The 57,671-nt window shown below is 39.0% G+C and carries 48 protein-coding genes (1 of these 48 running past the window's edge); 34 read left to right on the top strand and 14 right to left on the bottom strand.

What is annotated here, in order from left to right; genetic code table 11:
- On the bottom strand, positions 1-5,949 hold a 5,949-nt coding region (locus GSF09_RS01405; RefSeq protein ID WP_201309310.1), incomplete at its 3' end, for an S-layer family protein.
- Between the two features lie 347 nt (positions 5,950-6,296).
- Between GSF09_RS01405 and GSF09_RS01410 the strand changes: the two genes are divergently transcribed.
- The 3 genes from GSF09_RS01410 to GSF09_RS01420 all read left to right on the top strand — a co-directional run bounded on the left by GSF09_RS01410 (position 6,297) and on the right by GSF09_RS01420 (position 7,883).
- Positions 6,297-6,623 (top strand): hypothetical protein, encoded by a 327-nt coding sequence (locus tag GSF09_RS01410; RefSeq protein ID WP_201309311.1) that lies wholly within the window; start codon positions 6,297-6,299, stop codon positions 6,621-6,623.
- 11 nt (positions 6,624-6,634) lie between these two features.
- The gene (locus GSF09_RS01415; protein WP_159799143.1) at positions 6,635-7,516 is read left to right on the top strand and encodes an SDR family oxidoreductase; all 882 of its coding nucleotides are present in this window, start codon (positions 6,635-6,637) and stop codon (positions 7,514-7,516) included.
- Positions 7,517-7,610: 94 nt separating this feature from the next.
- Positions 7,611-7,883: a hypothetical protein gene (locus tag GSF09_RS01420; protein WP_159799144.1), complete on the top strand. Its 273-nt coding sequence runs from the start codon at positions 7,611-7,613 to the stop codon at positions 7,881-7,883.
- A 47-nt stretch (positions 7,884-7,930) separates the two neighbouring features.
- On the opposite strand, the gene GSF09_RS01425 is transcribed toward GSF09_RS01420, so the two are convergent.
- The 4 genes from GSF09_RS01425 to GSF09_RS01440 form a co-directional block, all read right to left on the bottom strand.
- Complete coding sequence (locus tag GSF09_RS01425; protein WP_159799145.1) at positions 7,931-8,665, bottom strand: DUF72 domain-containing protein; 735 nt, start codon at positions 8,663-8,665, stop codon at positions 7,931-7,933.
- A gap of 25 nt (positions 8,666-8,690) precedes the next feature.
- Positions 8,691-9,149 carry a hypothetical protein gene (locus tag GSF09_RS01430; RefSeq protein WP_159799146.1) on the bottom strand — a complete coding sequence of 153 codons (459 nt, stop codon included), beginning with the start codon at positions 9,147-9,149 and terminating at the stop codon, positions 8,691-8,693.
- Positions 9,150-9,153: 4 nt separating this feature from the next.
- The gene (locus GSF09_RS01435) at positions 9,154-9,705 is read right to left on the bottom strand and encodes an HD domain-containing protein (RefSeq protein WP_159799147.1); all 552 of its coding nucleotides are present in this window, start codon (positions 9,703-9,705) and stop codon (positions 9,154-9,156) included.
- Between the two features lie 119 nt (positions 9,706-9,824).
- On the bottom strand, positions 9,825-10,982 hold the full coding sequence (locus tag GSF09_RS01440) for a zinc-dependent alcohol dehydrogenase (protein WP_159799148.1): 1,158 nt from the start codon (positions 10,980-10,982) through the stop codon (positions 9,825-9,827).
- Between the two features lie 215 nt (positions 10,983-11,197).
- Between GSF09_RS01440 and GSF09_RS01445 the strand changes: the two genes are divergently transcribed.
- From GSF09_RS01445 to GSF09_RS01510, 14 genes are all read left to right on the top strand, one after another.
- Positions 11,198-11,890 (top strand): SDR family oxidoreductase, encoded by a 693-nt coding sequence (locus GSF09_RS01445; RefSeq protein WP_159799149.1) that lies wholly within the window; start codon positions 11,198-11,200, stop codon positions 11,888-11,890.
- A 27-nt stretch (positions 11,891-11,917) separates the two neighbouring features.
- On the top strand, positions 11,918-13,033 hold the full coding sequence (locus GSF09_RS01450; protein ID WP_159799150.1) for an NAD(P)-dependent oxidoreductase: 1,116 nt from the start codon (positions 11,918-11,920) through the stop codon (positions 13,031-13,033).
- A gap of 13 nt (positions 13,034-13,046) precedes the next feature.
- Positions 13,047-15,071, top strand: coding sequence for a GDP-mannose 4,6-dehydratase (locus tag GSF09_RS01455; RefSeq protein ID WP_159799151.1), 2,025 nt, complete (start codon positions 13,047-13,049; stop codon positions 15,069-15,071).
- Complete coding sequence (locus GSF09_RS01460; protein ID WP_201309312.1) at positions 15,068-16,093, top strand: zinc-binding dehydrogenase; 1,026 nt, start codon at positions 15,068-15,070, stop codon at positions 16,091-16,093. Before GSF09_RS01455 ends, GSF09_RS01460 begins: the two co-directional genes overlap by 4 nt.
- The gene (locus GSF09_RS01465) at positions 16,090-17,115 is read left to right on the top strand and encodes a Gfo/Idh/MocA family protein (RefSeq protein WP_159799152.1); all 1,026 of its coding nucleotides are present in this window, start codon (positions 16,090-16,092) and stop codon (positions 17,113-17,115) included. The genes GSF09_RS01460 and GSF09_RS01465 overlap by 4 nt, the downstream gene beginning before the upstream one ends.
- The gene (locus tag GSF09_RS01470) at positions 17,099-18,214 is read left to right on the top strand and encodes a glycosyltransferase family 4 protein (protein WP_159799153.1); all 1,116 of its coding nucleotides are present in this window, start codon (positions 17,099-17,101) and stop codon (positions 18,212-18,214) included. The genes GSF09_RS01465 and GSF09_RS01470 overlap by 17 nt, the downstream gene beginning before the upstream one ends.
- Positions 18,211-19,338 (top strand): glycosyltransferase, encoded by a 1,128-nt coding sequence (locus tag GSF09_RS01475; protein WP_159799154.1) that lies wholly within the window; start codon positions 18,211-18,213, stop codon positions 19,336-19,338. The genes GSF09_RS01470 and GSF09_RS01475 overlap by 4 nt, the downstream gene beginning before the upstream one ends.
- Positions 19,339-19,340: 2 nt before the next feature.
- On the top strand, positions 19,341-20,444 hold the full coding sequence (locus GSF09_RS01480; protein ID WP_159799155.1) for a glycosyltransferase: 1,104 nt from the start codon (positions 19,341-19,343) through the stop codon (positions 20,442-20,444).
- A gap of 14 nt (positions 20,445-20,458) precedes the next feature.
- Positions 20,459-21,559 (top strand): glycosyltransferase, encoded by a 1,101-nt coding sequence (locus GSF09_RS01485; RefSeq protein WP_159799156.1) that lies wholly within the window; start codon positions 20,459-20,461, stop codon positions 21,557-21,559.
- Entirely contained in the window at positions 21,556-22,359 is an 804-nt protein-coding gene (locus GSF09_RS01490) for a TIGR04290 family methyltransferase (protein ID WP_159799157.1), read from the top strand. The genes GSF09_RS01485 and GSF09_RS01490 overlap by 4 nt, the downstream gene beginning before the upstream one ends.
- A gap of 204 nt (positions 22,360-22,563) precedes the next feature.
- The gene (locus tag GSF09_RS01495; protein WP_159799158.1) at positions 22,564-23,118 is read left to right on the top strand and encodes an AraC family transcriptional regulator; all 555 of its coding nucleotides are present in this window, start codon (positions 22,564-22,566) and stop codon (positions 23,116-23,118) included.
- Between the two features lie 102 nt (positions 23,119-23,220).
- Complete coding sequence (locus GSF09_RS01500; protein ID WP_159799159.1) at positions 23,221-23,454, top strand: hypothetical protein; 234 nt, start codon at positions 23,221-23,223, stop codon at positions 23,452-23,454.
- A gap of 21 nt (positions 23,455-23,475) precedes the next feature.
- Positions 23,476-24,459, top strand: coding sequence for a UDP-glucuronic acid decarboxylase family protein (locus GSF09_RS01505; protein ID WP_159799160.1), 984 nt, complete (start codon positions 23,476-23,478; stop codon positions 24,457-24,459).
- Between the two features lie 66 nt (positions 24,460-24,525).
- Positions 24,526-25,002: a CinA family protein gene (locus GSF09_RS01510; protein WP_159799161.1), complete on the top strand. Its 477-nt coding sequence runs from the start codon at positions 24,526-24,528 to the stop codon at positions 25,000-25,002.
- A gap of 30 nt (positions 25,003-25,032) precedes the next feature.
- Here GSF09_RS01510 and GSF09_RS01515 read toward each other — a convergent pair whose 3' ends face one another.
- Positions 25,033-25,314, bottom strand: coding sequence for a hypothetical protein (locus GSF09_RS01515; RefSeq protein WP_236564834.1), 282 nt, complete (start codon positions 25,312-25,314; stop codon positions 25,033-25,035).
- 100 nt (positions 25,315-25,414) lie between these two features.
- Positions 25,415-26,578, bottom strand: a complete 1,164-nt coding sequence (locus GSF09_RS01520; RefSeq protein ID WP_201309313.1) for a Gfo/Idh/MocA family protein — start codon at positions 26,576-26,578, stop codon at positions 25,415-25,417.
- Positions 26,579-26,781: 203 nt separating this feature from the next.
- Here GSF09_RS01520 and GSF09_RS01525 point away from each other — a divergent pair, with 203 nt between their 5' ends.
- From GSF09_RS01525 to GSF09_RS01540, 4 genes are all read left to right on the top strand, one after another.
- Complete coding sequence (locus tag GSF09_RS01525) at positions 26,782-27,258, top strand: DUF421 domain-containing protein (RefSeq protein ID WP_159799164.1); 477 nt, start codon at positions 26,782-26,784, stop codon at positions 27,256-27,258.
- 95 nt (positions 27,259-27,353) lie between these two features.
- Entirely contained in the window at positions 27,354-27,632 is a 279-nt protein-coding gene (locus GSF09_RS01530; RefSeq protein ID WP_159799165.1) for a hypothetical protein, read from the top strand.
- Between the two features lie 467 nt (positions 27,633-28,099).
- Complete coding sequence (locus GSF09_RS01535; RefSeq protein WP_159799166.1) at positions 28,100-28,492, top strand: response regulator; 393 nt, start codon at positions 28,100-28,102, stop codon at positions 28,490-28,492.
- Positions 28,489-28,932, top strand: a complete 444-nt coding sequence (locus tag GSF09_RS01540) for a hypothetical protein (protein ID WP_159799167.1) — start codon at positions 28,489-28,491, stop codon at positions 28,930-28,932. The genes GSF09_RS01535 and GSF09_RS01540 overlap by 4 nt, the downstream gene beginning before the upstream one ends.
- Before the next feature lie 23 nt (positions 28,933-28,955).
- Here the strand turns inward: GSF09_RS01540 and GSF09_RS01545 are convergent, their stop codons facing one another.
- The 4 genes from GSF09_RS01545 to GSF09_RS01560 all read right to left on the bottom strand — a co-directional run bounded on the left by GSF09_RS01545 (position 28,956) and on the right by GSF09_RS01560 (position 35,880).
- Positions 28,956-31,658, bottom strand: a complete 2,703-nt coding sequence (locus GSF09_RS01545; RefSeq protein ID WP_159799168.1) for a GAF domain-containing protein — start codon at positions 31,656-31,658, stop codon at positions 28,956-28,958.
- A 371-nt stretch (positions 31,659-32,029) separates the two neighbouring features.
- The gene (locus GSF09_RS01550; protein ID WP_159799169.1) at positions 32,030-34,228 is read right to left on the bottom strand and encodes a hypothetical protein; all 2,199 of its coding nucleotides are present in this window, start codon (positions 34,226-34,228) and stop codon (positions 32,030-32,032) included.
- Between the two features lie 11 nt (positions 34,229-34,239).
- Complete coding sequence (locus GSF09_RS01555) at positions 34,240-34,995, bottom strand: SDR family oxidoreductase (protein WP_159799170.1); 756 nt, start codon at positions 34,993-34,995, stop codon at positions 34,240-34,242.
- A 9-nt stretch (positions 34,996-35,004) separates the two neighbouring features.
- Positions 35,005-35,880: a manganese catalase family protein gene (locus GSF09_RS01560; RefSeq protein WP_159799171.1), complete on the bottom strand. Its 876-nt coding sequence runs from the start codon at positions 35,878-35,880 to the stop codon at positions 35,005-35,007.
- 197 nt (positions 35,881-36,077) lie between these two features.
- Here GSF09_RS01560 and GSF09_RS01565 point away from each other — a divergent pair, with 197 nt between their 5' ends.
- From GSF09_RS01565 to GSF09_RS01625, 13 genes are all read left to right on the top strand, one after another.
- Positions 36,078-36,278: a hypothetical protein gene (locus GSF09_RS01565; RefSeq protein WP_159799172.1), complete on the top strand. Its 201-nt coding sequence runs from the start codon at positions 36,078-36,080 to the stop codon at positions 36,276-36,278.
- 151 nt (positions 36,279-36,429) lie between these two features.
- Entirely contained in the window at positions 36,430-37,524 is a 1,095-nt protein-coding gene (locus GSF09_RS01570; RefSeq protein WP_159799173.1) for a hypothetical protein, read from the top strand.
- 26 nt (positions 37,525-37,550) lie between these two features.
- Positions 37,551-38,867 carry an OmpA family protein gene (locus tag GSF09_RS01575; RefSeq protein ID WP_159799174.1) on the top strand — a complete coding sequence of 439 codons (1,317 nt, stop codon included), beginning with the start codon at positions 37,551-37,553 and terminating at the stop codon, positions 38,865-38,867.
- A 13-nt stretch (positions 38,868-38,880) separates the two neighbouring features.
- Entirely contained in the window at positions 38,881-39,657 is a 777-nt protein-coding gene (locus GSF09_RS01580; protein ID WP_159799175.1) for a hypothetical protein, read from the top strand.
- Positions 39,658-39,668: 11 nt separating this feature from the next.
- Positions 39,669-40,601 carry a hypothetical protein gene (locus tag GSF09_RS01585; protein ID WP_159799176.1) on the top strand — a complete coding sequence of 311 codons (933 nt, stop codon included), beginning with the start codon at positions 39,669-39,671 and terminating at the stop codon, positions 40,599-40,601.
- Between the two features lie 132 nt (positions 40,602-40,733).
- A complete protein-coding gene (locus GSF09_RS01590) occupies positions 40,734-41,351 on the top strand; it encodes a response regulator transcription factor (protein ID WP_159799177.1) in 618 nt (205 codons plus the stop codon).
- Positions 41,352-41,363: 12 nt separating this feature from the next.
- Positions 41,364-43,259 carry an ATP-binding protein gene (locus GSF09_RS01595; RefSeq protein ID WP_159799178.1) on the top strand — a complete coding sequence of 632 codons (1,896 nt, stop codon included), beginning with the start codon at positions 41,364-41,366 and terminating at the stop codon, positions 43,257-43,259.
- 470 nt (positions 43,260-43,729) lie between these two features.
- Positions 43,730-44,173: a T9SS type A sorting domain-containing protein gene (locus GSF09_RS01600; protein ID WP_159799179.1), complete on the top strand. Its 444-nt coding sequence runs from the start codon at positions 43,730-43,732 to the stop codon at positions 44,171-44,173.
- Positions 44,174-44,177: 4 nt separating this feature from the next.
- Positions 44,178-51,551, top strand: coding sequence for an RHS repeat-associated core domain-containing protein (locus GSF09_RS01605; protein WP_159799180.1), 7,374 nt, complete (start codon positions 44,178-44,180; stop codon positions 51,549-51,551).
- A gap of 1 nt (position 51,552) precedes the next feature.
- Positions 51,553-52,176: a hypothetical protein gene (locus GSF09_RS01610; RefSeq protein ID WP_159799181.1), complete on the top strand. Its 624-nt coding sequence runs from the start codon at positions 51,553-51,555 to the stop codon at positions 52,174-52,176.
- 96 nt (positions 52,177-52,272) lie between these two features.
- The gene (locus GSF09_RS01615; RefSeq protein ID WP_159799182.1) at positions 52,273-52,935 is read left to right on the top strand and encodes a CPBP family intramembrane glutamic endopeptidase; all 663 of its coding nucleotides are present in this window, start codon (positions 52,273-52,275) and stop codon (positions 52,933-52,935) included.
- A 16-nt stretch (positions 52,936-52,951) separates the two neighbouring features.
- Positions 52,952-53,707 (top strand): DUF6597 domain-containing transcriptional factor, encoded by a 756-nt coding sequence (locus GSF09_RS01620; RefSeq protein ID WP_236564835.1) that lies wholly within the window; start codon positions 52,952-52,954, stop codon positions 53,705-53,707.
- Positions 53,708-53,725: 18 nt separating this feature from the next.
- Positions 53,726-54,148: a VOC family protein gene (locus GSF09_RS01625; RefSeq protein ID WP_159799183.1), complete on the top strand. Its 423-nt coding sequence runs from the start codon at positions 53,726-53,728 to the stop codon at positions 54,146-54,148.
- A gap of 30 nt (positions 54,149-54,178) precedes the next feature.
- Here the strand turns inward: GSF09_RS01625 and GSF09_RS01630 are convergent, their stop codons facing one another.
- The 3 genes in view from GSF09_RS01630 to GSF09_RS01640 are tightly spaced (at most 9 nt apart) and all read right to left on the bottom strand, a layout consistent with a single transcriptional unit that may run on beyond the window.
- Positions 54,179-55,804 carry an alpha-glucosidase gene (locus GSF09_RS01630; protein WP_159799184.1) on the bottom strand — a complete coding sequence of 542 codons (1,626 nt, stop codon included), beginning with the start codon at positions 55,802-55,804 and terminating at the stop codon, positions 54,179-54,181.
- Positions 55,804-57,519, bottom strand: coding sequence for a hypothetical protein (locus GSF09_RS01635; RefSeq protein ID WP_159799185.1), 1,716 nt, complete (start codon positions 57,517-57,519; stop codon positions 55,804-55,806). Before GSF09_RS01635 ends, GSF09_RS01630 begins: the two co-directional genes overlap by 1 nt.
- Before the next feature lie 9 nt (positions 57,520-57,528).
- A protein-coding gene (locus GSF09_RS01640; RefSeq protein ID WP_159799186.1) for an MFS transporter crosses the window boundary here: on the bottom strand, positions 57,529-57,671 show its final stretch. The gene runs 1,150 nt beyond the window's last position; the window shows 143 of its 1,293 coding nt (coding positions 1,151-1,293); the start codon falls outside the window, past its right edge; the stop codon is at positions 57,529-57,531.

Here is a 57,671-nt window from a genome sequence, read left to right on the forward strand (position 1 = left end):
TGAAACTGACACAGTAGCCGAACCGTTTGTACCGCCATTGCAGGAAACATTAGTTTGCGAACCAGCCGAAGCAGTTAAAGCGGCAGGCTCGGTAATAGTGAATGACTGCGTAGCTTCACAGCCGTTGGCGTCCGTTACCGTTACGGTATAAGTACCTGCTGAAAGGTTATTAAGGGTAGGGCCCTGTACTACAGGAGCTTCAAAAAGTTTGATGTTATCAAATCCTGCATAATCACTTGCACCATCCTGTGTAGCCTGTAGCCTTAACCTTACGTAGTCAGCCGAAGCGGGTACAGTTATGGTTACGGTTTCCCATGCTCCTGTATTTTTATCAAGAGCTACAGGATTTGTCCATGTGTTTCCGTTATCAAAAGCAACTATGTATTCCATTGAATCAGGGCTGTCAAAACCAATGGTATAATAATCAAATGATAAAGTTAATTCTCCTTTATCAGAAATATCAATAGGTTCAAATGTAATTGTATGGGCAAAATTACCGCCACCATTATCATTGTTAATATCCTGTATGCCAAAGAAGTGTGTTCCTTCAGATGCAGCATCTATATTGCTACTGAAAGCCTCTATAATATTCCATACATCGTCTGAACCTGAAACAACAGGGTCACCTTCTGTATTATAAACAGCAGGATTAATTAAATAATTCCAGCTTCCTGTAGTTTCAAAGCCTTGTGCTGCTACAGTTCCTCCACTATTGCCTGTTCCCCAGTCATAAGTATAGGGCTGTGTGCCACCTGCAACAGCAACAGTAGCCGAACCGTTTGTACTGCCATTGCAGGCAATATTGGTTTGAGAACCTGTTGTAGCGATAAGTGCTGTTGGCTGGGTTATAGTTACCGAGGCGGTACCTGTACAGCCGTTAGCATCAGTTACAGTTACATTGTAAGTACCTGCAGCTACATCTGCTATAGAAGCAGTGGTAGCATTATTGTCCCATTCATAGGTGTAAGGCGCTGTTCCTCCGGTTATATTTACAGTTGCAGCACCATTTGAACCACCATTACATGATACGTTTGCATCAACTACAGCAGAAGCTACAGGAGGTGTATTTATTGTTACTGCTACAGATGTCCTGTCACTTTCAACGCCTAACTGGGTTTGCGATACATAGTATGTTCCTGTTGCAAGGTTTGTATCTCCCGTAAGTGGAGAACCTCCGGTTGCTACATCATACCACTGAAGATTGTCGCCTGTAGCTTCAAGGTCAGCTACGGTAGCAGCTTCACAAAACTGTTGTGCAGAAGCCACCGGGGGTGCTACGGTAAATGCAATAAAGCCACCGTTCAATGTAAAGTTACCCGCTTGATATATACCTGTAAGTTCCAGCTCCAGTTCCGCCTGGCCTGCAACACCATCAGTATCTATAAATAAAGTTGTAGAATCTGTATTTTGCTGAATTTGTACTGAATTGGCAGCAACGGCAGTACCATCCCCTTCAGTTACAGTTCCTGTTGTAAAATCAACTATAAGGCTGCCCGAAAGTTCACCGTTAATTGAACCCGGTTCCAGGCCAATTACATTAATCCTGTCTCCGGCACCAAAGTTGTCTATAATGTCAACACCCTGGCTATTTGCATAGTAAGTAAGTGTTTCAGCACTGTTACTTAATACAATATTGTCATTGTTTTGCGCTGTAAAGTAATCGTTCCTGTTATCTGAAACCGTATTGCCGCTTATGTTAAACAGCGATCCGTTTACGGCTCCGATTTCGGCTATAGCCACATCAAAACCGCTTATTGTATTACCTGTTACACTGGCATTGCTGCTGTTATATACGGCTATTCCAGCGTTAGAGAAACCTCCGTCGTTAGAAATATAATCGTTATACCATGACTGGTATGGTGTCCTTGTTATGGTATTGTTACTTAAAACAAGGCCGCTTCCTGCCTCATAGGTTAATATAGCCGATGGGCCGTACATGCCAAGGTTAAGGTAACTTCCCGGTTCTCCCGGTTCCGGTATAACAACACCTATACCTAATATCTGGTTGTTGGTAATTATACCTGTTGTACCTCTTCTGTCGCCATTTGCACCACCAAGGGAAGTCCTGTCGGTAGAAGCTATCTGGATACCATTTCCTGTACTGTAAAGTGTTTGTCCGTAACCCTGAATAGTGTTATCATGAATATTTACATCAAGGGTTGGCCCCCAGGCCAGGATAGCTGTTTTCTGGAATTTCTCTATATAAGAATTTCTTACTTCAAGGGTGTGGTTTCCGGCACCAGCGGCACTTTCGGCAAATATAGCTTCATTATGGTTCATGCCTGAAGGCTGGTCAGCCGGAAGGTATCCTGCAGGTATTGTAGCTCCAAAATCTGTAGCCAGTTCGCGAACACCTGTAATATTTACATTTTCTACCAAAAGGTTAGTGTTAAGAGCACCTATACCCTGGAATGCATACGAATCCTTATTCGGAAATGTGGCATCAGGAAGGTAACCCTGGTCAAAACCGTCAACAGTAAGGTCTTTAATTGTTACTTGAGAGGCATCATCGGTTTTAACACCAATAATTGCAACTACATCCTGAGCTTTAAGTGTTTTCCACCCGCCGTTTACAACAAGATTGGCAGCTAACGGAGAACGTACAATAGTTTGGGAAGTGCCCACGCCCTGTATTGTTATACCTGTAGTAACAGTTACCTGCTCGATATAAGTACCTGCACCAAGCGTTACCATATCTCCTGTTACAGAAGCATTAACAGCCTGCTGTATGGTTGGGTATTGGGTTGATGTGCTGTTATGTACAAGGTTTATTATACCATAAGGCATGGTAAATACTACCTCATTACCATAAGCAGTACCTTCAGAGTTTACAGCGTATGCCCTTATATAATAAGTTTCGCCAGGTGTTAATGATGAAACCGTTTCGGAGAACATTCCTTCACCTGCACCCATTTGTACTTTTGTATCAGCAGTAGTTGGGTTAGCCGAAGTGCTGTAAACAATACCTTTTTCAGTAACTGCAGCATCTCCGTCGTCGGTTACATTACCACCGGCAGAAAAGCTGTTTACGGTATATACCGTTATGTCATCTGTGGTTACTGTAGCAATTGTTGCGCAACCTGTAGCCCCATTTACTGTTGCATTAACCGTACCTGTACATCCATTAAAGTCTGTTATAGTTACCGTATAATTGCCTGCTGCAAGGCCCGTTCTATCTTCGGTAGTAATGCCACCGCCCCAGTCATAAGTATAAGGCCCTGTGCCACCTGTTGGTGTAAGGTTTATTGTACCGTCATTACCTCCGCTACAGGATAAATCAGTAACAACAGTACTCCCTGATACTGATGCTGCAGGCTCTGTAATAGTAAATGACTGCGTAGCTTCACAGCCGTTGGCATCCGTTACCGTTACGGTGTAAGTACCTGCTGAAAGCCCGGTTGCTGTTGCAGCCGTACCACCCATAGGAGCCCATGAATAAGTGTAACCTACAGTTCCGCCTGATACTGACACGGTAGCCGAACCGTTTGCACCACCATTACAAGCAACATTGGTTTGAGATGATGCTGTTAGGCTTAATGCAGTTGGCTGTGTTACTGTAAAGTTTACAGATGCGGTGCAGCCATTATTATCAGTTACGGTACACGTCCATGTACCTGCTGTAAGCCCTGTTACAGATGTTGTTCCATCACCCGTTGGGTTGCCCGGTGTCCAGTTATAAGTATATCCTCCTGCACCGCCAGTAGCTACATTTACTGATACTGCTCCTGTTGCACCGCCATTACAGGCAATGTTAGTCTGCGAAGCAGGGGTAAGGCTTAATGCAGTTGGCTGTGTTACTGTAAAGTTTACAGATGCGGTGCATCCATTATTATCAGTTACAGTACATGTCCATGTACCTGCTGTAAGCCCTGTTACAGATGTTGTTCCATCACCCGTTGGGTTGCCTGGTGTCCAGTTATAAGTATATCCTCCTGCACCGCCAGTAGCTACATTTACTGATGCTGCTCCTGTAGAACCGCCGTTACATGCAATATTGGTTTGTGAAGCAGGGGTAAGGGTTAATGCTGATGCAGGTTGGGTAATAGTTGTATTTGCAGTAGCAGTACAACCGTTAACATCAGTAACCGTAACCTGATACGGCCCGGCTGTAAGTCCTGTTGCCGTTGCTGTGGTTTGTGCAGAACTATCATTCCATAAATAAGTATATGGCCCTGTACCATTTGTGGCCGTAACCGTTACAGAGCCTGTGGCTCCTCCGTTACACGCAATATTTGTTTGCGATGTAATTGAAGCATCTACACCTGAAACTGTTACGTTTATAGTGGTAGAAGCTGTGGCAAATCCGTCAGATACCTGTATTGTAAAGCTGTCACTGCCCGTATAGTTAGCATTTGGCGTATAGCTAAGGCCTGTAGGAGTAACCTGTCCGCCATTAGTGGCAGCAGTATAAGAAGCTGCAACGGTTCCGTTACTTGCAGGAGATGTTACACTCCATGTTAGCGTTTGCCCATTGTTAGTATCATTTACTTGTAATAAGTTATTTATAGATACCGCACCGCTATTTCTGCATGCCTGGAGCGCCTGAGGGCTGCCGCCTGTAAATGTTGGAGCACTGTTAGGGTTGGTAACAGTTACTGTAAATATTGTAGAGGTACTGTTACACGTGGCAGTTTGTACTCTTATTGCAGCTACATAAGTGTTGTTAGGTGCGGTTGCAGGTACTGTTATAACTATAGGGGAAGCCGGCAATGGCTGAGGTGTGGATATATTGGTAAAACCTGCGGCCAAAGCCGTAGCAGACCATGTTATGGTATAGGTTACAGGGCTATTGGTAGTTGCTGTGTAAGGTAAGTTTGCCGAAGTAGCACCCTGAGGCACTGTAGGGCTTGTACCTAATGTAATAGTAGGTAATGGATTTACAGTTATAGTGGCACTGCCATTCATTGTCTGCTGGCAACTTCCTCCGTTGCTGGCTACTATTGTATAGGTACCTGCTGCAGTACGGGTACCGAACGAAATGTTGTTTCCTGTACCGTTTACCGGAGATCCTGAAGGGTCTGAACCCAAATAAAGCTGGTAAGAAACACCCACATCAGAATCAGAAAGACCAATGAAAACGCCTGACCCCCCCTGGCAGAAAGAACCGCCACCGGTAACGTTATATACTGTTAAGGCACAAGGAGGGGCATCAGGAGTGATGTTTACGCCTGAATATTGATTGGCAGTTATATCAATAGGATCTTCACTTGTGGTCCAGTTAGCAGGGGTGTTGATTGCCGCTCTTACCACTGAAACGCTTCCTGATAACGTTCCTGTGTATTTGGCATTATCTTCTTCAGATGCTGGAAGAGGGAATAATGCCACCGCATTTACACCGTTTGTCAGGCTTGAGGGCATACCGGAAGTATCTCCACTATTTGTTGTACAAGGCCCACTAATATGAGTGCAGGTAGCGCAATTAAGCCAACCACCGGCATCATCACACCCGGCAGTATGTACATAATTATCATCTCCATACAACCCGGCAATAAAAGTTGGGTTTGCCGGTTCAGCACCGGATGATGATTGGTAGGCAAAGATATTATCTCCTCCGAGCAGGCTGAAACCACTACCTCCTGCAGACAAAACTGCTGTCCCTCCGGAAGTAGATCCTGGTCCAGAGACCAAGGCAGTGACAGTAAAGAAATCGCCTGATGTCTCTATAATTGATACTATCGTACCCATAGTTATCCCCGGTGAAGTCCAAACAATATGGTCTTCTGCATTTGCATACCAGGTGTTGCCTGTAGCATTCCAGCCTTTATCTGTAAAATAAATCACTTCGTTAGCCGGTATATCTTTTAATGCTATAAAAGTAAATCCGTCATCTGCATCAGTATGATAGCCGACAAAGGCTATGTCTCCGGCTGCCAGTGTTTGTGCTTCTGCTTCGTGCCAGGGGACGAGAAAGCTGAGCAACGTTAATAAAATACATAATTTTTGTTTCATATAATAAGGATTTAGTTAATAATTGTTCGGTGGTGTAAGATATTCATTGTTATATAGATATATATAAGTAATTATACCTGAAAAATATGATAGCAATACAGTAGTATTACGTAAAATATTTATGTAAATATATGTTTTTTTATTAAAATAAAGTTAATTAGATATTTTTAAACATAAAAAATTATTAAATGATTAAATAATATTTAAATTTTAAATATTAACAAGTATTATTTCTTCAGAAACAATTTACGGTTTAACGTAACCTTACCACTAATTAACTTTATCCTATAACTTACCTGCCTTCAGTATATCTAACTTTATGATATACTAATTATAAATAAAAAGTTATGGGAATTATTAAAAACAACCACCAGGAAGGACCTGTTGCAAAGGCTATTGAAAATCAGACAGCTAAATTGCCTTCAGATGTGTTTTTATGGGCCGCATTGGGCTCGATGGCTGCATCAGCTACTTTAAAATGTTTGGGTAAAGATAAGAATGCCCTGTTTGTGGGGCAATGGGCAGCGCCATTTTTACTGTTGGGTATATACAATAAAATTGTAAAAGTGGAAGGCAGTGATAAAAGGGATAGCAAAAATGAAAATTCTTCTGTTATTGCCAACGACAATCCTTTGAATAACCCTGGAAGGCAGGAAAAAGATATAACAGTTTAAAAGATAAAATTATGGAAAATAAACATGTTTTAATTACAGGGGCTACCAGCGGTATAGGTTATGAGCTTGCCAGGCTTTTTGCCAAAGATGGCTATAATCTTGTACTGGTAGCACGTAATGAGGAAAATTTAAAGCACACCGCGCAGGAAATGGAGCGTTTAAATTCAGCTATACACACACATATTATACCTGCCGACCTTTTTGAAAAGGATGCTGCCCAAAAAATTTATGATAAAACCACTCAGTTGGGTATTACCATAAATGTTTTGGTAAATGATGCGGGGCAGGGCGAATGGGGGCGTTTTATTAAAACAGACCTTGAGCGCGAAATAGCACTTGTACAGCTTAATATTGTATCGCTTATCAGTTTAACAAAGTTTTATTTAAGGGAAATGGTAGAAAGGAACGAGGGTAAAATATTGCAACTGGCATCATCAGTATCCAAAGCACCCTCGCCATATCTTTCGGTATATGCAGCAACTAAGGCATTTGTATTATCATTTACTGAAGCCCTTATAGAGGAGCTTGAGGATACAGAAGTAACGGTTACAGCCCTTAGGCCGGAAGCTACCGACACCGACTTTTTCCATAAGGCCAAAGCTGAAAATACAGTAATATATAAGGAAGAGGATTTATATACCCCTGAAGAAGTGGCAGAGGCGGGCTATAAAGGTTTAATGGATGGCGAGAATGTTGTTATTCCCGGCTTTAAAAATAAAACACAGCATGCCATGAACACAATAATGCCCGATAGTGCCATTGCTGCCAACATGCACAAAAAGATGGAATCCAGCACTAAGGAAAATGGCAGGGAGCAATCATCACACGCTGCATCACAACGTGAGCGTAAAACTATAAATACTGAAAGGGCAGGGGTAAATGGCGATTATTAGCCAGTGTTTAAACTATGCAATGCATTTGTAAAATAATATAAAGAAACCAAGGGCACATAAAACTACCTTTGGTTAAACTTAAAAAATTACAGCTATGAAAAAGATAACATTAAACATTTTAGGATATGCCGCAGCCATACTTATGGTATTTTCCATTAGCGCATGCGGAGATAACCGTAATAATAACACTGATGGTAATGACGTGTCTGGCGAAAGTACTACTACAACGCCGGGTACGGGAGGTGTTCAGGAAGGGCAGGGCACAACCACCGGAAGCCCGCAAAATCCCGGAGATACTTTAAACAGTACAACATATGGTAATTCAACTATAGGCAACGATGCCGATAGTACAGCACAGCGCCCATAAAGTAATGTTTGGTTAGGTTACAATTCATAATTGGAAAAGCCTTGTTTTTACAAGGCTTTTTTCATTAGCTTTTTTAAGGTCAAGGCATTAAATGCCGCATATCCTTTTTCGTCATTATCAAAATACACATATACATCCTTATTATCCTTAATCCAGCTTTTGCATTGTTCTGTCCATTTTTTTAATGTTGAATCAGTATAGCTGCCCTGATATTTTGCTCCCGGGCCATGCAGCCGCACATAAACAAAATCGGCAGTTACGCTAAGCGGAGATATATGGCCTGCCAGCTCATAAATACAAAATGCACAGTTATACTGGCTTAACAACTTATATACATCTTCATTATACCAGGACTGATTCCTGAATTCAAAAACATGCCGCACATCTTTTGGAAGGTGCTTAAGGAAATTTTCCAGGCGCGGTATATCAATCTCCAGGCCTGGTGGCAGCTGATAGAGGACCGGGCCTAATTTATCTTTTAGCAATGCTATATTGTCAAGGAATTTTTCAAGGCTTTCATCAGGGTCATTAAGTTTTTTTAAATGCGTTATATAGCGGTTGGCCTTTATTACATAAACAAAACCTTCGGGCGAATTGTTATACCACTTTTCAAAAGTTTCCTTTGCAGGCAGCCGGTAAAACGAATTATTTATTTCAACTGTATTAAAATGTTCCTGATAGTATAAAAAATGGTCTTTAACCTTTATATCATCAGGATAAAATGTACCTCTCCAGTGTTTATACTGCCAGCCCGAAGTGCCTATATATACTGTTTTGCCCATAAACTGTTTTTATGATTAGTAACATTTATTGGGTATTTTTATCTGCAATTTTATAGGTAGTAAGGGCAAATGCTGTAAAAATTATATGTGCTATGAATAACTGCCTGTAATAGCCGTAGCGGTTATTGTAAGGCGGTTTTTTATGCTGGGCAAATATTGTTTTCCATACGGCAATACCTATAACACCGCTAATGGCTCCGACTATAATTATTCTCCTTGCGTTTGGGTATTTTACCAGCCTGCGGTACAAAAGCCAGTATGCTGCCATGAAGCCAAGCCCTGTAAGGTAATGAAGTACCCAGCCTGCCGGGTGCAGCGCCTCATTTTGTATATCGGGTAAGTTTTCCGATTTATCAACAAGCTTATTCAGCACAACCGGTTCTACATACTGCTGCCTTTCTTTTTTAGATTTCCAGTAGCTGTACAACGTCATAAAAGTTGTGCCGGCAAAAGCCGCTATAGCTATTTTATATGTTGTTTTCATAAATTTACTTTAATGCTGAAAGCCCTTCGTTAACCGTTTTAATAGCTTTTTTATACAATTCATTATTCCCCTTGCCGGCCTGTTTTAAAATATCCCTGCATTCTTTAAAATAGCGCCGGGCAAAAGCAGGATCGTGCACTGCTATTTCCAAACTGTTATCTATAATATCGGCATACTTAATAGTTTGTGCATTTGCACTTGTTTTGGCAATTCTTTTTAACTCCATGCCTTTTCTTGTATCCCTGTTCCATTGAGGATAAGCCGATTTTACATATTCATCCGTCAGCTCTTCCACCAGTTTTAAAGTCTTCCAGGCTTTTTCCGCGTCCATAACTGTTTTAAGGAATTCAAGTAATTCCCCGCTTTCAACTGCCGTGTCTTCCAAAACATCATGAAGTAGGGCGGCAGCCAGAACAGGTAAAGAATCAGTATATTCCCTGCACGTTTGCATAACGCGTACAGGGTGAACAATATATTTTTCGGATGTATATTTACGTTTTTGGCCATCATGCGCACTATCAGCAAAATCCAGTACTTTTTTTAAAATATCTTCCATGGCAAAACCTTTTTAATAATGCTGTAAGTACCAAGTGCCGAATTCAAGTTCCGGCACTTTAGTATCCTAATTACATTAATTAAGTAATACAACAAGGTAAAGCACTGCCAAATAAAAAACTATGGCTTTAGTACTACCTTAACGCAGTTATCTTTTTTGTTGTTGAATATATCATACATGTTGGATGCCTCTGATAATGGAACATTATGTGTAATAATATCATCCAGGGTTACTTTGCCTGTATTCACAAGCTCAATTAAATGGTCTATATAATTGTGTACAAATGCCTGCCCACCACGAAGCTTCAGCCCCTTGTCAAACCATTGATGAAGTGGAAAATTATCATAAGGAGAACCATAAACACCCACTACAGTAACTGTACCGCCACGCCTCACGGCATCCATACAGTAACCTAATACCTTCATGGTGCCCACTTCACCCTGAATTACATTCATGGCTTTATCTATAAATGTGCGGTGGGCTTCCATACCTACAGCATCAACACACACATCAGCACCATATCCGTTCGTCATGCTGCGGATAATTTCAACAGCATCATTTTCTTTAGCATTTATTGTTTCCACCTTTGCTGCTTTTTTAGCCATTTCCAGCCTGTAGGGCTCTATATCTATTCCTATTACCCTTCCGGCACCCCTTAACCATGCCGATTTCATTGCCATGATGCCTACAGGCCCGCAACCAAATACGGCAACGGTTTCACCGCCTTTAAGTTTGGCCCAGTCTATTGCCGCCCATCCGGTAGGGAAAATATCCGTAAGGAAAAGTGCCTGCTCATCGGTTAAATTATCGGAAACTTTACGTGGGCCAATATCAGCATACGGAACCCTTACATATTCAGCCTGTCCGCCACTGTAACCGCCGTAAAGGTCAGTATAGCCAAAAAGCGCACCGCCTTTGCCTTCGGTAAGCCCGCCTTCAGGGCCATAAAATTCAGGATTTGAATTTTCGCAGTGCGTGGGCAGGTTCATGTTGCAAAAATGGCATGTGCCGCAGGATATAGGGAAAGGGACTACTACACGGTCTCCTTTTTTAAGGTTTTTAACCCCGCTTCCCACTTCCTCAACAATACCCATAAATTCATGTCCTAAAATCATGTCCTTAGGCTGGGGGAAAGCCCCGTTATATATATGGAGGTCAGACCCGCATATGGCGGTAGATGTAACTTTTAATATTACATCGGTATTTTCTTCAATAATCGGGTCATCAACTGTGTCTACACTTACATCTTTGGGTTTGTGAAATACTAATGCTTTCATAATACGTGTTTTTTAATGTTTAACGAATATCTTATCTATAAAATTCGCTTTTACATTTCCCTTTTTCCTTACATCATTTTTCTTATTCCTTACATATTTACACGTGTATTCTCAATCATATAAGCATATAAGAAAATCATGTAATGCCTGCGGTTTTTTACAAAACTAAATTTGTAGGAAAGGTTATCTAAAAATCTTTACAGGGGGGATAAAATATGATAAAAACGGCTTTAATAACCGGAGGCAGCAATGGTATAGGCAAAGCTATTGCACAAAAACTTGCCAAAGAAAATATAGAGGTAATTAATGCTGACACAGAAGAACAGGAAGCAGGGCCTGAAAATTTAGTGTACAGGAAATGCGATGTAACAAATGGAGAAGATATAGATGCCCTTTATGCATGGCTATACGAAAAGCAGGCTCTTCCTGATGTACTTGTTTTAAATGCCGGAACCGGAATACATGAAAAACTTTTAGAGGGCGACCCGGAAAAGTGGAAAAACACTATAGACCTTAATGTAATGGGTATATTAAGGTGTATAAGGGCTTTTGTACCGCATATGCAGGAAAAAAAGCACGGCAGGGTAATTTTTATATCATCAGTAGCGGCTTTTAAACCATATGAATATGGTGGGGTTTACAGCGCATCAAAAGCTGCTTTGGAAATGATTGCGGAAACCCTTTGGCTGGAAACACAGCCTTACATTGCTGTAACAACTATTAATGCAGGTATAACCGATACCGGATTTTTTAAGGGCAGGCTTTTAAAAGACCAAACCGTAGCGGATTTAGGTATGGGGAGCCTTTTGCCACAGAATATTGCTGATGATGTGTGGCATGTGCTTTCCAAAAGAGATGGGGCTGTAATCAACAGGATTATAACACGCCCTGCACAACAATTATTTTAAAAACAACCAAACAAATTTATATACCACATGAAAAAAAGAGTATTAATAACAGGCGGTGCAGGATTCATAGGTTCACACCTGGCAGATGAGCTAATAGGGAAAGGGTATCAGGTCAGGGTGCTGGATAACCTTTCGGAACAGGTGCATGGCCCTATGGCTCAACGACCGGATTACCTTAACCCGCAGGCGGAACTTGTTGTTGGAGATGTACGCAACAAGAAAGCAGTAAGGGAAGCCCTGGATGGTGTTGATGCCGTTTTTCATTTTGCAGCTATGGTAGGGGTAGGGCAAAGCATGTACCAGATTGAAGATTATACAAGTGTAAATAACATTGGTACTTCGGTATTACTGGAAGCTTTAATAGAAAATCCTGTAAAAAAATTAATAGTAGCATCAAGCATGAGTATTTATGGTGAAGGGCTTTACAAAACGGCAACAGGCACATATATACAGGAATGCGACCGTTTGCTGGAAAATTTGCGCCGCCAAAGGTGGGATATGTATGATGATGAAGAAACACCTTATATACCCATCCCCACACCGGAATATAAAAAGCCGTGCCTTTCATCGGTTTATGCACTTTCAAAGTATGACCAGGAACGTTTGTGCCTTATAACAGGCAAGGCTTATAATATACCTACCACGGCACTGAGGTTTTTTAATGTTTATGGTACCCGACAGGCACTATCTAACCCATATACAGGCGTGTTGGCCATTTTTGCCTCCCGGCTTTTAAATAACAATCCACCGATGATTTTTGAGGATGGAATGCAAAAAAGGGATTTTGTGCATGTAAAAGATGTGGCAAGGGCCTGCAGGCTCGCGCTCGAAACCCCGGAGGCTGATGGAGAGGTATTTAATATAGGCAGCGGCAATCAATATACTATCAGGGAAATTGCAGATAAACTTGCAATGGTAATGGGTAAAAGCAATAAGGCCGAGGTTACGGGCAAGTACCGTGTAGGTGACATAAGGCACTGTTTTGCTGACTTAACCAAAGCCACTGCTTTACTTGGTTATGAGCCTCAGGTAAATTTCGAGGATGGGCTTACCGAACTTGCACAATGGCTTGAAGGCCAGATAGCTGTTGACAGTGTAAATAAAGCAACTGAAGAATTAGCCTCCCGCGGCCTTACCGTTTAAATAAGATATTGATATGAAAGAGAGAAGTCAAATAAAAACACCGATGGTAGGTATTGTTGAGTGGTTCAGGCCGGGACAGTACCAAGAAGTAAAGGAAGCCATAAAAGATTTCGGAAAATTAGGAATAAAACATTTACGTACAGGTATATCATGGGCGGAATGGCATGTGGAGGGTAATGAAGAATGGTATGACTGGCTTTTTCCTGAACTTGCAAAACATGTAAACGTTTTACCTTGCTTTTTATATACGCCGCCATCTTTAGGTATATCCCCTAAAGTATCTTCCCCACCCAAAAACCCTAAAGATTTTGCAGATTTTGTAGATGTAATAATTACACGCTATGGCGATTATTTTGACTGGGTAGAGTTGTGGAATGAACCAAATAACAGGGTAGAATATGATTTTACTATGGATTATTCCTGGAACAGGTTTTCAGAAATGATTGGTATGGCAGCCTATTGGGCAAAACATAAAGGCAAGAAAACCCTTTTGGGAGGCATGAGCCCAATAGACCCGAACTGGCTTCAGATGATGGCAGAAAAAGGCACATTGCAATATATTGACGCTATCGGCATACATGGATTTCCGGGTGTATTTGACCAGCAGTGGACTAACTGGCAGGAAAATATTTCGGCAGTAAGGCAGGTACTTGAAGATAATAGCCTTGAGAAAGAATTATGGATTACCGAAGCCGGTTTTTCTACCTGGCAGGATGATGAGGTAAAACAATGGGAAGAATTTAAAAATGCGGTTACCACTGATGCCGACAGGGTATATTGGTATGGCTTAAAAGACCTTAACCCTGTTTACCCTACCGTTGGCGGGTTTCACCTGGATGACCGTGAATATTTTTTCGGGATGAAAAAATATGACGGTACCGAAAAATTACTGTATAAACTATTATCAAAAAATGGCATGGAAAATATTAGCAACCATACATACATCCGTAAACAATATGCATTTAATGAGGGCGAAAAATATGTGCTTATAACCGGGGGAGCCGGTTTTGTTGGTACTAACCTTGCCAAGAGGCTTTTAAGCACAGGAAAACGTGTTATGATTTATGATAACATATCCCGTGACGGCGTAGAAAACAACCTGAAATGGCTACAGGAAAAATATGGCGACAGGCTTTTGGTACAGATTGCCGATGTAAAGGAAAAAAGGATACTGGAAGAATGTGTTAAGAATGCAGAACAGGTATTTCATTTTTCGGCTCAGGTAGCAGTAACATCTTCTTTAACTAACCCTGAACATGATTTTGAGGTAAACATTAAAGGCACTTTCAACCTGTTGGAAGCTATCCGTAAATCAGCTCATAAACCGCCGCTGGTTTTTACTTCAACCAATAAAGTGTATGGAGATTTAACGGATTTGGGCCTTATTACAGATGAAACAAGGTACTATCCTGAAAATAACGAAATATGCAATAATGGTGTCGATGAAAGCCGGCCGCTTGATTTCCATAGTCCCTATGGTTGTTCTAAAGGCTCAGCAGACCAGTATGTATTGGACTATTCCAGGTCCTATGGTTTAAAAACGGCTGTATTCAGGATGAGTTGTATTTATGGTCCGCACCAGTTTGGCAATGAAGACCAGGGGTGGGTTGCCCATTTCCTTATCAGTGCATTGCAGGACAAGCCTATAGTTATTTATGGCAACGGTAAGCAGGTGAGGGACATTCTTTTTGTTGAGGATTTAGTTGATGCATTTTTGCTGGCACAACAAAATATGGATAAAATATCCGGTAATGCCTTCAATATAGGCGGAGGGCTCCAAAATACGGTTAGCCTGATGGAAATTTTAGAAATAATCAGGCAAAAAACCGGTAAGGCTATTGATATTTCTTATGAAACATGGAGAACAGGAGACCAGCAATACTATGTTTCCAACACTTCTAAATTTAAAACAGCAACGGGCTGGTCTCCAAAATTCTCTGTATCACAAGGTGTGGACGAACTTTTATTATGGCTGTGCAAAAGCAGGAATATCAGCCTTAAGCAGGATAAAGTTTCATCAAAAGCAATTGCAGTATGATGGAAACAGTTTCAAACCTAAATATAGCAAATAAATCTGTAAAACTAGTTTCAACCATGAAAGCGGCTGCACTTGCCGCCCCACTTTCTGTTACTATAGAAACCGCCCCGCTTCCGCAACCTCAAAAAGATGAAGTAAGGATAAAAATACAGGGTTGTGGCGTTTGTGCCTCAAGCATACCCGTTTGGGAAGGGCGTGAGTGGTTTTCCTACCCTGTACCAGCCGGAAGCCCCGGGCATGAAGGCTGGGGGATAATTGATGCTGTAGGAAATGATGTTTCAGGATTAAAAACAGGCGACAGGGTAGCATGCCTTTCTTATAATGCCTTTGCCGAATATGATGTTGCAAGGGCAAGCCAGGTAGTAAAACTGCCTTCATCATTAAACGATATGCCGTTTCCCGGTGAGGCGCTGGGCTGTGTTATGAATATTTTTAACCGCAGTGATATTAAAAGCGGGCAAACTGTTGCAGTTGTAGGAGCAGGGTTTATAGGGCTTTTGCTTATTGAGCTTGCCAAATCGGCAGGGGCAAAAGTAATTGCGGTTTCAAAACGTGAGTTTTCCTTAAATGCAGCAATTACAGCAGGAGCTGATAACGCTGTGGCTATGGATGACCATTATAAGATTATAAATAAAGTAAAGGAACTGACAGGCGGCAGTTTTTGCGACAGGGTGATTGAAGTAACGGGTAAGGAATGGCCATTAAACCTTGCAATAGAACTGACTGCTGAGCGTGGTAAATTAATTGTGGCAGGCTATCATCAGGATGGAATGAGGCAGGTAAACATGCAGCTGCTTAACTGGCGCGGTATTGATATGATTAACGCACACGAAAGAAACCCCGAACAATATATACAGGGCATTAAACAGGCTATAAAAGCCATAGAGGAGGGCAGGATGAATCCTTTTCCGCTATTTACACATTCTTTCCCGTTAATAGAAACAGGTAGGGCTTTTGATATGCTTACCGCAAGGCCTGATGGTTTTATAAAAGCACTAATAGTAAATACCGAAAAATCATGACAGAAACAGGTACGGAGAAAGAAAAAAAGATTTTATCGCTGGGCTTTATAGGAGTAGGGTGGATAGGCAGGAACAGGATGGAAGTACTTATTAATAAAGCAAATGCAAAGCCGGTAGCCATTGCCGAACCCTACAGCACTAATGCCGCCGATGCACTTACAGCGGCTGCGGGTGCAACCTTAGTACAAACACCGCAAGAGGTTTATAATATTGATAAGCTGGACGGAGTAGTAATTGCTACACCAAGTGCAATTCACGCTGCACAGTCGATAGCAGCCCTGAAATCCGGTAAGGCAGTATTTTGTCAAAAACCTTTAGGTAGGACAGCCAGTGAGGTAAAAGAGGTAATACAGGCCTCGCAGGAAGCAGGTAAGCTCCTTTCCGTAGATATGTCTTACAGGCATACAAAAGCTTTTCAGGCTGTTTATGATTGTATAAATAATGGTGAAATTGGAAAAATATATGCAGTTGACCTTATTTTTCATAACGCTTATGGGCCTGATAAGGAATGGTTTTATGATATAGAGCAATCAGGCGGCGGCTGTGTTATGGACCTGGGAATACACATGGCCGATATGGCTTTGTGCTGCTTGGGCTTTCCGAAAATAAACGAAGTTAAAAGCCATTTATTCAGTAAGGGTATAAAGTTGCAGCCTCAGGAAAAAAAAGTAGAGGACTTTGCCAAAGTATTTATGCTAACGGAAGATGATACCGCAATAAGCATTGAATGCTCATGGCATGTATCGGCAGGGCAGGATGCAGTAATTGAAGCTGTATTTTATGGTACTGAAGGCGGCGTTGCCTTTAAAAACTGCAATGGCTCATTTTATGATTTTAAAGCAGAAAAATATAAAGGTACTTATAAAGAAAACCTTGTAGTGCCTCCTGATGACTGGAGCGGCAGGGCGGGGCTTGTATGGGCATCCCAGCTATTGGCCGGGCATGGGTATAACAGTATTAGCGCCGCAGAATATTTACAAACAGCCCAATTAATTGACAGGATTTATGGAAGACAGGATTAAAATATTAATGACAGCTGATACAGTGGGTGGTGTATGGACATATGCCATAAATCTTTGCAAAGGACTTCAGGATTATAATGCAGAGATACATTTAATGACAATGGGTGGCAGCCTGGATAAAAGCCAGGTAAGGCAGATAAGCCAGTTAAGGAATATTTTTTTGTATTGCAGCGATTATAAACTGGAGTGGATGGATAATCCCTGGGAAGACGTAAAGCTTGCTGGGCAATGGATAAGTTCTGTATATAAAAAAGTTAAGCCTGATATAGTACATTTTAACAACTATGGCGAACTGTGTGGTGAATGGATGTGCCCTGTAGTTACTGTATTTCACTCCTGCGTGCAAACATGGTGGAAAGCGGTTAAAACAAGTAAGATACCTGCGGAATGGGAAAAATACTGTTTTATTGTGGAAAAAGCCCTTTTCTTTTCAGATGTACTGGTTGCGCCATCGGCAGCAATGCTTACAGAGGCAGAAAAAGTGTATGGCAGGATTGGCTTTTCAAAGGTAATATATAACGGAAGTGATGATGCAGGATATGTTACCGAGGCAAAAGAACCCTTTATACTTTCGGCAGGGCGTGTTTGGGATGAAGCCAAAAATATAGCAATGCTTTCTGAAGTTGCAGCCCGGCTTAAATGGCCGGTTTACATTGCAGGAAACCATGAAAGCCCTTTTACGGGTGCTGCTGCCATTCCTGAAAATGTACATTTTTTAGGGCAGTTATCGCAGGAGGAACTGCAATATTATATGGACAGGGCATCAATTTTTGTAATGCCTGCAAAATATGAACCTTTTGGGCTTGCAATACTCGAAGCTGCAAAATCAGGGTGTGCACTGGTACTGGGTAATATATCATCGCTAAACGAAATATGGGAAGATACAGCAATGTATTTTGACCCCGATGATAAAGAACAGGCTGTAAATGTAATCAATAGGCTTATTAAGGATGACAGATTACGTGCCGAGATTTCATCAAAATCGAGTGGCCGGGCCAAAGAATTTACTATAGAAAAAATGGCTTCTGAATATATGGAATTGTATAAAGGGCTGCTGGTAGAAAAGCACCTGAAGAAACGTAATAAAATAAGTGTATGAAAATAGTAATGTTTTACCATTCCCTTGTTTCCGACTGGAATCATGGCAACGCCCATTTTTTAAGGGGAATTGTAAAGGAACTTTTAAGCAGGGGGCATAAAGTAAAAACGTATGAACCTTTAAATTCATGGAGTCTTACCAATTTGCTTAAAGACCACGGGCAACAAAAAATAAATGAATATAAAGAATATTATCCTATGCTTGATGCAGGCTTTTATAATCCGGATAACCCGGATTATGATGAAATGCTGTACGGCGCAGATGTTGTTATTGTGCACGAATGGAACAGCCACGGGTTTATAAAGGAAATAGGAAAGTTAAAAGCCAAATATGGGTACCAGCTTTTATTTCATGATACCCACCACAGGGCAGTGTCTGAAGTTAAAAGCATGCGGCAGTATGATTTTTCCAATTATGATGGTGCTTTGGTATTTGGTAAAGTAATAAGGGATATTTATTTGGAAAACAACTGGATTAAAAATGTTTGGGTATGGCACGAAGCTGCAGATACCACACTTTTTTCACCACGGGAACAAAACCAAAAAGAAGGAGACCTTGTTTGGATAGGAAACTGGGGAGATGATGAACGTACCGAGGAACTAATGGAATTTCTTATTAACCCTGTAAAAGAACTTGGGCTTAAAGCAAAAGTATATGGAGTGCGTTACCCTCAAAAGGCTTTGGATGCACTTGCAGATGCAGGTATAGAATATGGGGGCTGGCTGCCTAACTATAAAGTGCCCGATGTATTTTCCAGGTATAAAGTTACTGTACATGTGCCAAGGGGGCCTTATGTAAAATGGCTGCCTGGCATACCTACAATACGTCCTTTTGAAGCTATGGCCTGCGGTATCCCGCTTGTATCATCCCCATGGCAGGATGCTGAAAACCTTTTTAAGCCGGGAACCGATTTCCTCACTGCATCAAATGGTAATGAAATGAAAAAGCAATTGCACAGGGTACTTTCTGATGAAGCAGTTGCAGCACAACTTTCAAAAAACGGCAGGGATACTATTTTAAAAAGGCATACCTGCTCCCACCGGGCAGATGAATTGGAGCTGGTTATAAGGCAGATGGGCATAGAAAAATCAGTTATGGAAAATGTACAACTTAACCCTTCTTAATTATGGAAAAAAATAAGCTTAATATAGCATTTTTTGGTTCCAGTATAATTTCGGCCTACTGGAATGGTGCAGCCACTTATTACAGGGGCATTGTTAAGGCACTAAACGCACTGGGGCATAGCGTTACTTTTTATGAACCTGATATTTATGAGCGACAGAAACACCGGGACATTGAAGATCCTGATTATTGCCGGGTTGTGGTTTATGACAGCAATGAGGAAGAAATACTAAAATTAATTAATGAAGCATCTGGTGCAGATGTAATTATTAAAGCTAGTGGTGTAGGTGCTTTTGATGAATTGCTGGAAAGGGAAGTGGCGCGCTTGAAACAGGAAAATAACCTCATTATTTTTTGGGATGTAGATGCTCCCGCCACCTTGGACAGGATTGAAAACAATAAGGACGATGCATTTAAAGGGCTAATCCCGTTGTATGACTATATACTTACTTATGGCGGGGGACACCCTGTTGTTAATGCTTATGAAAGCAAAGGCGCAAAGAAGTGTATTCCTATTTATAATGCGCTTGATACAGGTACCCACTATCCTGTTGAACCGGATGAAGGCTTTAAAGCCGACCTTGCTTTTTTAGGAAACCGCCTGCCAGACAGGGAAGCTCGTGTAGAGGAGTTTTTCCTTAATGCTGCAGCCATGCTTCCAGAAAAAAAGTTCTTATTGGGCGGCAGTGGCTGGCAGGATAAAAAAATGCCTGAAAATGTTAATTACACTGGGCACGTTTATACAAAAAGCCATAATGCTTTTAATTGTACACCTATGGCAGTGCTTAACATAAGCAGGGACAGTATGGCAAAATATGGGTTTTCACCTGCTACACGGGTTTTTGAAGCTGCAGGTGCTGCGGCTTGTATAATTACTGATTATTGGGAAGGGATTGATATGTTTTTTGAACCGGGGAAAGAAATACTGGTAGCAAAAAACGGGCAGGAGGTGGCCGATATTTTAAAAAGCCTTACCAAGGAAGAAGCCAGGCAGATAGGTATTGCAGCTTATAAAAGGGTTATGGAAAACCATACTTACAGCCACAGGGCTAAATTATTACAGGGAATATTTAATAAATCACTGGCAGCGCAGCAGGTGCAGCCTTAAAAAAAAATTGAGTTATGAAATTTGTTGTTATAGGATTATCTGTTACTTCTTCCTGGGGTAATGGACATGCCACTACCTACAGGGCTTTGTTAAAGGAACTGGCAAATGCCGGCCATGAAATTTTATTCCTTGAAAAAGATGTACCCTATTATGCCTCTAACCGTGATTTACCCAACCCCGGCTTTTGCAGGTTGGGTTTATACAACTCTAATGAAGAACTTTTTTGCAACTATGAAAAAGAGGTGGCAGATGCTGATGTGGTTATTGTAGGCTCTTATGTACAGGAGGGGGTAGAAGTAGGCAAATGGGTAATCAATACCGCACAGGGCATAAAAGCCTTTTATGATATAGATACCCCGGTTACTTTAGCCAAACTGGAACGCGAAGATTATGAATATATAACGCCTTACCTTATTAAAAAATATGACCTGTACCTTTCCTTTTCAGGCGGGCCGATACTCGACCATATTGAGCGCTATTATGGTTCGCCGGCAGCAAGGGCATTATATTGTTCTGTAGATACAGAGCAGTATTACCCTGAAGAATGTGATAAAAACTGGGAACTGGGCTATTTGGGAACCTTTAGTACAGACAGGCAGCCTACTGTAGAGATGCTGCTGTGCAATACTGCAAAGCAATATCCTAATGGTAAATTCGTGGTGGCGGGCCCTCAATATCCAACACATATCTGCTGGCCTGAGAATGTGCAGCGTATTGAACATTTACCTCCGGCACAGCACAGGGAATTTTATAACAGCCAGAAGTTTACACTTAATGTTACACGAGCAGATATGATAAGGGCTGGTTATTCGCCAAGCGTAAGGCTGTTTGAGGCTGCTGCCTGTGGCGTGCCTATAATTTCTGATTACTGGGAGGGGCTAACCAGCCTTTTTAACGACGATGAAATAATAATTGCCAGGACAACAGATGACGTGCTTTCAGCAATAGCATCATTTACAGAGGAACAGCGCAGGCTGATGGGCAGTAAAGCCAGAGAGAAAGTATTACAGCACCACACGGCAAAAGCACGCGCCAAAGAGCTTTTAAACTATGTGGCAGAAGCACAAGAGGCTTTGAGTACAGTGGGGCAGGAAGTTACAAACGGGCAGATATGACAATAAAAGAAGAAATAAAGTTGCTTGAGCCCTGGTTTCATAATATTCATTTGCCTGATGGAAATGAAACTGCACCCAATCATTTTTTAGGCGATTTCCCATTCTTTAAATGGGAGAAAATAAAAAAGTCAGTACCGGAAGATCTTTCAGGATGGCGGGTGCTGGATATAGGTTGCAATGCAGGTTTTTATTCTATTGAGCTGGCCAAACGCGGGGCACAAGTTACAGCTATAGACATGGACAGGCATTATTTAAAGCAGGCGCAGTGGGTTGCAGGTAAGTTTGGCTTAAGCCACAAAATAACATTTCGCTATATGCAGGTTTATGATTTGGCCCATATTGATGAAGAATTTGACCTTGTTTGGTTTATGGGTGTGTTTTATCATCTTCGTTACCCGTTACTTGCGCTTGATATTGTTGCCCAAAAGGTAAGGAAGATGATGATATTCCAAACGCTTTCCATACCGGGTATGGAGGAAATGGAGGTACCCGCAGATATTGGCTTTCATGACAGGAAAATACTGAAAAGCAAGGCTTTTCCATATATGGCTTTTATAGAAAACCGTATGGCCGGCGACCCTACCAACTGGTGGGTACCCAGCCATCAGTGTATCCTTTCTTTATTAAGCAGTTGCGGCATGACAGTAACTAATATGCCGGAAGATGAAACCTATATAGCAGTTAAGGATGAAAACAGGGCAGCAGACTATATTACCTGGAATTATTCAGAATATCTTTCAGCCACAGGAAAGGATTGGCAAAATGAGGTAGAAAAGAAAACAGGAAAGGTACCTGAATAAGTATTTACTTTTGTTAAATATATAACAACTGTTTTAGGAATTTTACTCATTATTTTAATTAGTAGGATAATGCTTATTACTTTAGTTAAACACGTGTTAATATTTTAACATTTTTAGTTATTAAAATCCCAATTTGTGTTTTGTTAAGAATATTGTAAAGTAATGCAGGCTAACTTAGGCAGATAACTATTAAATCTAACAGCCATGAATGTGTTTTTAAAGTATAATTTTGATGTTACCTGCAAAACAATTTTAAAGGATCAGTTGGATAAATTAAATATCAGCTACAAGATTAACGGTATGGGAAACATTTATTTTCCTGAACGCATCCATACTGAGCAATACGAACTGCTTGCACTTGCACTTCAGCATTATGGTATTGATATAATAGATAACAAAAAAAACATACTGGCACAGCAGGTTAAAGAGGCTATTATTGCCATGCTGCATATTGATAACAATCTTCCTCTTATTAAAGTATCTTCCTACCTTTCGGAAAAACTTGATGCTAATTACCGCACTATTTCGCAGGCATTTACTGATGTTTGCCATATTTCAATAGAAAACTTTATAATACTTAAGCGGATAGAGCTGGCTAAGCAGCTTTTAGCCAGCGAAAAATTTACGCTGACTGAAATTTCATATAAGCTAAATTACAGCAGTGTTGCCCATTTATCGCACCAGTTTAAAAAGCTTACCGGGTTAACACCTACTACATTCCAAAAGATTATTAAAAACAAGCGCGCCATACTCAACTAGTTTCATCAGGCTTTTAAATATAAGCTATCAGTAAAATGATATAACCCATGTGGTAATAATAATCCTGAACTTTATACTTATTAATTTATAAAGCTATAGAATATGAAAATGTGTAAACCAATACTGTTTAAAATAATATTGTCAATATTGTTCCTTGTTAGCATATCCTGCGGTGGCAACGGAACCAACAGCCGTGGCAATGAAGATGGGCAGGAAGCCCAGGGGACAATAGATGGCACTGACAGGCCGGCAGCCAATGAAGATTCAGGAATGGCATCGGGCGAAGGTACCGGGGCAGGCATGGCATCAGATACCGTAAATGGGGACAGGAATTAATATAAGCCTAACTGATATACTATGAAAAAAGTACTGATAACCGGGGCGGCAGGTTTTTTAGGCTCACACCTTTGCGACCGCTTTATTAAAGACGGCTATTATGTTATAGCCATGGACAACCTTATTACCGGGAGCCTTAAAAATATAGAGCACCTGTTTCCCCACAAAAATTTTGAATTTTACCATCATGATGTTACCAAGTTTGTAAATATACCCGGCCATCTTGATTATATACTTCATTTTGCATCACCCGCCAGCCCTATAGATTATTTAAAGATACCTATACAAACTCTTAAGGTAGGCTCGTTGGGCACACATAATCTTTTAGGGCTTGCAAGGGTTAAAAAGGCGAGGATTCTTATTGCCTCTACATCTGAAGTATATGGCGACCCCCTTGTGCATCCGCAAACAGAAGATTATTATGGCAATGTAAACACCATAGGGCCAAGGGGAGTTTATGACGAGGCGAAGCGGTTTCAGGAGTCATTAACAATGGCTTATCATACTTTTCATGGAGTAGAAACCCGTATTGTCAGGATATTTAATACCTACGGGCCCCGTATGCGCCTTAACGATGGCAGGGTTATACCTGCTTTTATAGGGCAGGCACTGCGCGGGGAAGATCTTACTGTTTTTGGCGACGGCAGCCAAACAAGGTCTTTTTGCTATGTGGATGACCAGGTGGAAGGTATTTGCAGGTTGTTACATTCTGACTATACTTCGCCGGTAAATATTGGCAATCCTGATGAAATTACAATAAAGGACTTTGCCGATGAGATAATAAAACTGACAGGCACCAGCCAAAAGGTTGTTTATAAGCCACTTCCTGTAAACGACCCGCTACAGCGCCGGCCGGATATAAACAAAGCAAAAGCTTTGCTTGACTGGGAGCCGAAAGTAAGCAGGGCAAAAGGGATGGAACTTACTTTTAACTACTTTAAGTCTTTAAATGCCGAGGAACTGCTTAAAGAGGAGCATAAAGATTTTGCAGAGTTTATTCATTAATAACTTGTGTTTTAGTTTAAGTCCCTGCTGCAAGGCGGGGGCTTATTTATATAATTAAATTTAAATATGGCATCTGATAAAATAAAGGAATGCAGCAAAATTATTGCTGAGAAAAAATTTACCATAGCTTTTGCCGAAAGTGCTACCGCAGGCTGGCTGGCATCTGAGTTTGCCCTTGTGCCACAGTCGGGTGATATTTTTTTAGGAGGCATAGTATGCTATGACAGGGACACCAAAGAAGAACTTTTTGATATACCTAAGGAAACCATAGAAAAATATACAGCAGAATCTGCCGAAGTTACACAGCTTCTGGCTGAAGGCCTTTATAAATATTTTAAAAGCGATATAAGGGTTGGCGTTACCGGCCTCATATCGCCAGGTGGCAGTGAAACACCCGAAAAACCTGTAGGTACTATGTTTGTACACATCATAGCTCCGGGAGGTTCGCATGCGCACAGGGAGGTTTTTAATGGTGAGCCTGAAGAAATAATATCAAAAACTATAGATAGGGCGGCCGATTTAATATCCAACCTGATTAGTTAAAAAAAGCGCAGTTTTAAAACTGCGCTTTTTTTAACTAAGGAAATCTTTTTCCGGTTCTACATAGTTGCTTATAGGGTGGTCTTCTTTATCATGCCCTTCAACCTTTACAATTTTATTGTAAATACCTAAAAGCAGAAACGGCGCGGCCCATTGCCCTACAAATAATGCAGCACTGTTTTTGCCAAAACACTTTAGTGTTGCTGATACTGCCATTGCGCCTACTGAGGCCCATAGAAAAGTATCTGAAGGCAGTTTTGCAGTCTGCTCTTCAATTTTTTCGGCTACCTTGCCTTCTGTCTGATCTTTTTTCATAGTCATAACGGTTTAAATTTTAATTGAACTTTTTATTAAAATTAATCCTGTTACTATGGATACCCTTACATCATTTACAGGTTTTGTTACATAATGCCGGTTAAAGCGAAAGCTGCACTTTTTTACCGCCGGCTTTGGCCGATTCATATATGGCCATTAATATTTTCATATCCCTAAGTCCCATTTCTCCAGAAACAACAGATTTCTCATTTTTTTTAAAGCTTGCAGCCTGCGCGTCCATTTGTGCAACCTGCTCATATATATTGGGGAGCTTCATTTTACCATCGCTTGTTTCACCTTTTTTCCCTTCATAGGCATAAGCAGGGCTAAGTTTCCACCAGCCTTTTTCAGCTGTGGCAGAAAGTTCATTCTTATTTTCGGCATAACTGCTTTCACATTCGGCAATAGTACCATTATCAAAAAACATTTTCCAGCTGATGGATTGTTCAACATCATGAAATACCAAAGGCTTGGTTACCGGCCCAAATTGTGCAGAAACGGCAACAGGTGGCCTGCCTAAAGTGTAAATAGCACCCTGCACACAGTATATGCCTAAATCTATTAACGGGCCGCCTCCGGCAAGCTCACGGTCAAGCCTCCATTTATCAACACTGCCATTGGTGGAATCACTACTGTCATAAGCCTTTATGGTTTTTACTTTTCCATATATTTCCTGTTGCCCAAGTTCCATCACCCTTTTGTTAAAAGGTTCAAAATGCAGCCTGTAGCCTATGGCAAGCTGTACTCCATTTTCACGGCACGCATCAAGCATATTTTGTGCGTCCTGCACTGTTGTGGCCATTGGCTTTTCGCATATTACATGCTTTTTGGCTTTTGCAGCCCTTATTACATATTCTGCATGCATACTGTTGGGCAATACCACATATACTATATCAATATCTTTATTATTAATTATATCATCAAAATTTTCATAATTATAAATATTGCTTTGTGGTATGCTGTACCTTTTTTTCCAGGCCTCTGCCTTTGAGGGTGTTCCTGTAACTATGCCTGCCAGGTAAACATTGTTGGTTTCCTGAAGGGCGGGGGCAAGCTGGTGTGTGCTGTATTGCCCCAAGCCCACTAATGCAAGCCCCATTTTTCCCTGCTTATTTACAGGGGGCAGGGGCAGGCTTTCGTCTTCCTGTCTTATTATTTTTCCGGTAGTTGTAATGCTGTTAAATGCCGGGAGCGTTATGGCAGAGGCACCAACGGTAAGCGTTATATTTTTTAAAAAATTCCGTCGGCTGTTAAAAGGTTTCATTTTCATGGGTGGTTGTATAAAGTTTAGCATTGTAAGTATAAAATGTATAATTGCTAAAACCATTACATGATTTTACATATTTATTATGTATTGCAGTATGTTGATAATTAGCTGCTTATTATCATAAAACGGGGTTAAAAGTGTATGTATTTACTGGTAAAATAAAAACTTACTGCTAACTTGAAACAAATAAAATTATAGTTATGGATAAGTTATTTTTTGATACCTGGGAAAGCCTGCTCCGCACGTTTATAATAACCGTATTATCATACCTTGCGCTTATAGCCATGTTAAGGATTTCAGGTAAAAGGACACTCAGCCAGATGAATGCTTTTGATTTTATAGTAACCATTGCATTAGGTTCGGCTTTTGCCACAGTAACGCTTAATAAAGATGTTGTGCTGGCCGATGGTGTGCTGGTGCTGGGCTTGCTTATATTTTTGCAATACATTATTACATGGCTTTCTGTAAGGGTTAAAAGTATTAACCGGCTTATAACAAGCAAGCCTTCCCTTTTAGCCTATAATGGAGAACTTTATAATGATATTATGAAAAATGAAAGGATAACCAATGATGAGGTTGAGGAGGCTTTAAGAAAAAGTGGCTTAACAGATATTAAGCAGGCTAAAGCTGTTATTTTGGAAACCGCAGGGGATATTACTGTAATTAAAGCAATATAGTTTCCCCTATTAACACAAGTTTGGGCTATAGTTAATATATTCTTTTAGTTATACAGATTAACTTTGAGTGTAAGTTTAATTAAAAAAATATACTTATGGCAAATTCAGATTCAAAAACTACAGTTAAGCATAATGAAATAAAACAATGGGCAGAAGCACGTGACGGGAAGCCTGCCGTGGTAGAAGGCACAGATAAAAATGGCGGCGGTTTATTACGGATTAATTTTCCCGGCTATGCAGAAGATAACCTTAAGGAGGTTTCATGGGATGAATTCTTTAAAATATTTGATGAAAATAACCTTGAATTTTTATACCAGGAACAAACGAAAGACGGGGGAGAAAGCCGCTTTTTTAAATTTGTGAATAAGCAATAAAAAAAACGGCTGTTTGCTGTTGTAATTAAACCGGGTCCTGTTTTTTGAATTACTACTGCAAAGAACGTTCAAACAGCCGTTATGTGTTCTTCAAAATTCTGAATTTTAAGACTGTTATCCTTACATTTTTTTTCTGATTGTTTATATCATTCCGTATAAACCATTTTCTTTTATAAGTTCCATAACAATAAAAAATTATCCTGTCCCCTTATAGTAGTTCTGTTTAAACAACTGAATATCAGTTGTTATATCTCGTAAAAATCTAAAATTCAGTTAAAAATCTTTTTAGCTATATTTTGTTTACTAACTTAGTAACTCAAACCCTCGGTCCTGAGGTGCTAATACATCTCGTTAACCTTTACAGGATACTTCTATTGCAAGTAATTCCGCTAAGTCGGTTACGGGCCTGTGTATTATATTTTACTAGTGCATTTTCCCCCCGCATAAACCAACCTAACAACTTAGCTATGGAACATAATATTTTATTAATTGACGATGATGTTGATGAGTTTATTTTTATAACCTCAGTCAAAGAGCATTTTCCTTCTGTGTCTTTTCACTATGCAAAGTGTGCTACAAATGCATTGAAGATGATGCAGGCTAAACTTCCGGATATTGTAATGCTGGATATTAATATGCCGGCCGTTAACGGCTTGCAATGCCTGGAAAATATTAAAAAAGACCCGCTGCTTGCAAATGCCACAGTAGTAATTTATTCTACATCTGTTTCTCCAGATGTAAGGGAATATGCATTAAAAAAAGGAGCCGCGTACTGTATAGAAAAGCCGGCTTCTATTGATGATATAAAAAACACAATTGAAAAAATATTAAAAGTTACAGGTATATACAACAAGCTATGATAACAGGTAAATTAAATATTTTATTGATTGACGGCAATTTAAACAAGGCTGTATTTAATTCTGCTTTTGAGGGGTTAACCATAGCGCATGAAGTAACCACTGTTGCCAATATAGATGCGGTAGATAATTTACTGGCAGCCGGGGCAGTAGTGCCTGACGTTATTATTTTAGTAACCGAAAATGACAGGAATGGCCTTAAAATGCTTAAGGAATTAAAGAAAAGGGAAGTTTTACAAAAAACTATTTTTACGATTCTTGCCGATTGTGAAAAACCGGAGTTTACAGAACAGGTTTTTATGGCCGGTGCTAATATATGCTTAAAAAAGAACGTAAATAAAAGCAAGCTTATAAAATCTATAAGTGTTATTGCCAGCCTGTGCTGGCAGTATATAACAGACGGGCTTGATACAGAGGTTTTTCTGTTAAACTTAAACGATTAAAAACCTGCCAAAGGCAAGTTTTTTTATTTATCTACCGGGAAATAACAGCAAAATACCGCCCCATTGCCCTCTGTGCCGCCTGCAGTGATATAGCCTTCGTGCAGTTCCATTATTTTTTTACAAATGGCCAGCCCAATGCCCGAACCTTTGTACTGCTTTTCATTAACCTGGTAAAATATTTCAAAGAGTTTCAACCGGTGTTTTGAGCCGAAACCTATACCGTTATCGGTAAATGAAATTTTATAAAAATCCTGTTTAGGAAAATGTATCTCGGTACCTGCAACAGTATCAAAATCAATTACAATTTGCGGTTTTTTGCCTTCTTCATTAAATTTCAGGGCGTTGTCCAGCAAATGGTAAAACAATAATGCCAGCAGGAGCGGGAAACCCTGAATAACCGGCAACTTGGCAGTTATTGCTATTTCCGCTCCCTTTTCCTGTATTTTAGCGGCAAGGTCGTTTAACGTTGTGGCAAAAACCTCATTAAGGTTCACTTCTGTAAGTTCCTTATCCAGTTCCGGTATTCTGGAATAAGAAACAATATCCTCGGTAAGTAGTTTTAATTTTTGCAGCGCCGACTGGGTTTTCCTTATGTTGCCGCGCCCCGCATTACTTAGCTTGGCGGCGTCGGTTTTAATTATATGTTCCAGGTTGGTGTACAATATTTTAAAGGCATCCCGGTAATCTTTAGCCGCAATAGTATTAAATGTAGTAAGTTCTGAATTTAAAGATTCCAGCATCCTGTTTTTAGAAAGCAGCAGTTTGTTAAGCTCTATCACTTCCTTTTCTGCCATCTTCCGTTCGGTAATATCAGTAGTGGCAGTTGCCACACCATCATCCAGTTTCACCACCGATTGGTAGAACCAGCCGTTAAACTGCTCATGTACATAGTGCTTTTCATACTGTTGCGGTACACCGGTTTCGGTTACTTCAACAAAATGGCTAAAAATACCGGTTTTCAATACCCCGGGATTATTTTCAATCAGGCTTTTGCCAATCACATCGCCATATAATTGTTCAGAAGCATGGTTGTTAAGTATCCAGATAAAGTCTGTAATTTTACCATTTTCATCCCTCACAGCCTTAAAAACCTGTATCATATCCAAAGAACTGTCCAGTGTGGCCTGAAGTAATTCTTTGCTTAATTTTAATTCTTCAGTACGTTCGCTCACTTCCCGTTCCAGTTGTACCAAATATTTTTGTTCCGAATTTCTCAGTGCTTCCTCAGCCATGCGCTTATCAATAATATCGGCTGCCTGACGTGCCAGCAGGTCCAGCAGGCTAAACTCCCTTTCGGTTGGGGAATGTTCTTTTTTCCAGTGCGTTGAAAGCATACCCAATAAACGCCCTTCACGGGAGAGCAGGGGAGTAGATTGCACTGTAGTAATGCCGGATAGCCTGTAATAGTGATAGTCGGAAGTATTGTCTTCAAATTCAAACTGGTATACATTTTTTATAACTATGCGTTCACCCATTTTAAGGGCTTTGCCACAGGTGCTTTGGGAATCTGTATCCACTTTGCTCCAGTACTCTGCCGATTCCGGGTGAAAGCCTTTCCATGTTAATAGCTCTAATACTTCCTTTTCAGATACATATAGCTGCAGGCTTCCCATATCAGACTTCATTATGGCTATGGCGGCGTCAAGTATATCGCTGAATATGGTATTAATATTACTGGTATTAATCAACCTGTCCTGTAAATATTTGGTGTCTTTTAATTCCTGTAACAATTTTTGCTGTGTTTGTTGTAGTTTGATTTCTGTTCTTTTTCGGTCGGTTAAATCAGCTGTAACCACAATCATGCATTTTTCGTTTAGCATGGAAAGGGTACTGTTAGCCCATACCCTTGTGCCATCAGGGCGTATGTACTGCTTATCGAGCGAAACCGGAATCCCGGTTTCAAAAAGCCGGCTTACGGCTTCAAAGCTGGGGTTTATATATTCCGGTGCGGTAACCTGAGTAATATAAGAGTTTAGCAACTCCTCACGGCTCCTGCCTAAAATAGTGCACAGGGTTTCATTAACCCTTATAAATTTTCCTTCTTTAGAAATTTCAGATAAACCCACGGCGGCACTTGCAAATATGGAAGTAAGCCTCTTTTCATTTTCTTTTAATGCTGCCTGTGCGTAGGTACGCTCTGCCAGCTCTGTATCCCTTGATATTATAATAGCAGCCGCGTGTGCCAGTATTCCTGCCATTTCAAGATGCATACTTTCCGGATAGCGAGGCTCTGCCCAATACATTGCCAATGTGCCCAGCACAGGGCCGCCATCTGCACGTACCGGGAATGCCCAGCACGCCCTGTAACCGTGTTTTTGTGCCAGTTTCCTGTAAGGCTCCCAGCCCGGTTCCAGTTCCACATCATAAGTAATAACAGGTTCCCCCGTGTGCATGGCCAGGCCACAGGCTACAGATTCCGGCCCTACCTTAAAGCCGTTTACATCATGGGCATATTCTTCAGGCATGCCTATAACATGGTAAAGATCTTTAGCTTGCGGCGGAATTATATAAAAGCCGGCCTTTGCCTCACCACCTGTTTGTTTTACAATAGTATCTACAAGCGGCTTAAGTGAAGCAGGAAGCGATTTGCCGCTAAGGGCTTTTTGAAAAGCCAGTTGCTGGCCCTTAAGCCAGCTTTCGCGTTCACGCAATTCCTCTTCAGCTGTTTTAGGAATTTCCTGCTGCTGAAAATGCGGTTTATTTAATTTCTTATCTTGCTCTTTCAATAGTAATATTTAGTTTTTCTTATTCATAGCTACTCCCGCACCTGCAATAAATACATATACAGCCTAACAGCCTATAAGGAAGGCTGTGTTGCTAACATAGTAAGGAAGTTCTATTGGTTAAGGCAATTAAAACAACAGAGTAGTATTTACCCTGTATAAAATATAGTGTTTATGTTGCCTCACATATACACTATCAGAAGTATGTATTTTCCGCTAACCGGTTTTACAAAAGTATTAATTCTTTACACTTGTTGTTTAAATTTTTTCACAATTGTTTAAGCAATACCTTTAATAATGATGCATTTTGGGTGCTTTCAGGGGTTTTTACTGTTGTTAATGCATATTGGTTTAGCAGATGTTATGGTAATGTATCACCATTTTATAGTTGAGGTGCAGTTTCCTTTTAAGGTATATTCTGCAATTATTTTAGTGCTTTTGTCAGGTTTTAGCTGCATGTTATCCATGTTTACGTTAATACTTGGCAGCTTATTTTCCTTAAGTGGTAGTATTACCATCCTGAAGGAAAAGCGGTTATCTCCCCCTGCTGAAAAAATTACGGTTTTATTCTGTAGCTTAAAATTAACTAATGGATATTCTGTAAATATCATAAATCCGCCTTTTTCTACCTTGCAGTATTGCCTTGGTACAATGCCAAAAGCTATACCTGCACCATATACTTCCTGGCCCACCTGCCCGCTGCGCTCCCAGCCATCCCGCAGGTCTTCCAGGGCAATCCATAACGAGGCGTCAATTTCACCGCTTTTTACCTCTTCCTTTTTTGCCAAAACTTCTAAAGGAAGCCTTGGCGGATAATAATACGAAACCCTGTTTATGGTATATTTTATAAATTCTGCCAGCAGTAGTTTTACAGAGGGCAATATTTCAATACCATTCACTTCCTTTAAAAAAGAGTGTACGGCAGCATATACTTCCTGGTCTTCATAAGCTGCGGTATATGGGGCTTCCTTAAGCGGATAAATGCTGAAAAATTTAGGGTAATGTTTTGCGTTGCCATAGTTACACTCCCATAACTGTACATTTCTCAACATTGCAGCAATACACAGGTAGCTTATGTTAAGGTAAAGCTCATCTTTGGTTATTTTATAAAGCTGAACCATAGCACCGGCAGTGAAAGCCGTATTGTTTGCCTGGTAAAAAACATCCATGCCATATTGCGAAAGTTTTTTTGCAGCCCTAGCCGCTTCGTTAAGGTAACGCTTTTCCTTTGTAAGCTGCCATAGCTGCAACATAAGATGGGCATACGTGCCCGGTACATCTTTTTCACCACCGTGTCCGGGCTCTGTTTCCGCTTTTATCACTTCAAGTGTTGCCATTTTATAAAATACAGGCCATTCATAATTAAAATGATGCGCCACTTTTATGGCATACTCCGCAGAATCCATTAAAAGTTTTTTTGCTTTTTCATCGCCATCCAGCGCAAGCCGTGATAAATTAAGCAAAGGGTGGTGCAGGTACCACGAGTCCATAACGCCCGGTTTTTTTTGTTCCTCCTCCCAGTCAAGGTTTTGCTCTTTGGCAGGTAGCCAGCGCACTATGGTTTTAAGATGCTCATCATAAAATGTTTCCAGCCCGTCATGCAGTGTGTTAATAACAGGGGAGTGGTTTTCCCCGCTCCATTTGTCATAATCCTTTAACGGTAATAGTACGGCAAGCTGTACCATACTTTCTGGCGGGGTTTTATAATCGCTTACATAGGCATTTAAATAGGTATGCCCGTTGGCATACTGCCAGCAGCCTTTATGGAATTCTAAATCAGTAAGGCTTTTACCAAGGGCTTCATGCCAGTTAAAATATTCTGTTTCCGGTTTGGGCAGTATAAGGTATATTTGTGCCAGGTAGTTTAGGAACATCTTGGAAATCTGAAAATTATCTTCAGGGATTTCATCACTTAGCAATACATAAGCATCAGAAATAATATATTCTTCATTGGCATTAAGTGGATGGCCCGGTTGTGTAGCTGGCAAGGACATGCCTATTTCGGGCCATGCACCCCCAACAACGCCTCCTGCCGATGTTTGGGTGGTTTCGCAATAGTTGTTTAACGAAGTTAAATCCTGAAAATAAAATACCGACCCTGTATTAGGCTGTTCCATACTAAAAAACAGCACACCCGACCTTGTGCCTGCCTGTGCTGCATGAACAGTGCCCGATGTATTTTGTGTATAACCCTGTTTATACAAAGGCATTATATCTTTAGGCCAGTAGGGGATGAGCAAGTCGGTTTTAGGCTTTAAGGTAGTGCGGTATGTAAAAACAGGGTTTTCAGTATCAGGGGTGCAAAAACTGACTTTTATGCTGACTGTTTCCCCTTCCAGTTCAACAATAAAAGGATTTTCATTTTTAATATTGTTTATTTTAAGCTTATCATTTACCGAAAATGCAGCCATAAAAGCTATTATACCCCCGGAGGGCCATTCTGCCGTTATCCAGAGGCTGTTATCTGCAACACTTATTTTTAGTTTGTACTGCTGCAAGGTAAATTCAGCCAATAACTCAGCAGACCTGAATTGCAGCTGCAAGCCAGCTGCCCATGCAGATATGGGTTTCATTATACTATCAATTAAATCAGTTGAAGGTGCGGCCTTATTTTCAGTTCAACTATATCACAACGTTCCGGTTGTATAAGGCTATACAATACAGAGGCGGCAATATCATCTGCTTTAAGCATGGTTCCTTCCTTTACATTTTGCTTTTTCTTCCCTGTACTTTCAGCCTGCATGTCAGTATCAACAGCGCCGGGTTCAATAAGGGTAATTTTTATTCCCATTGGGTTAACCTGTTTGCGTAAAGAGGCACTAAAACCCCTTATTCCTGATTTTGTAGCAACATATACTGAACTTGACTCCTCCTGTACATCGGCACTCATTGAACCTATATTAACTATATGGCCATATTTTTGTTCTTTCATTTGTTTAATAGCTTCGCCGGCACAGCCCAAATAACCTACAAGGTTAGTATCTACTATCTGCTTCCATTCTTCAAACTCCCCTTCTGTAACGCTGCCATAGGGGAGCGCCGCATTATTAATCAGGATGTCAAGAGATTTAAAATTGCCTTTAATTTCATTAAAGATCCGGTTTACACCTTCTTTAGTGGCAACATCTGCAAGGATGCCGTGAACAGTACCTTTGGCATTAGCTGTAATATCGTCCAGCGCATCTTCCAGATGCTGCTGTGTTTGGCCAACTATAATTATGTTGGCTCCCAAACCTGATAATAAAATTGCCGTAGCCCTGCCAATGCCGGTAGTGCCTCCCGTTATTGCTATATTTTTACCGGAAATCCTGTTTTTAAATATATCTTCAATTGTTGTCATAGCATTGTATTATAAATCCCTGAAAACTGATTTTATAAATCCATCTTCATCTTTCATTTGTTCTTTTTGGGCAAATCCTTCGGGCTTTGGTGGGGCAAGATCTGGTTTTTCTCCGTGTGGCTTGGCTTTTATAAATGTAAAGTTGCCTTTGCCATCAATTGATTCTCCACTTGCCCAACGCCCTGTATCTGATTGATTATTTTCATCATTTATTGAAGTAGACATAAATGAATAACTGAACTCTCCGGCTTCCTTATCCTGTGGGAAACTGTTGGGTATAGGATGATTGCCCTTTAATCCTCCGATTTCTTCCAGTACGGCCAGCCATTGGTTTTGATGCATGGTATCCCTGGCTATAAGGAAAGAAAGCATATCCTTCATTCCTTTGTCCTCAGTAATTTTCCATAAACGTGTTGCCAGTATCCTGCCTGTTGATTCGGCCATGACATTAGCATACATGTCGGCAGCCAGGTTTCCACTTCCCACAACCCACGAACCATTAAATGGCACTCCATTACTGTCTACAGCCATGGCAGCCAGCCCGGCAGAAAGGTAGTGCCTTGGGTTGGCTCCGCCCATAATGGCCTGTATAATTGGGCTTTCTTCAGCCATTTCGTCTTTAATATCATTTGGTGCGTCTTCAAGATTAAGGGCTACGGCTGTGGCAAGCATTTCTATATGGCTTATTTCCTCCGTTCCTGTTTCTAAAAGCATATCACGGTATTTTGCAGGCCCTCTTGATCCCCATGCCTGGAAAAGGTACTGGAGGCAAACGCGGATTTCACCTTCAATGCCGCCAATTGCCTGCTGAAGCATTTTAGCAAACATCGGGTCTGGTTTATCTACTTTAACTTTGTACTGTAATTTAGAATCATGATAAAACATAGGCAGTTTTTTTTAGTAGTTAATAGCTGTATGTTGTACAAAGTTTATACTGTTTAAACTTTTAATGTTATATTATTTTACTACATGATTGCATTATTTTCCGCATCGTATTTATACAACATATACCGTTAATGATATAACATTGTTTTTTATGTAAAAGGTAAATTTGAAAGATGTATAATTTAAAACTACTGATTATGAAAAATGATGCAGATAAAAACCACGGGAACAATAATGGGCAAAATGATGACAATATTTTTGAAGGAAATGAAAAATATAAATACCATCAGTCGCAAAAAAAAGCAGATAAAGACCATAAGGAAGATTATGGCGACAAACCAAAAAACCATACAAGCCCGCAGGAAAGGATGCTTAACCCTGACAGGGGAGAAGATTAACATGTTATAATAATTATATAGAAACCCGGTTAATGCCGGGTTTTTTGTTTACTATATCAGGGAAAACCCCCAGTTTTAAAATTGCCTATTTTCCCCCTTATACAACTTGTTTTCAATTTTCAAATTTGTAATGAATTCAAAATGTATAATTATGAAAACGAGCCAATTAAAAAAGCTTGCTTATGCTTCGGTGCTATTATCCTTAGTTCTTTCATCCTGCTCTAATGGTGATGACGAAGTTAAAGACCCTGTTGTTGATGAAACTCCTGCTACTGTATATGTGAGCGGCTATTCTACCGAAATAACAAATGTGGGGGAAGTTGTATGGAAAAACGGCATATCTATGGAGGTTTATGATACCGATATGCTGACACCGGGAAATGTGCGCACCGCAAATATAGTTTATGATATTGATGTTGTAAATAATGATGTTTATGCAGTATGGAAAATGAGCTATAAGCCTTTCAATTCATTTTATCCCACAGCAAATATCTATTTATGGAAAAATGATGTTAATACGCTTATTTTAGAAAATGACTACAATATAAACCCCACGGCTGTTGATGTACACGGTGAGGACATTTATTTTGCAGGCTATTATATTGATCAGTATCAATATCCCAGCATATGGAAAAATGGGACAAGGGAACAGTTGCCGGGCGGTATAGGCTCTGTAACCGACCTGCTTGTTAATGATACTGATGTTTTAGCTGTTGGCTATGTGGGTATATCGCAGTCTGCTGCTGCGTTCTGGAAAAACGGCGTTATAACCAAACTGGCAGAAGGCAACGAATATAGTGCTTATGGTATAGCGCAATATGGTAATGACATTTATGTAGTAGGCACCGGCAGGGTTGGAGACATTAACAGCCAGCGCTCCGCCTTATTATGGAAAAATGGTACTCAGCAAATCCTTCAAAATCCTGACGGGAATGTGATTTCATTTGCCGACAAAGTAGCAGTAGTTGATGATAAGGTATGTATAGCTGGCTATTCAGGCATGCAGCAAAGCGAAAGTATGAGGGCTACTGTTTGGGTAAATGATATCCCAACTGTTTTATCCCAGTCTGAAAGCAGGGCATTATCCATAGCAATTAAAGGAGAAACAGTATATGCATGCGGCTATGAAAAAATGGGAGAAATGACTGTTGCAGTAATGTGGAAAATTACCGGAGAAAATATAGAAAGAGTCCAGTTAAGCAGTGGCAGCGGTAATGCAGAGGCTCACTCTATCGTGGTTAAATAATATTAGTAACTAAAAAATATTAAATCATGAAATCAGGAGTCATTATAACATTGGTTTTTCTTTTCTGCATAACCACTGCTGCAAATGCACAGATACTGGACAGGGTTTTAAACCGTACCAAGGAAAAGACAAAAAGCAAAACCGAGCAAAAAACCGACAACACTATTGATAAGGGTTTGGATAAGGTTGAAAAAGGTATAGAAAACATCTTTAAAAAAAAGGAAAAGAAGAAAGACAAAAAAAGTAGCAACGAATCATCAGGGCGAAATAATACTACCAGTAGTGATGATGTGGCATTTGAGCAATACAAAGGCTCATCTTTTGTACCCGGAAAAAACGTTTTGTTTTTTGAGGATTTTTCAACAGCTAAATTAAGCCCCGGAAGCGGAAACTGGCATGTATATGAATATGACCCTTCTGAAGATATAGAAAAGCCAAATGTAGGAACTATTCCCGCAGCAGGTGGCAACTGGCTTAAAATGCCCCGTAAAGGCTTTGCTTTCCCAAACAGCTTTAAAAATTTGCCTGAACAGTTTACAGTTGAATTTGATATGTATGCCGACCCTGAAAGTATGAATGAAATGGAAGGAGGGTTCAGGACAAACTTTACCACCAGGAATGACAGGGAAGAATATAGTATACACTGGGATACAGAACCTGCAGTTTGTATAGATGTACATCCGCATGGCTCGGATGAAATGGTTAATATGATGGTTACTACAGAGTATAACTCCAACCTTAACCGGGAAGATATGGTGCTTTTTGAAAATACGTTTAAATCAGGATGGAACCCCGGTGAAGTTAACCGTATCTCCATTTACCGTAATGGCAGGCATATCATTTTATATATAAACGGTAAGGAAATTATAAACCTGCCAAATGCGCTAACCAAGAAGGGGCAGTATAACCTTATATTTTCCACCAACCTTTGGGGCGATGGCATTTATGTATCAAACATACGTGTTGCCGGTAATATACCCAATGCTTCACAGGATATAAAAGATACAGGCAAATTTGTTACCAATGCTATTTATTTTGATGTAAACTCATCGCATATTAAGCCTGAAAGCTGGGCCACATTAAACAATACGGCCCAGGCTATAAAAGCATCTTCGGGAACTATTTTAATTGTAGGGCATACAGATAGTGACGGTGCAGATGATGCCAACCTTAAACTATCAAAAAACCGTGCCGATTCCGTTAAAAATATACTGGTAAAAGAATTTGGAATTGATGCTTCAAGATTAGTTACTGACGGTAAAGGCGAAACACAGCCTTTAACATCTAACAATACAGCTTCCGGTAAAGCACAAAACAGGCGGGTAGAATTTATTAAACAATAAGATATTTAGGAAAATGAGAATAAATTACAGTAAACACATTCTTTATATATCATTGCTGGCGGTATTGGCATGTGGAAATAATACAGGCAAACAGGATAATAATACAAACATAGATACCGTAACCGAATTGATTCCTGATGATGATGATGCAGAAGGTGGCAATGCCTGCCTTTTAGGATATCAGAGTAAATATGATGCAATGATTACAGAAGCTGAAGTTTTGGCTGCTACAGGATTTTCCAGAAATGTTATGGAAACCAAGTATAACAAGGTTTTAAAAAATCCTGAAAACCATGAATTTTTATACAAGTTTAAAAATAACAGAATGGGGAAAATACCCGGCTTTAAAAATGAAATGCAGGTGCCCGATGTAATTGTGGTGCGTGCCGTAAAACCTATGTCGATTAAAACATTTAACCAGCTTTACAAGGCTGTAACAGAAGAACAAATGCAAAAAGCTAATGATGCATTAAATGATGTGGGAGAAGGCAACTCAGGTAATGCTGAGGCAGATAAAGCCTTAAAAGAGGCTGAAAAGCAAGGGGTGGATAGAGAACAAATTAAAGGAACAGGTAAATCATTAACAGGTGCTTTTAAAGAAGTTTCCAAAGGTTACAGGACAGTAACCGGTGTAGGCAGTGCAGCCAGATGGAATATAGTTACCAGTGAACTTTTTGTTTTGCAGGATGGTGTAAAATTTGAAATTAGGGCTGATGTAAGCAATGATACAGAAAAAAATAAAATGGTAGCATTACAATTGGCAAAGGATGTATTAAGCAAGTGTAATTAAATAATTGTGACATGAAAAATATTTTATTCCTGTTTCTTTTCCTGCAGCTATCCCTGTATGGTAATGCACAACCTAAAAAAGCGCGCCAGCACCTTGCCGTGTGTAACCAGGGAAGTGGCTGCCGATTTTCAGAAATTACAGTTTCCGCCGCTGAGGTTGATAAGCTTTTAGGGAAAACCGGCTTTTGGACAACCGCTTCGCCAAATGCCACTTTAATTCTGAATAATTGCGAGAGCAAAAAAAATGAAAAGCTGTCACTTGAAGAAGTTGACCGTATGTATGGAGGGAGCGGGAAAAAGGTTGTAATCCAAACAATCAGCCTGCAAAAATATCTTAAAGAAAAAGGATGTTTTGGCTGCCCCAATACAACAAAAAAAATTTCTTTCAGGGCAAGCGGCGGGGGCCAGCAGGGTAGCTCTTATTTTTTCCTGAACCTGAAAGCCGGTGAAGCCTATATGCCCAATGAGGCTTTTCAGAAAATGGCAAACGGAGAAGGAGGCGAAATGGTGGTAGATCAGTTTATCCGCAATAACGCGATGGATATTTATGCCATAGCCGGTGGCAAAAAATATCACCAGAAGATGGCTTTGGGCACTACTATTTCCGGTATTAAAAATGACGCTGTAAATGAACAGCGATTTAAAAAGGATTTCAGGAAAACAGGTAAAACCAGGAAACATCCTACTATCGGTAAAACCGAAACAGAATACAGGGGCAAGGATGATGAAGGCAAAATAATCAGTTTCTGGATAATGCCTTCGTCCGATGTTTGTTTACCGAAAGGAAAATTTGACGCGTTTGGTTTTTATAATCTGGGCTATATTTCTGTAGATGGAATTACTTATCTCGTTACTGAAATTTCCGGAAATGATTTTCAGATAAAACTTACCGGGATTTCTGATGGCACATACAAATTTAACCCTGCAGGCTATCAATCCTATTAGTAAATTATCTTTATTTATATTGAAATACTAAGCATTGTTTGTTTAGTATGGTAATAATTAGTATATATTATTAAAAAATTATTGATTTGGTTTATTTTAATATGTTTATTTGTATTATAATAAACCAATGTTATGCACGTACTATTGGCCGATGACCATACTATTGTACTGGATGGTTTGGAATTACTATTATCCACTTTTGATTTTGTAGAAAAAGTAGATAAAGCAGCGGACGAGGCAACGTTGCTTTCTATTCTTGAAAAGAATACAATGCCTGATGTTATACTTTTAGATATAGTTTTTGGGAAGTCAGGCGGGCGTGAACTATGTAAAAAATTGAAAAAGCAGTATGACGGTTTAAAGTTGATTGCCTTAACAAGCTATAGTGATATTGCTACCGTAAAATCATCTATACAGGCCGGTTTTGATGGCTACCTGCTAAAATCTGAAGACAGGCAAACCGTTATGCAGGCATTACAGGAAGTAGCGCAGGGTGGGCAGTTTTTTAGCCCGCAGGTAAAGAATGTTTTTTTTCAGCAGAGTATTTCCAAAAACAAGTCGGCATTAACCAAAAGGGAAGAAGATGTTTTAAGGTTGATAATAGAAGAAAAAACAACAAAGGAAATAGCGGAAGAACTTTTTATTTCAGAAAAAACGGTGGAGAACCACCGCTCTAACCTCATGATGAAACTGGAAGTTAAAAACATGGCAGGCTTAGTAAAAAAAGCTATAATATTAGGATATGCTTAAAAAGTAATCTTTATGGTAAAGGTTTACATTATATTTTTTATGCTGTGCCTCGGTACAAAATTATCAGCACAGGTTAATTCAAAGCAAAATTTAGAAACCGCCCCCAAGGAAATTCAACAGTTATTTTTTGACGCAAAAAATTGTGTTGAAAAAGATACGGGAGATTGCAGCTACTACCATAAAAAGGCTATTAAATTTCTTGAAAATAAAAACTCAAAAAAATATTTAACTACTTTTTACTGTTACTTGGGTAAATACTATTTTAATAATGGCAGGTTTAAGGACGTAATTAAAGATTTGCCTAAAGGGTATAAAGCAGCAAAAAAACGGAATGAGTATTATAACGCAGGTTTTTTAGCTAACCTGTTAGCAGCAGGGTATTCCTATCAAGCAAATACTGATTCTGCATTATTCTATTTTATTGAAGCCCGTAAAAATTATTTAAAGATTAATGACTCGTTACTACTTGCCGAAAATTACAGTAATACAGCATCGGTATACGTTGATATTGATGATGACGTAACAGCCGTATCGCATTACTATAAAGCGTGGGCATATAGCAGTAGTTTAACATACAATATGAGGATAATAAGATTTAGTATAAGCCTTAATTTAGGGCAGGCTTATAACAGGCTTGGAAAATTAGACTCTGCTTATAATTGGGCACTCATCAGTCGCAAATATGTTACTAAAGAAGACGAATATAAATCAGATTGGCAAATAGCAACCAATAATATGCTATTTGCAGATGTCTACATGAAAAAAAATCAGTTAGACTCTGCTTATGTGTGTGCAAAACTGGCTTTACAGCATGCCCAAAAATTAGACGACAGCCAGTTTTTGGCAGATGCTTATGCTGTTAAGGCAAATGTGCATTTAGAGCAAAAAGATTACAGGCAGGCAATAAAGGATGCTTTGGAAAGTAAAGCTATTAATACAGATAATGGTAATGTAATGGGGTTAACAAGAAGCCTTTCTGTACTTTCCAAATCCTATTTTGCCTTGGGTAAATACAAGGAAGCTGCCTATAGTTATAAGCAGGAACTTGATATTTTGGATAGTACAGTATCCCAACGGAAAATAAGGGCTATAAGGGAGGTAAATGTAAAATATGAAACGGAGAAAAAAGAGAGGCAGATAGCGGAACAGGCTTTAAAGATAGAAAGGAAAAATACACAGTTCAGGAATTGGGTTATAGTAGGTGCATTACTGATATTAGGAAGTATTTTTTATATATACCAAAGCAGGAAAACCCAAAAGCAAAAGCTAATATTGCTAAAACAGGAAAATGAAAATGCGGTGCTTAAAGCTATAATGAACAGTGAGGAACAGGAACGAAGAAACATAAGCAGCATGTTGCATGATGGTGTCGCCGCAAAGTTGGGTGCTGCAAAAATGAGCCTGCAGTCCATCCCGTTCCTTCAGGATGAGAAAAGAGATTATCAACTCGAAAATACAGCGCAGCTAATAAGTAATATCCATAGGGATATCAGGAGTATTGCGCACAGCCTTTTACCTGTTACTTTAGAAAAAGAAGGGCTTGTGCCGGCAATAATTGGATTCGTTTCGGAGATTAATCAATTACACCTGTTAGAAATAAAAGTTGACAATAAGCTGCCGGAGGAATTTATCCTCCCTAAAAAAAATGCACTGGTAATATACCGTATTATTCAGGAGCTTATTAATAATATTGTAAGGCATGCCAAAGCTACAGAGGCTAAAATTTATCTTGAAAAGAAAGATAATGTGCTGGAGATTTGTGTATCAGATAATGGCGTTGGTTTTATTCCAAACCAGGAAAATCAGGGATTATACAGTATAAAAGAAAGGTTGAATACTATTGGGGGAACCTTTACTATTACTAATGAGCAGAATGGTTCTGTTGCAGTATTAAGCCTGCGGGCTTAAATTTTAGCCAAGTATAACATACTTAAGGATAGTACTACTATAAATTAAAAACCTTAAAAGCTATTAATAATCAAATACCTACAGAATTAATAATTTATTATTTATACGATTTCCTTATATCGCCTTTTTTTGTAATTCATCGAAAAAATAAATCATAATAGTGTTTGTTTCCGCATTTAATTTGTTATTTGTTAAATAAATATCAAATCTAATTTTATTTTTCAGCCTTCAGACGGCAATAATTCTTGGATCATTTTAAAACCAGAAATTATGAAAATTCACAACCAACACAACCGGATTTTCTTTACCAAGATTTTTTATTACTACTATTATTATAACCCTTATCCTAAAGGTTAAACTTACATTTTTTATTTACTGATAGTGAGGCTTAATATTTAAGCCCCATAATATTACTGTATGTAATATTGGCATACGCATATTTATTTTTCTAACTATAAATTTAATTCAACATGAGTAAAATTTACTTTTTTTTTATGCTCCTGGTCAGTGTTACAGGCTATAGCCAAAATGTAACATTTGAGTATGATGCTGCAGGAAACCAGATTTTGCGGCAGTGGTGTGCTAACTGCCGTATGCAGTCCCCCAATCAGCCTAAAGATTTTTCTAAGGTTATGGATTCGGATATGGAGAAATTTTATCCAGAGGATGTAATTTCTTATTATCCTAACCCGGTTAAAGAACAGCTTTATTTAAAGTGGGAACTTATTGATAATAAAAAAGTTTCCAAAATTGAGCTTTATGACATTAGTGGTAAGTATGTAAACTCTATAGAGAGTTTTGACAGCGAAAACTCTACCATACTTTCATTTGGAAACTATCCTTCAGGAATCTACTTTGTTAACCTGATTTATTCAGATTCTGATGTAAAAACAATCAAAATAATAAAAGACTAAGCTTATGAAAAAAATATTATTATTTCTGATTATTTTTTTAAGCTTCGAATTTTCCTATTCTCAAATAGGAGGAACTCCTGCATCGGGGGTAGAAGCTATTCCGCGTACGGGTAACAGTAATGTAAATAAAGCACAATCGGTTGCAAAAAACAATACACCTATACCTTCACCAGGCACTCCAACCGGCAATTCTGAAGAGGTTGGGGTAACTAAGGGAGAGTTTGAAGTTTCGTTAACAGGAGCTGCCACTTATAATATACCTATAGCAGTACCACCAGGAATAAATGGTGTTGAGCCTGAAATTTCATTGAGCTATAACAGCCAGGATGGTAACGGTTTGGCAGGCTACGGCTGGAATATTTCAGGTGTTTCCATAATTTCAAAAATACCATCTACAAAGTACCATGATAATAGTATAGACCCTGTAGATTTTGATACTAAAGACAGGTATGCTATCGACGGGCAAAGGCTGGTTGTTAAAAGTGGTACATCCGGGGTGTATGGTGCCGATGGAACCGAATATGAAACGGAAAGTTACTCAAACCTTAAAATTACTTCATACGGTGTACACCCCGAAGGTTCCCAATATGGGCCTGAATATTTTTTGGTACAACACCCTGACGGTTCTGTTTCTTATTATGGGAATTCTACCAATTCCCGATCAAAAACAGATTGGGCCGTAACCTATTGGCAAAATCCGCAAGGTTTAAGAATATCCTATACTTATACGCTTTCCAACAACAACTTATCCATAAGTTCTATTAAATATGGCTCAAGGCTTACAGCACCTGCCATAAATGAAATATCATTTATTTATAAAACAAGGCAGCGTGCAGAACAGGCCTTTATTAGCGGGCAAAGCTTTTTAAGGAGTACAATACTTAGCAGGATTGCGGTTAGAGGAAATAATGTAGGGTATAGAAACTACGTACTTGGGCATGAACCTACCTCATTAGGATATGAACGTTTAATAAGTGTAACTGAGAAGAGTGGCGATAACGTTAAAAGTTTAAACCCAACGGTTTTTACTTATGAAAACAGCGACTATACAGATTTTTTTGATATATCCAGCCCCATACCTTTAAACCTTTCTAATATTGACTTTACCAACACACGTAATGTTACAGGTGATTTTAATGGTGATGGTAAAATGGATTTTATTGTATATCCTACCAATGGAGCTGATGCTAAGAAAAAATACTATTTATTTACTGACTTACAGGGAACATCGGTTAATATTGGAGCAGCCCATAATGTAGGTGCTTTTGTAGATATTATTCCTACATCGTGGCTAAACCATATGGATAAGATAATGCCCATGCAAGGATGGTGTGTTATTCAAAATACTCCGGGTTCCAGCGTAACCACTTTTAAAAATTATTCAGCAGGAACGGTAGCGCCTATATATACCCAGTATGAAAAGACTTATGACTTTCCTAAAATAACTTACTATAATGACTGCCCAGGATTGGTTCCTTGTGGAGTAACACCTGGCGATGGAGGGTTAGACCCCGGATTTACAGACCCGGGAGGACTAGATGATGGTATAGCTAAAAGGGGCGGAAGGGATTTAGACCCGGGGCTTGACCCTGTTGACCCATGGGATCCCGGACTTGGTCCCGGTCCAGGCCCGGGCCCTATATTAACTCCTAATTGTGCTACAGTTACCAATTTAGATTTAAATGTTTATCTTAATGGTGAGGCAATACTTACCTGGGATACTATAGGATCGCCTACTGCTACAAGCTGGGAAGTTTATTATTTTGAAGATAATAATGGCACCGCACCGGGTAATAATACCCCTGTGGGCACTTACACTATTGTTACTCAAAATTCTTTTACGCTTAGTAATTTTAACAGGAGGAAAAATTACACATTTTATGTAAGGGCTATTTGTAACAACAGTACAGGTGTAATTGCCAATAATTGGGTAGGGCCATATAATTATGGACTTATAGTAACTGATCCGCCGGTGCCAAGCTATAAAGTTGTACCTAAAGAATATATTAGCGGCGATTTTAATGGCGATGGCCTGACAGATATTATAGCTATTGACAAAACAGTATCCTATTCAACCAGAATCTGTCAGGGTGACTGTTATACTACATCCTATGTAACTGTACAGGGCGGTAAAACCTATTTTGTAAATCTTGACAGGAGGTTAACTACTAACTTCGTTAACATGTCTGGTAATATTACTACCACAAACAACAGTGAGTTTGGTGTTGCCGATGTAAACGGGGATGGTAAATCAGACCTGCTTGTTTTTGACTCGGGCAGTGTAAGGGTTTATACTCTAAACGACAACAAGCACCTGGTACAGCTATTAAGCAAATATGATAGTGCGATTAAATCAGACAAGCCGAGATATGTGGGTGATTTTAATGGTGATGGAAAAATGGATTTCGTAATTCCACAGGAAGTGGGTACTGACAGTTGGAGTTTCTTTTTCTCAAAAGACAATGATTTTAATAAAGTAACCACCTCAATTGGTTTTAACTTTGTTGAATCTACTTTTGGTTATGCAGGTGTTGTAGGCTGGCCTACAACTACCAGGAGCTTGATAGAAACAAGTTTTATAGCTAATGATATTAACGGTGATGGAAAAACCGATTTAATTGTACAGCAAAACTTTACAGTAGAGTGTTACATGACCAGATATGGCTGCGGGTATGATGATACCCAGGGAGATCCTCAGGTAACACGTTTTTGGGTTTTGGAAAACATGGGTAGTGATGGTAATTCTATCAGTTTTAACCAAACTTATGTTAATGCCCAGTTAGGCGGTATCAAGCGTTACCCGATTCCTTTATTCCTTGACCATAATAACTTTAACCAGAACCTGGAATATGCCTTAATGTCTGACAATAAAGTTGTTACTTTTAAGGCATCTAAAGACCATAAAAAAGATGTAAGGTTAAAGGAAATTACATTAGGAAGCGGGGTAAGGGAAATAATTTCTTACTCTCCACTTAATAATAACTGTGGTACTCCATATTGTAACATGTCATTTAACCCTTCAAGCTATACTGAAACATATCCTAATTTTGATATTGTGGTAGCTAATAGCCTGCAGGTTGTTTCTAAAGTAGAGCAGGTTAGTGCCGGCCAGTATAAACAGCAAAAATATGGTTATTATGGTGCTGTTACCAATGTAGAGGGCAGAGGGTTCCTCGGCTTTAGGGCACTTAGTAAAACCAACTGGTTTAACAGTGATTTTGATGCGATTACCTCTGTTACATATAATGATATAAACAAAAGGGGCGCTACAACGGAAACCTTTACAGTTTTAGGTGAAATGTATGTAAGCAATTCTGTTTATTCACCTAATGTATTTATATCTAAGTCATTGTTAACATACAATGAAGAGTTGTTGCCAAATAAGGTTTATAAAATCAGCAATGCCTCAAACATTACCTATAACGGGTTGGAAAACACTTCGGTTGAAACCACCTATACCTATGATGGTTACAATAACCCGTTAACCTCAACAATGCTTCATAAAAAAGCGGGTACAACCGAAAAAAATGAGTTTGTACAGTTAGAGTATTTTAACCAGCCTACAGGAAGTAACTATTATATTGGCAGGGTAAAACAGCGTAATTCTACCATTACTCATAATGGCAACACCACAACAGGTGAAGAGAAATATACCTATACAGGCTCTTTAGTAACTAAAATACAGAAGAAAGGGCATTTAACCAATTATCTCACGGAAGATAATGTATATGATGTATTTGGCAACATTACCAAGAAAACAATTACTGCAACCGGGTTAACTCCAAGGGTTAATAATTTTGCCTATGATGCTTCCGGAAGATTTTTAATAAGCAGTACTGATGCAGAAGGTTTGGTTACCAGCTATACATATAGTAATAACACAGGATTACTTGCATCGCAAACATTGCCTTCCAATAGTGGCTATCCTTTAACTACATCTTTTGTATATGATGCCTGGGGCAGGAAAAAAACAGAAACTAACTACTTAGGCAAGAATACTAATTATTCTTACATGTGGCTAAGCCCGGGTAATGCTGGTTTTTACAGTGTTTCAATTACAGGGGATGATAATTCTGCAAATTTCAACTGGTATGATGATTTAGGCCGTAAAATTTCAGAAGGTTACCGTACTTTAAATGATGGCCCGGCTTCTGAACCTAAAAACAGCTTTAAAACATTTACGTATGATATTTATGACAGGGTTACAAAAGCCTATGAGCCACATTTGGCAATGTTGCCTTCAACTAACGGCTCTTTTAACGAAACTAAATTTGATGTTTATGGAAGGCCTTTACAAATTATTGAACATACAGGCAAAACAACCAATTTTTCTTATAATGGCTTAACTACCACAGCAGATGATGGTGTAACTACTAAAATTACCACTAAAAATTCATTTGGTAAAGTTGTATCGCATAGTGATAATGGAGGTACAATTACCTATCAGTATTTTGCAGACGGTAATTTAAAACAGTCCAATTTTGGTGGGGTTATAATTAAATTTGAATATGATGGATGGGGAAGAAAAACTAAATTAACCGATCCAAGTGCCGGTGTTTATACCTACGAGTACAATGATTTTGGCGAAATGATAAAAGAAACCACGCCAAAAGGGATTACTAATTATACGTTGGATAATTTTGGTAAACTGTTAGAAAAAACTACAGTGGGTAGTGGTGGAGACCCTACCAATACTAAAACTACTTACACGTATGATGCTGCAAGCAAATTGGTTACATATGTTAAATTTACTGACATTACAGGCGGTTTCTACACAGAGTATAACTATGGCTATGATGACTACCGTAGATTATATTTTACAGATGAAAACGGATTTAACGCCTATTACCAAAGGGCTACATTATTTGATGATTTTGGAAGGCCGGAAAAACAGCTTTTTGCAGTAACCAATACTGCTGACTCTAAGTCAAGCATTAAATGGATAAAAAACACCTACAAAAACGGTCACCACTGGCAAATACTGGATTTTGATACTAATGAGTTGTTATGGCAGGCAACTAAAGTTAATGGCAGGGGGCAGCTTACGCAGGGCAGCTATGGTAATGGTATAAATATTAATAATACTTATGATGATTATGGTTTCCCTACTGAGTTTAAATATACTAACTCAGCAGTAAGCCCGGCTGCAGATGTATTAACGCTTAACAATACATTTAATGCAGAGCGTGGCAACCTTACAGGCCGTTATAGTAGTATTACCGGATATCAGGAAAATTTTACTTATGACGATGTAGACAGGTTATCGGGATGGAGTAATGACAATCAGCTTCATAATTTTACTTTTACAACGAATACCGAGAGTTTTACTCCAACATCCGGTAGTGCGTCGGTTAGTCTTAATACTACCTTATTAAGGTTAAATGTTTCTGCGTTTGCAAATTTCCAGGGGACACAAAGGGTGGTATATCAAAATGCACCTGTAGGCAAACAACTTAAATTTAAAGGTACTATTTATTTTAAAAACCTTGTTGTAGGTAATCATGTAAGGTTTTCTGTAGTAGAAAGAGACCCGGTTACAGGCCAGTCTAACGAAACTATATATGGAGTAAATAGTTCATCAGTCCATAATTTTTCATTTGAGCATACTGTAACCCAATACCCTGAAGTTTACATAAAAATAGTTGCAGGTAATAATTTATCATGGAGTTCGGGTGTTACTTTTGCCGTAGATAATATTACTGTAGCTGAGGTTATTAACAATAATCAGACATATGACTCTTTAGGACGTATAAATGAAAACGAAGTAGGGGCTTATAAATATACTTTAACAAATCCTGCTACATCTATGCCTAAGCATTTTCAAAACAGTGCTATAGATGTTAATCCTGATTATACAAGCTATTATCAGAGCAGGGGTACTTTAAACATTACTTATAATGCTTTTAAGAGCCCTATTGAAATTTTCGAATCAGGTAAGGACAGGCTGAGCTTTAGGTATAACGTAAATAATGGCAGATCTACCATGTATTATGGCGGCCTGCAATCAGATCAGCTTTTAAGGCCTTTAAGGAAACACTATTCTGCTGACGGTACTATTGAAATAAAGCAAAACCTTGTAACTGATGAGGTTGAATTTATTACCTACATAGGTGGTGATGCTTATTCTGCACCTTTAGTTTTAAGGAGCGATGGTACAGACAGTGAATATTTTTACCTGCATCGTGATTACCTGGGAAGCATACTTGCAATTTCTGACCAGCAGGGCAATGTTATAGAAAAAAGGCACTTTGATGCATGGGGTAATATTAAATTAGTACAAAATCATGCAGGAAATAATATAGCTTCTTTAACTGTTTTAGACAGGGGTTATACCGGGCATGAGCACTTGCAGAAAGTAGCACTTATCCATATGAATGCAAGGCTGTATGACCCTGTGGTGCACAGGTTTTTACAACCCGATAATTTTGTGCAGGATCCTTTTAATACACAAAACTTTAACAGGTATTCCTATGTAATGAACAACCCATTGAAATATACAGACGCAAGCGGTGAGTTTTGGTTTGTGGTTGTAGGGGCAATAGTAGGCGCATATCTTGGCGCATCATTACAGCAAGGTACTTTTAATCCTGCCAAGTGGGATAACAACTGGTGGAAAGGAGCTGTAGTAGGTGGTGTGATTGGTGCTTATGGAGCACAGTTATTAGTGGCTAAATTTAGTACCTCGCTCATTGCAACGGGAGGTATAAGCAAGCACACCGTTTTTGCCAAAGCACTTATGGCATCTGCCAAGGGTATGATAAAAACATATGCTTCGAGTATATTTAGCTTTAGTATGGAAAACGGATTTAAACTCTCTCTTGGGTTAAATGATGCCATGATAAATAAAATGCTGGTAAGCGGTATAATTGCAGGAGCCCACAACATGATTGGCCAGGGATTAGACTTAATTTACAAAGCAGGTAAAGAGGGTGGTGAAGCTGCAAGCGGTTTACTTGCCAGTAAAGAATGGGCAGGAAAGCTCTCCAGAAATTTGTTAGATAATACCTTAAAAGGTATATCTACCAATATAATTAAAGGAAACAAAGGAGTGTTTGAAGACTTAACTTACTTAAGTTTTGGTAACGGGCTTATAGAATTAGCAGAAGGCAAGAAAATCATTAATTTTGATAAAATTACAAAACATGCGCAGGGATGGGGTATGTATGGACTGGCAGCTGCATTTGGACATGATACTGCACCCAAGTTTGATGAGTTTGGCCTTAGCTTTGATTATAAGTCTTCTACTAAATATCTTGGCAAGTTTTTTGGAGATTGGTGGAAAGGCCTGTCCCTGGAAGAAAAAATTGTACAAGGAGCTACAGTAGGAACTATGGCAGGTATAGTATCTACATTAGGATTGAGTATAAGGTTTGATTAACATGCAGCAAATTCATTTTGGCATAAAATTATTAATATTTGCAGGTATTGCTTTAATGGCTTCTTCATGCAATATGCTAAGTTTTGAAAATTTGTCTAATGATTTTAAATGGAAAAATAAAAAATTTAAAAATCAGGTTGAAATCAATTTTCAATATCAGCCGGAAGTAATCGCTAAACTTCACAAAGATGTGTGGTTTTATGATGCTGAGGATAGTATAGGAGCAGAAAAGAAGTATAAAGTTAAAGAGCTTTTAGAAAAAAAACTCAGGAAAAGAAATATTGTCTTCAACACAAGTAGTGAAATAGCGTTAAGGCTTGATACTATTTTATTTGAAGAATATTCTGAAAATATAACGGTTACGGATGCTGATAATGAAGTTATTGGAGATGCCGATAAAGATACCTTTATATTTAGGATATCAGGAAGACTTATTAAAAATGATTCTGTGTTATTCAAAATAAGAGCAGCACATGAGCAAATTAATGAGCCCCGTGAATCTTACACTATACCTGGTGTTATAGTGATGGGGGCAGGCGGTGCAGCTAATGCTGACAGGATGATTGAAAATGCTATAAATGAATTTAGTTATCGTGTGTATGAAAAATTAAAATCTTTACAATAAATTGTTTTTTATACTGTAAATGGGGCTGCTTCATATTTGGAGCAGCCCTGTTTATTTAGTATAATTGAAAAGTATTTATAACTAAACATTTTTATATTGAGGGAATTAATTAAGGATAAAGGCGGTATTGCGTTTAAAGCCATTCTTTTGGTAGTTTTATTAATAGTATTGGAATTTTCCTACGCATTGCTTTTTCACTATCTGTTTCCGAAAACAGATATGAAGGACAGCGTTCAAATCGGGATAGATTTGAGCCTTTTATTTACTTTTTTAATTGGTGCGAAAATAGTTTTAAAGAGTAATGGTTTAGTACTAAAAAAATCTTTTTCAGGTTTTAAATTATTCACTTTATTTATAGCAATAGCTTTTATCTGGGTAGTGGTAAGCCCTTTATTTCAGTACCCGTTTTTTTTCGGCTTACCTGATTCAAGAATATCATTTACAAAACTTAATATCTTGGATTTCAATTCATTTTTTTCTTATTACAGCCTTCTGCGGGTGTTATTAATTACTCCAGTATTAGAAGAACTGCTTTTTAGAAAATTGATTTTTGCAAAGTTAAAATCCACCTATAAATTATACCCGTCCATAGTGCTTACAAGCCTACTGTTCAGTATTTCACATTTGGATATTAATAACTTATTAATCTTTTTTATAGGTAGTATTTTACTCTGCCTCATATACTTCAAAACCAATGATGTGAGGTACAGTATAGCATTACATATAGCAATGAATTTATTTACTTTGGTATTAAACTGATAATAAAAAGCAATCAATGAAATACAGAGAAGTAAAGCCCTATGGTTTCACCGTTAATTTCATCCAATGTTTTTGGGAATATGAAACCGATGAATGTGACTTTGAGCACACTATTATTCCAGACGGTTACTTTGATTTGATTGCCGGGTTTGAAGATAATTCACTTAAATATGTTAAGCTCACAGGAGTATGGACACACCCTGTCAGTATAAAAATCCCGAAATCTACAAAACTTTTAGCTATACGTTTCAAACTTTTGGCGGCTGAATATTTATTTAAGCACGAGATAAAATCTATTTTAAATACTACAAAAGATTTACCCCTGCAATTTTGGAATATAGATAGATTTACGGCCCACGATTTTGAAGTATTTGTTACTGAAATTAGTAACCTTATAGAAAATTCAATTAAACATTTAAAAGAGATAGACAGGAGGAAATTAAAACTTTTTAAAAGTATTTATAATGAGCATAACTTATGTGTCAAATCACTTTCGGAGAGTACTCATTGGAGCAGCCGGCAGATAAACCGCTACTTCAACCAGCAGTTTGGCTTTTCGCTGAAAGCATTTTTAAACATAGTCCGTTGTAATTCTTCTTATAAAGATATCTCTCATGGAAATCTTTTTCCGGGAGAAAACTATTTGACCAGTCACATTTCATTAAGGAAATTAAAAAGCATACAGGAAACACACCGGGTGAATTATTCAGAAATGAAAATGTCCGATTTTTACAATTGGCTACTAAGTCACAAAAGTAATTTTGCATTATAACTTTTAAATCAAATCATAATGAAAATTACTAAACTCACCCCCAATTTTGAAGTAGCCGATGTTAAAGAAGCAGTTGCATTTTATCAGGATAATTTTGGTTTTAAACTGGTAATGGCTGTTCCTTATACACAGGATGGAATAGAACAAAATTTTAAAGAAGGTAAAGAGTATGTTTACGCTATGATACAAAAAGATAATGTTGCTATTTTTTTTCAGCGCACAGATTCTTTTAAGGAAGATGTTGTTTTTGCTAAAAATGTACCTCTTGGAGCATCTGTTTCGTTTTATATGGACATAGTTGGTATTAAGGAATTTCATCAGGAAATGAAATCAAGAAACCTTGAAGTAACAGATTTAAAAACAACCTGGTACGGTATGCAGGAATTTTATCTGAAAGACATTAACGGATATATACTGGGGTTTGCAGAAAAATCGGAGTAAGTATTTTAATGATTAAGCGATTTACTTGCACTACTGGTTTTTTTCAGTAAATATTATATATTCATTAAGCCCTAAATTTACATTGCCCTGTAATACTACAGAATTTTCAGGAATTTCAATTTTATGCTGTTTGCCAAAATTAATAATTACAGTTACTTTTTCATTTTTATAATTACGCACATAACTTATTCTTTCATCCAAATAATTTAATTCTTCATATTCGCCATATTGTAAAGCTTTGGTTTTGTTGCGTAATGCTATTAGTTTTTTATAGGAGTTAAATATTGAATTCTTTTCTTTTTCAAGCTTTTGCACATTATTGGTTTTATAAGAAGGGCTTATTTTTATCCAGCTTTTCCTATTTGAAAAACCGGCAAACGTAGCATCGCTCCACTGCATCGGGCTTCGGGACTTGTCTCTGTTGTGTTTGTTGGCTTCTGTTAAGGATTCCTGCACAGTATTTCCTTTATTAATCGCAAGCCTGTAATGTGTTTTGCCTTGTATGTCAATTATCTCATTATAACTGTTGGCAGTTATATTCTGCATTCCTATTTCTTCTCCATAATAAATAAATGGTATGCCCTTAGCTGTAAGTATAATTGTGGCAAGGGCTTCCGCTTTTTTAGCATCGCCACCGGCAAGCCTATCAATCATCCGCGGCATATCATGGCTGCCAAAAAACAGGGTAGGGTAGTTGCCCATATGCTCTTCCATGCTTTTTAGCTCCTTATAAATCCCCTCTGCTGAAAAAGCAGGAATACTGCCAAAATTAAAATTAAATACAACATCCAGTAATTCGTTTGACTGGTATTGTTTTAGCACCTCTATTTTATCACTGCCTATTTCGCCAACAATAAACTTCTCCGGATATTCATTTACTGTGGCTTTAATCATACGCATCGCATCTTTAACCCCCGGTTGGTCAATATCATGCAAATGTTGCTGGCTGCCATTTTTTAAAGGATTATCATCAGTAATACCATTGGTGGTTAAAAAGTTAATTACATCTAGCCTAAAACCATCAATGCCTTTGTCAAGCCAAAATTTTAAAATATTTTTTACTTCCTGCTTAACTTTAGGGTTCTGCCAGTTGAGGTCAGCCATGCGCACATCAAATTTATGATAATAGTATTGTTGCGTAATGGTATCATATTCCCAAGCCGGGCCTCCAAAAAATGATTCCCAGTTATTAGGCTTATCCCTCCATATATAATAGTCGCGGTAAGGGTTATCCTTAGATTGTTTGGCTTCCTGAAACCATCTGCTTTCGGTGGAAGTATGGTTTAAAACCATATCCATTATTACCTTTATGTTTCTTTTGTGGGCCTCGTTCAAAAAATATTCAAAATCAGCCATGCTGCCATATACAGGGTCAACTTTATAATAATCGGCAACATCATACCCGTTATCTACTTTAGGGGAAAAAAGGAATGGCGTAAGCCATATTCCTTTAACCCCCAGTTTTTGCAAATAATCAAGTTTGCTGGTTATACCTTTAAAATCACCATAGCCGTCTCCGTTACTGTCGGCATAGCTCGGCATGTAAATCTGATAAAAAACACTTTCCTTCCACCATATTTTATCGGCATGCTGCGCTTTTAGATAAGTACAGTTTATAAAAAAGAAAATTAACGGTGCAAGCAGTTTGTAATTCATTATTTGTGCATGGCATTGTAATCTGTAACAATATTATCTATCATCATTTTAGAGCCTGAATAAGTTACTTTACCACCGGCAGGGACTAAAACCAAAACTGCCGAACTTTTTGCGCCTAAAGTAATTTTGGCAGATGATGTAATATTTTTAGCAAGGAACCTGCCTGATACGGTGTCATATATATCATGCTTTTTTCCGGGCTTTGTTTTTACAGTTACTTTTTTTGCTTCGTTATACGGATTGTAATATAAATAAGTAGGGTATGCCTCATCCCTGAAAAAGTCGGTAGCCAAAAGGTCAAGCTGTAATATGCCTTCCACATCTGTTTTTTTAATAATGCTGCCAAATATACCCACATGACCGCTGCCATATACACTTAACTGCGATTCGGGCGGATTTTTGCCCGGAACCCATAACGGGCCATCGCCTTGTGCCACAGGTGCTTTTACATCTTTGTAATCAGCAAGGTTGGAGCTTTTTATAATCCCCTCATAGGCAATTACATTTTTGCCGGCCTTTGCCTTGCTCGGTATCGTTTCATGTTCGTCTGGCATGTATTGCGGATAAAAGAATTTTGACGCATTGGCCGCATTCAGCATCCATTTGCCTATGGCATCGGCATAACGCTGATTGTACCGCACCATTGGTACAAGCGGCCATGCAGCATCATAAGTATTCATAAGGAAACCATAACCGCCATGGTCAACAGTGCTGCCTACAATTCCTGAAATATCATAACCATTCCAGTTACCTGTAAGCACGCCCCAGCCTTCCCTGCAAATAGCAGTGCCGTTAAAGCTCCAGTCAAGCATTTTGTCAACATCATAATTTTTTCCCTGCTCTGCATTTATCCTGGCAGCAAGGTATGCCCCAAATGGCATTAATAATTCATACGTAGGGTTTTGTGGCTGCGCTTCCAGTGCATTTAGTGCAGATAAAGCACCTTTTAAATATTTTTCATCACCAAATTTTTTATAGGCAGAATATAACACCCATGCATGTCCCGCTGCTGCATCCGGCTGTATGCAGATGTTATTTGTCATGGGTTTCATTTTTCCGTAATCAAAATAGGAGTAGTTATAATTACCATTTAAAATACGGTCAGCCTCATAAAATTTATCGGCTATTGTTTTTGCTATTTCCTCTAATCCCGGCTCATTTTCGTAGTTATCATATATGGCATAAAACAATACATTAGGATATACATCATACCACCAGTCACGACCATAACCGCCGCCCAATAAAGCTACTTCGGGACAGGTGTTATTCATCATTATATTCCAGCCGGTTTCGCGGTTAAAATAATTTTTAAGCATGGCTACATAATTGTATTTTCCTTTAGTTTTGTCAATACCTACTAATGTAGCTCCCAGGGTAGCACCCATTGTAGCCAGTGCTTCATGAAACATGCCGTTATTATTATCCGGCCCCTGGCGCACATCGCCTACTGCAGTGTATAGCCCCACAACGTCCTGCGGATAATTTTTTTGTGATTTGTCTATCCACACCATTGGCCAAAACGGGCCTTTAGCGTTAAAATCATATACTGTAGCATCAAAGTCCTTTGCCAGCTTGTTGTAATCAATAATTTTAAATGGTTTTGGCATATCTGCCATTTCATTTACCCTTGGTATGGGTTTTTGCCCAACCTGCGCAAATGCGGCAATACCTGTAATTATAAAACTGAATAGGCTAAAACGGGATAGTATTTTCATTTTTAATATTTAAACTAAGTTAGTAGCTGTTTCTTCAAGTACTTTCGGGTCTTCAGTATCTTCTTTTTCAGGAAGTATTTTATTACCCTGCGCTATGATATTTTTACTTACAAAAATGGAAAGCAACTGCAATATAGCTATTATAGCTATGG

Source organism: Flavobacterium sp. MK4S-17, assembly GCF_009848495.1.
Classification (GTDB): Bacteria; Bacteroidota; Bacteroidia; order Flavobacteriales; family Flavobacteriaceae; genus Flavobacterium.

Excerpts from the sequence above, each read along its gene's own strand:
- GSF09_RS01410 (WP_201309311.1), top strand. The coding sequence starts at position 6,297 with ATGGGAATTATTAAAAACAACCACCAGGAAGGACCTGTTGCAAAGGCT.
- GSF09_RS01415 (WP_159799143.1), top strand. The coding sequence starts at position 6,635 with ATGGAAAATAAACATGTTTTAATTACAGGGGCTACCAGCGGTATAGGT.
- GSF09_RS01420 (WP_159799144.1), top strand. The coding sequence starts at position 7,611 with ATGAAAAAGATAACATTAAACATTTTAGGATATGCCGCAGCCATACTT.
- GSF09_RS01425 (WP_159799145.1), bottom strand. The coding sequence starts at position 8,665 with ATGGGCAAAACAGTATATATAGGCACTTCGGGCTGGCAGTATAAACAC.
- GSF09_RS01430 (WP_159799146.1), bottom strand. The coding sequence starts at position 9,149 with ATGAAAACAACATATAAAATAGCTATAGCGGCTTTTGCCGGCACAACT.
- GSF09_RS01435 (WP_159799147.1), bottom strand. The coding sequence starts at position 9,705 with ATGGAAGATATTTTAAAAAAAGTACTGGATTTTGCTGATAGTGCGCAT.
- GSF09_RS01440 (WP_159799148.1), bottom strand. The coding sequence starts at position 10,982 with ATGAAAGCATTAGTATTTCACAAACCCAAAGATGTAAGTGTAGACACA.
- GSF09_RS01445 (WP_159799149.1), top strand. The coding sequence starts at position 11,198 with ATGATAAAAACGGCTTTAATAACCGGAGGCAGCAATGGTATAGGCAAA.
- GSF09_RS01450 (WP_159799150.1), top strand. The coding sequence starts at position 11,918 with ATGAAAAAAAGAGTATTAATAACAGGCGGTGCAGGATTCATAGGTTCA.
- GSF09_RS01455 (WP_159799151.1), top strand. The coding sequence starts at position 13,047 with ATGAAAGAGAGAAGTCAAATAAAAACACCGATGGTAGGTATTGTTGAG.
- GSF09_RS01460 (WP_201309312.1), top strand. The coding sequence starts at position 15,068 with ATGATGGAAACAGTTTCAAACCTAAATATAGCAAATAAATCTGTAAAA.
- GSF09_RS01465 (WP_159799152.1), top strand. The coding sequence starts at position 16,090 with ATGACAGAAACAGGTACGGAGAAAGAAAAAAAGATTTTATCGCTGGGC.
- GSF09_RS01470 (WP_159799153.1), top strand. The coding sequence starts at position 17,099 with ATGGAAGACAGGATTAAAATATTAATGACAGCTGATACAGTGGGTGGT.
- GSF09_RS01475 (WP_159799154.1), top strand. The coding sequence starts at position 18,211 with ATGAAAATAGTAATGTTTTACCATTCCCTTGTTTCCGACTGGAATCAT.
- GSF09_RS01480 (WP_159799155.1), top strand. The coding sequence starts at position 19,341 with ATGGAAAAAAATAAGCTTAATATAGCATTTTTTGGTTCCAGTATAATT.
- GSF09_RS01485 (WP_159799156.1), top strand. The coding sequence starts at position 20,459 with ATGAAATTTGTTGTTATAGGATTATCTGTTACTTCTTCCTGGGGTAAT.
- GSF09_RS01490 (WP_159799157.1), top strand. The coding sequence starts at position 21,556 with ATGACAATAAAAGAAGAAATAAAGTTGCTTGAGCCCTGGTTTCATAAT.
- GSF09_RS01495 (WP_159799158.1), top strand. The coding sequence starts at position 22,564 with ATGAATGTGTTTTTAAAGTATAATTTTGATGTTACCTGCAAAACAATT.
- GSF09_RS01500 (WP_159799159.1), top strand. The coding sequence starts at position 23,221 with ATGAAAATGTGTAAACCAATACTGTTTAAAATAATATTGTCAATATTG.
- GSF09_RS01505 (WP_159799160.1), top strand. The coding sequence starts at position 23,476 with ATGAAAAAAGTACTGATAACCGGGGCGGCAGGTTTTTTAGGCTCACAC.
- GSF09_RS01510 (WP_159799161.1), top strand. The coding sequence starts at position 24,526 with ATGGCATCTGATAAAATAAAGGAATGCAGCAAAATTATTGCTGAGAAA.
- GSF09_RS01515 (WP_236564834.1), bottom strand. The coding sequence starts at position 25,314 with ATGAAAAAAGATCAGACAGAAGGCAAGGTAGCCGAAAAAATTGAAGAG.
- GSF09_RS01520 (WP_201309313.1), bottom strand. The coding sequence starts at position 26,578 with ATGAAACCTTTTAACAGCCGACGGAATTTTTTAAAAAATATAACGCTT.
- GSF09_RS01525 (WP_159799164.1), top strand. The coding sequence starts at position 26,782 with ATGGATAAGTTATTTTTTGATACCTGGGAAAGCCTGCTCCGCACGTTT.
- GSF09_RS01530 (WP_159799165.1), top strand. The coding sequence starts at position 27,354 with ATGGCAAATTCAGATTCAAAAACTACAGTTAAGCATAATGAAATAAAA.
- GSF09_RS01535 (WP_159799166.1), top strand. The coding sequence starts at position 28,100 with ATGGAACATAATATTTTATTAATTGACGATGATGTTGATGAGTTTATT.
- GSF09_RS01540 (WP_159799167.1), top strand. The coding sequence starts at position 28,489 with ATGATAACAGGTAAATTAAATATTTTATTGATTGACGGCAATTTAAAC.
- GSF09_RS01550 (WP_159799169.1), bottom strand. The coding sequence starts at position 34,228 with ATGAAACCCATATCTGCATGGGCAGCTGGCTTGCAGCTGCAATTCAGG.
- GSF09_RS01555 (WP_159799170.1), bottom strand. The coding sequence starts at position 34,995 with ATGACAACAATTGAAGATATATTTAAAAACAGGATTTCCGGTAAAAAT.
- GSF09_RS01560 (WP_159799171.1), bottom strand. The coding sequence starts at position 35,880 with ATGTTTTATCATGATTCTAAATTACAGTACAAAGTTAAAGTAGATAAA.
- GSF09_RS01565 (WP_159799172.1), top strand. The coding sequence starts at position 36,078 with ATGAAAAATGATGCAGATAAAAACCACGGGAACAATAATGGGCAAAAT.
- GSF09_RS01570 (WP_159799173.1), top strand. The coding sequence starts at position 36,430 with ATGAAAACGAGCCAATTAAAAAAGCTTGCTTATGCTTCGGTGCTATTA.
- GSF09_RS01575 (WP_159799174.1), top strand. The coding sequence starts at position 37,551 with ATGAAATCAGGAGTCATTATAACATTGGTTTTTCTTTTCTGCATAACC.
- GSF09_RS01580 (WP_159799175.1), top strand. The coding sequence starts at position 38,881 with ATGAGAATAAATTACAGTAAACACATTCTTTATATATCATTGCTGGCG.
- GSF09_RS01585 (WP_159799176.1), top strand. The coding sequence starts at position 39,669 with ATGAAAAATATTTTATTCCTGTTTCTTTTCCTGCAGCTATCCCTGTAT.
- GSF09_RS01590 (WP_159799177.1), top strand. The coding sequence starts at position 40,734 with ATGCACGTACTATTGGCCGATGACCATACTATTGTACTGGATGGTTTG.
- GSF09_RS01595 (WP_159799178.1), top strand. The coding sequence starts at position 41,364 with ATGGTAAAGGTTTACATTATATTTTTTATGCTGTGCCTCGGTACAAAA.
- GSF09_RS01600 (WP_159799179.1), top strand. The coding sequence starts at position 43,730 with ATGAGTAAAATTTACTTTTTTTTTATGCTCCTGGTCAGTGTTACAGGC.
- GSF09_RS01605 (WP_159799180.1), top strand. The coding sequence starts at position 44,178 with ATGAAAAAAATATTATTATTTCTGATTATTTTTTTAAGCTTCGAATTT.
- GSF09_RS01610 (WP_159799181.1), top strand. The coding sequence starts at position 51,553 with ATGCAGCAAATTCATTTTGGCATAAAATTATTAATATTTGCAGGTATT.
- GSF09_RS01620 (WP_236564835.1), top strand. The coding sequence starts at position 52,952 with ATGAAATACAGAGAAGTAAAGCCCTATGGTTTCACCGTTAATTTCATC.
- GSF09_RS01625 (WP_159799183.1), top strand. The coding sequence starts at position 53,726 with ATGAAAATTACTAAACTCACCCCCAATTTTGAAGTAGCCGATGTTAAA.
- GSF09_RS01630 (WP_159799184.1), bottom strand. The coding sequence starts at position 55,804 with ATGAATTACAAACTGCTTGCACCGTTAATTTTCTTTTTTATAAACTGT.
- GSF09_RS01635 (WP_159799185.1), bottom strand. The coding sequence starts at position 57,519 with ATGAAAATACTATCCCGTTTTAGCCTATTCAGTTTTATAATTACAGGT.